We start from the raw sequence: 56245 nt of genomic DNA on the forward strand, positions 1-56245 counted from the left end.
CCAAGATTTACCTTCCAGTAGTGTACACCAAATCCTAGAAGCTTATCCCCGTCTTGGCTTTAAAGAAGCTTTTAAAGAAATATGGCTCTCGGAGGCCAAAAGAAAACCGGATATGTTGGCTTCGCAAGTCATTCATGAAATCGGTTTCATCGATATGCTTAAAAACGCTCCATTTGAAGAATAACAATGTAAAAGGAGAAATCACAATGGAAGACATCCGTAAGATTATTAATTCGAATAATGAACGCTTTGCAGAAGCTGTATTGCAAAAGAATGCAGCGGGAATTACAGCATTGTACACTAAGCAAGCTCTATTAATTCCAAGTGATTCTGCAAACATTCAAGGATTTGACCAGATTCAATTATTTTGGGATAAAATGTTGAAAGATGGCTTATCGAATTTAGTATTGGAGAGCGTTGAGATTGAACTCGGGGGGGAGCACCAAGCCCGCGAAAACGGTCTAGCTCACTTGACACTTATAAATCATGAAGAAAAAGTTCAGTATGTATCATCCAAGTATATGGTGTTGTGGAGATTTGAAGACGGGTCGTGGAAAATAGATATCGATATCATGTTCTAAAGTGTAACAAGGCGAAAGTCGTCTCCTCATGTGGAGGCGGCTTTCGCCTTGTTATGCCCAATATACGATAATTCTTCTTGCACCTCGACACCCGGCTGTCCTACTTCCCGATCACGGGTTCAGGTACTACTTAACTACCTCAAACTTTCCATCCTTCACTTCAACGATAATCATACTGTCTTCATGTAAGCCATTGTGATCTTGCGGAGAAAAGTTGTACTCCCCTGTTACTCCTACGTATTGTAAATTCTCTAGAACCTCAGATAATTTTGCAGGATCTCCTTTGGCTTGCTTTAATCCTTCGACTAATATATTTAAACCGTCATAAGCGGATGCCGAGAAACCATCAATCAGGCCATTGTATGTCGCTTTATACTCCTCTGCAAATTTCTTAATAATATTGGCTTGAGGATCATTCGCTTCAATTTGGTCTGGAATCAACATTTTCCCTGTTACCATTAACACTCCATTTGCAGCATCCCCCGCAAGTTTTATAAAATTGTTATTTGCACTACCATGCGAATTAATTATGGGAATTTTGATTCCCATCTGCTTCGCTTCTTTAGCAATAATAGCTGGACCAGGGTTTGTGCCCGCTACAATAATAGCATCAGCGTTCGTGCTTTTGATCTTTGTCAACTGGGAACTCATGGATGGATCTTTTGTTCCATACTTTTCTTCTGCAACAAGCGCAATGCCATATTCAGGGGCAAAATTCTTCAGCTGTACATCCCATCCACTTCCATATGGATTACTATCATAAAGAACCGCCACTTTTTTGATGTTTTTCTCTTGTAAAAATTTATAAATGCGCTTCGTACCATGAATATCAGTATGTGGCGTCTTAAAGATTCCTTTACGAACCGGATCAGTAATTTGGTTTGCTGCGGCCATCGAGATCAAAGGTACACTTTGGGAAGCTGCGTATTCAGCCATACCCAATGACGGTCCGCTTCCGGATGAACCAAGAACAGCCACGACCTTATCTGAAGTGACCAACTTTTTAATGGCCTTCACCGCTTCAGTATTATCGGATTTATCATCTTCAAAAATGATATCCAATGGACGACCATTCACTCCACCATGCTCATTGATTTCCTTGAGTAAAAGTTCCACAGCTTGTTTTTCGGGTACCCCTAAGGGGCTGTTTGCTCCAGTCAAAGAGTATACAGCCCCCACTTTGATTGGTTCGACCTTGGCTATAGTTTGTTCGGATTTACCGTTAGCTTTAGCTTCAGTCCGAGTTCCTTCACCACCACAGCCCGTTAACGTTAATAGTAAAGCCGTCATAACTAGTAGTAGCAATTTACTAAATTTCTTCTTCATAGAGTATATCCCCCTTTTCTGAAATAAATGTATGTTATAACAACTAGGTATGAATCTTTCCTAAATAAGCCGATTGCACACGAGAGTCATTCATGATCTCCTTTGCACTTCCTTCCATGATGACGGAACCCGTATTCAGTACGTACGCGCGATCGGATATGGCTAAAGCGGCTCTGGCATTTTGCTCTACCAGCAAGACCGTAGTCTCCCATTGGTTTCGGATCTCCTCCACGATTTCGAGGATCTTTTTTCCGATGAGCGGAGCCAAACCTAGTGAAGGCTCGTCTAGCAAGAGAAGCCTCGGCCGGGATAATAATGCTCGTCCAATGGCCAGCATTTGCTGCTGACCGCCAGACAATGTCCCTCCCATCTGCCATTTGCGTTGGGCGAGAATAGGAAACATTTCATAGATATCATCTATTTCCCTTAGAATCTCTTTCTTGTTTACCTTGCGCATGCGATGTGAAGCTCCAAGCCATAAATTATCTTCAACAGTAAGTGTGGAAAAAATTTGCCTCCGCTCCGGAACATGGGACACACCCAAAGTTACCACCTTTTCAGCAGATACTAACGTTATCTCCTGCCCCTCAAACTCAACGCTTCCGCCTTTAGTGCCATGAATACCGCAAATACAGTTCAGTAATGTCGTTTTCCCTGCTCCATTGGATCCTAGCAAGGATACGATTTCCCCCTCCGCTACATTCATATCAATTCCATGCAATACCTCAATTGGGCCATAACGCGCCTTTACATTTTTTACATTTAGAATGGTTTTTCTAGCCACCTACACCCCTCCTGAAATAGTCTGAATCCCTTCTTCTTGACCAAGGTAAGCGGCTATAACCTTCGGATTCGCCTGAATTTCTGTGGGCAATCCTTCAGCAATTTTTTCTCCTTGATCCAGCACGACAATGCGATTAGCCACGTTCATTACCATATCCATATCATGCTCTACCAGCAAAATAGCTGTCCCCTTTGCCCTGATCTGGCTAAGTATTTCTGCCATCTCAGCGGTTTCAGAATGATTCAGACCTGCTGCCGGCTCATCGAGAAGCAGCAACTTCGGATTCGCTGCCAAAGCTCGGGCAATCTCCATTAAACGCAGTTTTCCGTAGGACAAGCTTCCCGCTTGATGGTAACTCAAGGATGCGATTCCGACGAACTTCAATAAATCATAAGCACGATTATGCATGTCCATTTCCTCCTTTCGTGAGGAACCGAACTTCAAGCCACAAGAAATAAGTCCTGATTTCGTATTGGAATGAAAGCCCACCATAACATTTTCTAAGACGGTCATATCATCGAAGACTTGCAGGTTCTGAAACGTACGCGTGATGCCCAGCCTTGCATAGTCATGTCCCTTGATTCTTGAAAGGCGTTGATTTTTGTAGTAAATCTCTCCCTGTGTTGGTGTAATGATACCGGAAACCATATTCAGCACCGTACTTTTCCCTGCTCCATTGGGGCCGATCATGGCGATAACTTCTCCGGGATGGATCTCGAAGGATACTAGGCTAACCGCACGAACCCCTCCGAAATCCATCGTGATTTCCTTAACTTCCAGAAAATTAGCAGTCATGCCACTTTCTCACCTTTCGTTTTCTGCTGGGTCAATCTAATCTTATGAACCTTGTACTTCAAATAAGCAGTTCGGATTTTCGGAACCAAACCTTCAGGCATAAACATGACAATCAAGATCAGAATAGCGCCGAAAACAATCGTATCGATATCGCCCTTCAAGCCTGGAATGACATGACCCAGAACAACAAGCCCTTCGCTGATGAATTTGACAATGATACTTCCGATCAGCGCTCCCCAGATGCTGGTCATTCCCCCAACGACAACCATCGTAATGAATATGATAGAGCCATGAATACCGAAGGGCTCCGGATCTAAGATCCCCATATAGTGAGAATACAATCCGCCGGAAATGCCGGCGAACATACCGCTTACAATAAAAGCACTTAGTTTAAACTGGCGAACAGCCACTCCCATCGATGTCGCCGCAACCTCACTTTTGTGAATCGCCCGGTAAGCTCGTCCGACTCGCGAATTCACGATATTCAAGGAGAAAATGAGAATAAGTGTAACCATACCCCAAACAAGATAGTACATACCTAACTCGGAATCCCCAAAGAATGGGATCGAAGGAATCCCAATAATTCCATTGGCTCCGCCTGTAACCGGTTCCCATTCACTGATTCCTATTTGCACGATATAACCGAAGGCCAACGTAGCCATAGCCAAGTAATAACCATTTAATCCGGCAATTGCCCGAGCCAAAATAAACGCGAATATTCCAGGAATAATCGCTGCAGAAACTAATCCTAATGCAATAGGCAGGCCGAATTTGGTTGTCAGCACAGCCGATGTGTAGGCCCCGATCCCCCAGAATGCCGCTTGTCCAATAGAGATTTGCCCGGAAAAACCCATCACCATGCATAATCCGATTACGACGATTGCGTGTAGCCCGGTGATAACCATAATCGACTGATAATAGTCATCCGCTAAGATGAAGGGAAAAAAGATAACTAACAACAGATAGACCAGAAACCCTTTATTGAATACTGCGCTTGGTCTATTCATTACAGGCCTCCTTTTCCAACACTGCGTTCGCTAAACAATCCTGTTGGCTTAACTAGTAAAACCGCTATAAGTATGAGAAAAGCAAACACATCCTTCAAACCGGAACTCACGTATCCTGCACCCATGGATTCCAGCAATCCGAGCAGAAATCCTGCCGTTGTAGCCCCAAGGGGATTACCTAAACCGCCAAGAATGGCAGCAGCAAATCCTTTAACTCCAAGCAAAACGCCTATATCGTAAGAGGTCACACTTAACGGAGCAATCACGATTCCAGCTAAGGCTCCCGTGGCTGCACTGATAGCAAAAGATAGCATTGTCATTTTAGACGGGCTAATCCCCATCAAGCGTGCCGCAAACGGATTGACCGAACAAGCCTTGATCTTTTTACCAATCAGCGTTTTCTCCATGAGATACCAGAGGGCAAACAAAATGATCAGAACGGATAATATAACCCAGATACTTTGTTGTGCTACATTTACTCCACCGATAGAAATAGGCTCATTGCTCGTAATAGGTTGGAGGGGAAACGGGTCCTTTCCCCAGAACAGACTTGCCATACCACGGATAAGAATCGATATACCAATCGTCAAAATTATTAGGCTCACCGGGTTAGCGTTTTTGGCGTTGCCAATAATATATTTTTGAATCAATACCCCAATAGTAGTAACCAATAATACGGAAAGAATAAATGCACCTGCATACGGAATTTTCATGCTGATCAAGGTCACCGTCAACATGCCACCCAACATCAAAAACTCCCCTTGGGCCATGTTTATAACCTTACTTACGTTATAAATAGTAATAAAACCAACAGCAACGATGGCATAGATACCACCAGAGACAATCCCGTTTGTTATATATTGTAGTAACTCAATCACTTTTTGCTCCCCCTCTTTTCATCATAGCGGATACACGAGTGCATCTACTATGGTATAATTTTAGTAATTATTCCGCTTCTAGAGCATCCGTTCGCCTGATTGCTGTCTCTTTTTCCCCCGCGCTGTGTTGATGAACACGGCCGATGGTAGCATTGATCATGATGGGAATTTTCATCGTTACGGGCAAGAAGGAGGGAACAGCCACGATGTGGACAAGACTCGTTACAACTCCCTACCCGACCGTCTGTCGCTCGAAACCCTACAAAATTCTCACCAATTAAACGGACACGTTTTCAGAACAAGCCGGAACCCTATATCTACGTAGGAATTTACCCATGGGCGTATCCCCTTCAATATGGTTTATCAATTTGTTTTCCTCTTTGCTTAACATATTTAATCCTCCTTTGAAATTTTTTTGCCTTGAAGGCATAAATAAAAACAGGACTCGATCGGTTCAAAATTAGCAAACGCTTACAAAATGATGTGCTTAAGTATCCTAACTTGCATGTTCATTAATATATAAAGCAATTAGCATGCCAATGAATGAATAATCAGGGATCTCGCAATAGGAATTCCAAGACATTTACTTATTTGCGTGCTCATTCTTGATCAAATAATCATTTTTGAATGCTTCCAACGTATCATGAATATTAACTCTTAGTTAAGAATCCGCCCCATCTTCTACCTGGAATGGAGAGTCTTTCATTTGATTGATCAGTTTCGATCAAATAATTTCTTTTGAGCATTATCATTATTGAAACCGCTTTAATTTCATGTATAATAAATTACACGATTTAAGAAAGGATGTGAGCGCATGTATAGAACTCCTTTTTTTCAAACGAAAAATAACGATGAACTACTTGTACTTATATCCAGTATCTTCAATACTTCTAATGATGGATTATTTATATGTGATAAGAATGGATATCCTCTATTATTTAACCAAGCTCTACTGGATATTTCCGGTTGTTCCCCAGATGTATTTCATCATTACGGTATCTTTGAAATTGTAGAAGAAGGACTAGTTCCTACATCGTGCAGTATAGTAGCCATTGAGACCAGACAACCTTACAGCAAGGTCATAACTTATTACAACGGTAAAACAGCCAATGCTACAGCCATTCCTTTCCTCGATTCAAATAACGAAATTATATTTGTTGTGAGTAATGTTAAGGATGTGACCGACATTAATCGGCTTCATGAGGAATTGGAAGAAACTCGTCAAATCAATCTTGCTTACCAAAAAATTCTAGAGCAAATTCAAGAAGAAGTCGGGAGAAGTTATCAATTAATCTATAGAAGTAAAAACATGCATGAGGTTGTCTCCCTCGCCTCCCGTTTTGCTAAAAATGATTCCCCCCTACTCATTTTAGGTGAATCGGGTGTCGGGAAGGATGTCTTAGCGGAATACATTCATCAGAAAAGCGAAAGAAAGGGGAAGTTAATTAAAATCAACTGTGGAGCTATTCCAGAGCATCTCCTGGAATCTGAATTATTTGGTTATGAAAAAGGGGCATTTACGGGAGCTACTCAATCAAAAGCAGGATTATTAGAATTGGCTCATGAAGGCACCATTTTTCTCGATGAAATTGGAGATTTACCATTTTCTTTACAGGTAAAATTATTAACTGTATTGCAGGATTCTAAGATCAGAAGAGTAGGAGGAACAGAGACTCGTGAAGTAAACATGCGAGTTATTGCAGCTACAAATTGCGATTTACATTCTTTGGTTGAACAAAAAAAATTTCGTCAAGATCTCTACTATAGACTTAACGTACTAACTGTTAACATCCCTCCTTTAAGAGAAAGACAAGATGATATTTCTGCCCTTTTGTTTTATTATCTGAAAAAATTAGAGCAGAAATATAAGGTTGAAAAAAAATTGGATAATTATATACTCGAAAAACTTTTAGATTATAGCTGGCCCGGTAATATTCGTGAGTTAAAGAACATTGTTGAACGAATGTATCATATGAGTGAAGATGAAAAAATTACGTTGGAACATTTACCGTTTCTTAATTTAAATTCAAAGCAGAACAGGGCCATACAAGATATGCGAAAAAAATCATTCGTTAAACAAGTTCCTCTTAAAAAGGCTATTGCAGAATTTGAAAAAGAATATATCACTCAAATTCTTAGACAGTCCTCTAATTTAAATGAATGTTGCGAAAAACTTGAGGTGAGTATTGCTACCCTAATTCGAAGAAAAAAAAGTTTGGGAATCCAGTGAACTCACACCCTACGAGGGCTTCCTTCCTTGGATCACGTCATTCGCGGCGCTCTTGTAGAGAAAAAGCCGGTCGATCCGCCGGCTCATTTTTGTTTGTTACATTATCTAAGGGATCCTCTTTCCTGCAATTCCCGTTACTGTCATAGAAGCTATTTAAGTGGTGCAATCAGGTGATCGGGTTCACGATGGATATACGATCAAGCGATTAATTGACGACCACCACCACTGAGGTTCGTTTACCGGCATAAGTAACGGTAATAGTTGCTTTTCCTTTTTCAGTTGTTTTGATGACCCCGTCCTTCGCATCCGCAATCATTATGTTTGACGAACTCCAAAGTCCTGATATCGTAACATCCTCTTCAGTGCCGTCTAGGAATGTGGCCAAAGCTTTCACCTTAGTAGTTTCACTAGACTTCAATTTGATGGAGACCACGTCAGTTTTTAAATATTTGATTTTATCGATGTCAATTGGGATCGTGACACTTTTTCCTCCGAAGGTTACCGTGATTGAGGTGCTACCGGAATCAATTGCCTTAATCAGGCCATCTTCCACTTCAACCAATTTATAGTTTCCTGATTTCCATTGTGCCTTGTTAGAAACATCTTTTGTTGTTCCGTCAGCCATCTTAGCCATCAATTGAATTTGGAACTTCCCCCCTTTTTTCATAGGGAGATAACGCTTGTTCGGCACCAAGTCCAAAACAGAACCGATCTCCACCGGAATCGAAACGTTTTTCCCGCCATATTTTGCCGTGATGGTCACCTTCCCTTGGGCTAAAGACGTGATGCTGCCCTTTTCGACTTGGGCGATTGCCAGGTTGCTCGAGGTCCACTCTGCGATATTCGTCACATCTTCGGATTTCCCGTTCGCATCGATTGATGTCAATGTAATTGTCCGAGTTTCGCCTAAATCCAAGGTAAGGAATGAAGAACTTGCTTTCAATATACTAGCTAAATCAACCTGAACGGTTATCGTAATCGTCTTATTGTCGACTGTCGCACTGACCTTTGTTTCGCCGGAAGTCAAAGCTTTTATCGTTCCCTCACTTACGTTTGCGACTTGAGGATTGGAACTGATCCAAACGGCATCTTGCGTTACATCTTTGCTCTTTCCATCCGTATACGTAGATGTGACGGTAACCTTACGAGTGTCCCCTTTTTTTAAAATTAAGTTTGTTTCGCTAGCGGTCAAGTCTTTCAATATACCTACCGATACTTGAATTGTTGTTGAACGGTTCCCGAATTTCGCAGTTACTGTAGCAGTGCCCGTCGCAATCCCTGTAATTATGCCGCTGCGGACCTGAACAATCTGGTCTGAAGAAGATATCCACTCCGTTTTTCCCGTAATATCCTCTTCTTTTCCATACGGATAAACGGCTTTCACAGTAATTTGATCTGAGTCGCCCACCTGTAAGCCAATCTTTTTTTTATTCGGTACTATTATATTAGGGATATCCACCAATACTTTCGCGGATATGCTTTTTCCCCCGTAATGGGCCGTCACGATCGCTTCACCAGCTTTCACAGCGGTTACTTTTCCGTTAAGGACGCTAGCGATCAGTTCTTTATCTATGGTCCATTTGGCCTGGCTTGTTACATCTTCGGTACTGCCGTCACCATAGACGGCTTCTAATGTAAGTTGTTCGGATTTTTTTGAATTTAGGGTTACAGTGTCCTTGTTCAGTTCCAAGCGGCGGGGGACGTCTACGTCAACGATAACTGAAACGGATTTCTCGCCGTACTTTGCCTTGATTGTAGCTTCTCCCGATTTAATTGCGCTAATTTTCCCCTTGATCACATATACAATACCTTCATTGTCAGATGACCATTCCGCACGTTCGGTAATATCCTCTGTATTTCCGTTCGGGTAAGTAGCCGTCAGTTTTAACTGCTCGGTGGTGTTTTTCTTCAATAAAAGATTTTGTTTGTTAATATCAAGCTTGATAGCATTATCCACGTCCACTTTAATTTTACTAGTTTTGTTGCCATAGCTCGCGATAATGGTCGCTTGACCGGGGCCATAGCCTGTTATTTTACCTTTCAACGCATCCGCGATATCTGGCTTATCAGATGCCCAGTCGGCAATCTCGGTTACGTCTTTTGTCGATCCGTCAGGATATGTAGCGATTAAATGGATCGTTTCAGATTGATTCAGCAATAAAGAGACCCGAGACTTATGGGGATCAACTCGTTTGACAATTTCCACGGTAAGCGGGATAGTTGTTGTCTGATTGTTGTATTTAGCTGTAATAACAGCCGAACCCGAGCCTTGAGCAGTTACTTTTCCATTAAAAACAGTGGCGACCGGACCGTTGTCGATGGTCCACTCTGCTTTCGTGGTCACATCTTCAGAAGTACCGTCATCATAATAAGCTTTTAGGTTAATTTGCTCTGATTCGCCTTTGCGCAAATCAACTTTTTGCTTATCTTTAATTAATGATTTCACACGCTTGGCAACCGTCACATTAACAATGACGGTTTTTGACATATAGGTGGCTGTAATGATCGCTTTTCCTTCTTTTTTGGCCGTAATAACCCCGGCATAAATCGTCGCGACGTCTGGCGTTCCTGAGTTCCAATCTGTTTTAATGGTTACGTCCTCAGTCTTCCCGCTATCATAAACCGCAGTCGTTGTTAGTGTTGCCGTACTGCCGGTTTCTAGAGATATTTCGTTTTTATTCAGTACTAGACTTTTGACACTCTCCCCGGCTGATGCTTTTATACCGTTTAAATCTGATATCAATAACAAAGTAAAAAATAATATGAGGATTCTAAATACTCTAAAGTTCATATCTCTTCACTCCTGACCATTTATTGTGGGTTCATCATGATATGAGCAATGTGCTTGGAAAAATAAAATCAGCTCTTCATTTTAAGTGCAATAACGAATGATGTGACTTTAGTAGAAGTTGATTGTAATTCTATCGTCCCGCGATGTTTTTCAATAATCTTCTTAGCAATAGCTAAGCCAAGGCCTGCTCCTCCATCGCTCGTGCGTGAGTTATCTCCACGTACAAACGGTTCAAAAATTATTTTCCGCAAATCGCTCTGAATCCCTACTCCATCATCACTAACCTCAATTAAGATTGACTCATTATTTACTTTAAGATCCACATATAAAGTCGTCCCAAAAGGATTATATTTAATAGCATTGTTTAGTAAGTTGCTAATAGCTCTAGCCATTTGTTTTCTATCAATTCTTAAATATACTGGATATTCCGGAATATTTAAAACTAGAAGGAAACCCTTCTCCTCAATCTCGTCAATATATTCAACAATTAACTCCCTCAAAAATTCTCCTATATCTAGTTGTTCACGAAATAACCGAAAAGAAGGGGTATCAAGGAGCGATATTTCAAATAAAAGATCAATTAATTCGTTAATTCTAATTGCTTTTCGGTTTATTGCAGCTAAATATCCATGGAATTTTTCCTGTTCCTTGATCATGTCATCCATCAGCGCTTTAGAGTACCCCTGAATGATAGATATCGGAGTTTTTAAATCATGTGTAATTCCTGATATCATTCTTTGTTTCTCTTCTTCCAAACGTAGTTTGTCACGTTCAACTTTTTGTAACTTTTCCGTCATAAAATTAAAGGCATCAATAATTTTTTTGAATTCAATTTCCCATTTTATATTTAAACGAACAGAGTAATCGCCGTGGATCACATTTTGGATTCTCACTGTAACTTTCCTAAATAGTCTTATCATTTGTTCTGATATCCAATGGATATGGGCAAGAAGAACAAGCATAATGATAAAAACAATACCTAATAAGGCATTATTCGTATGTAAATGGATTAGTTTGGGTTGCTCATGTTCATCAATGATATCATATGTGATTCTAACCCTTTTTGACGGGATTTTTACCAGGTAATAATAAACTTTATCATCCCGCCAAAATGATGCGATTGAATACAGAAATGGCTGTTTTTCTAATGAATTATCTAACGCGCGATAGAGTTCGATTTCTGTATATCCTGATGACTCTTCAAGTGGTGTCCCAAACACTTGAACTATTTTTCTATTACTGTCTAATACCTCAAGCCATCCACCTACTTTTTTTAGATCCTGAAGAGCCCATTCCCAGTCTTCAGCTTCTAAAAAATTTATAGCTTTAACCATCTTGGGAGTTTTTGTTTCAAGACTCTGGTCAAATTCTGTAAAAAAATATAATGCACTTGCCAAACCAATCAAGGTAATGATAAAGACAAGCACGATGTATTGCTTAAGGACCGTAACATTTAAAAACTTTGTCATTCTATGCTGAAGATCCCTTCTTAACAGATTTGTCCATAATGCACTACCGGCAATGGGTGCAGGAAAATTAATCCGGTCATCACCATCGATAAGGGATGACCGCGTTAATAGCGTAGTTTTGCGTTCTTTTGCGATCCTGAAGAATTCCCTCTAGAATTTTAATAATTTCTTTCAATTTTGAACATAATCTTAAGTTGCATGACTTGATTTGACAAATTTATAGCCGAGCCCCCGAATAGTAGTGATGTATTTAGGTTTCTTTGGATCATCTTCGATCTTGTCTCGCAATTTGCTAATACAGACCATAATAGTATTGTCATCGTTTGAATAGAAATCGCCCCACACGTTCTCGTACAACTGTTTCTTGGTATACACTTTACCCGGATGTTCCATTAGTGCTAACAATAGTTTATATTCAATCGCGGTCAGATGAACTTGGCCCCCCCGTTTTTCCAGCTGGCACATCTTTGTATTTAACATCAACTCCCCCACCCGAATAATATCTGCTGTGGCTTTCGGCTGAATTCTATCATTAAACTGGTTGTTGCGGCGTAACTGAGCTTGAACACGTGCGACGACTTCCATAGGATTAAATGGCTTAGTCATATAATCGTCAGCTCCAAGTTGAAGCCCCAATATTTTATCATGATCCTGCACACTTGCGGACAAAAAAATAACTGGAATGTGATTGGCTGACTCCCGGATTGTCTTTACCAACTGAAAGCCATTTAACAGAGGCATCACGATATCCAAGATGACTAGATCGACAGCGTACTCCTGCAGCTTATCTAATGCTTCCTGACCGTTAGATGCCTCCATTACACGGTACCCTTCCACCTCAAGGTACAGCTTTATTAAGTCAACAAGCTCTTTTTCGTCGTCTGCCACTAAAATAGTCCGAATCCGACTCATCTCACTTCACCTCCAGTAACTTCACAAGTTTACCGGTTATTCAGATTAGCTTAAATCAAGAAAACTACATTCTTTTAGATAACCAAGAGAGATTTGCATTGCTTTTTTGAATCGCCTTCTCCATATGAGCGAATTTTGCATAATAAAAATCTTCTTTTTTCTTCATTTTTGATTCTAGCGTAATAATTTTTCGCTCTATAGCCTTGTTAGTCGCACCTAATGTGGAGTTAATATCGTCTTCTGCGGCTCCTGCATGTCCAGCTTTCCTGATGAGTTCACTGGATGAAGAACCGATCTCATCGTACATACGATGTGCAATTCCTTTTTGCTTATTTTTTTCAGATGGAGGAAGTGCAGGATCGATAGCGTTATTAGTAAATAAAGCAATTACTGATTCAGGTTTATCTGCCAAAGCTGTCTTCAGTTTTTTTTCGTCAATTTTTAATTTTGCATTATCTTCAAGTTTATTAGGGTTGAATGGCATTGTAGAAATACCGATTTTATCAAGCGAGTTATAATCCTTTGGCATGCCTTCTACGGATTCACCGGTTATTTTTCTCAAGGTTTTCAAGGCTCTATAGACAGTATCATCTCTTCGAATGAGACCACTTTTAGCCTTATCTTCCCACTGCTTAATCTCCGCCTCTTTCATATCTTTCTTCTCGTCATCACTCAGCGGATGAAATCCCCGATACTTGTTCTCGTTTAACCGCTTACCCATAGTATCAACCATGTCATTATACTTTGAGACAAAATCTACGATTTTGCTGTACAAGGCGTCGGTATCTTTTTTTACCGATACGTTTACAACGGTTGATGGAGTTGTGGTCTGATTCAGTGTATAGGTTATACCATCTTTCGTAAATGTATTGGAACGCTCTAAGTATTGAATACCATCTATATTGACATTTGCGTCTTGCCCATGAACGGTTTTGCTGTCAGCTAATTTCAATCCCGACAAAATAAAATTATCGGTCCCTGTTAAATCCACTTTAGCCATGCTTCCAATATCCTTGGACGCGAAAGTCACTTTATCATTCGTCACATCGTAGCTCATACTAACGCCTGCGGCAGATGTATTAACTTTCGTGATCATGCTAGATAAAGAATCCCCAGGCAATACGGATACGGAAGTGCCGTTAATGACCAGTTTTCCGGACAAGCCCATTGCGGATCCCGGATTTAGTCTATTGGAGCGCTGACTTCCGGAAGGAAACCCTAGAGAAGTCAGCGCCGAACTGCCTACAGAATCTGTCAATACAATTTGTCCTGCACCTGAAATTTTTAACTGGTCGTTCCCAGATCCCGTCAAGCTAACGGATATCCAGGATCCGAACGCAGCCGAAATCTGCGCATTGATCTCATCTTTTAATGCGGCAGGCGTATAAGATGCATTTGGGATCAGCGTAATCGTCTTTTTATTTCCATTGAAAGTAACTTCAAATTTATTGTTGTTATTGTTTATTGAAGTAGCCGCAGCCAAGCTTTTTCCTATCAGCTCTCCGCTTAGGGGCGAACTGCTAGATTTCATTGCACCGCTTGCCAATCGATCAACAACGATGGTGTGATTTTTAGCAGCTGCGCTACCGTCGGAAGACACCGTTACTGCAGGATGCGTGGAGATTGCTTTAGTCGCTTTCCAATCACCACTTAGCCGCATATCGCCGAGAACAGATCTAAACCCGATTAATTTGGCATTGATCTCACGATATAAGCCCATTTTCCATGTAGTAAGAGTTTTCTGTTGATTAATTTTCGTTAACGGCGTACGTTCCGCTTTCATCAGATCTTTAACTATCTTATCGATGTCCATACCTGAACTCATTCCACTAATTCTCATAGGCATAGTAATAACACCCCCTATTCAGCTCATTTTGGAAATTTCTTCTGCTGCTTCAATACACGCTCGAAAACAGCTGCCGCTTGAACACGTGTAAGGTTCTGGCGAGGATCGAAACGATATGTCTTTTTCTTTTGACCCGGAAGCAGAACATTTTCTATACCTGAAATAAATCCGGCTTTGGAAACCGCTTCAACTGCCGAAACAGCATAAATATCGATATCTTTCGCATCTGTAAATTGCTTTTGAAGGTTAGTTGAGGACTTGGCGCCATCAGAATTGATCTTCATCTCAGCAGCTCTTGCAATCATGACTGCCGCGTCCTGCCTTGTAATGGATTCGTCAGGTTTGAATCTGCCGCCTGCGCCACCTCGGGCGATACCAACCCGCGCCGCAGTTTCGATATATTTGTAATCATAGAGCGGATTACTACTGCTAAATTTTTGTACATCGCTAAATGTCATATTACCTGTATACTGAAGCGGAATATCGAATCCTTTAACAAGTAATGTAGCAAATTCACCACGTGTAATTGATTCATTGGGTACGAAGAGTGATTGAAGCTTATTTAGCATGAATCCTTTAGAATACATGATGTCTAACGTATCCCGCCCCCATTCATGACTAGTGATATCGTTAAAACTGTCGTACATGTACATCACTTGAAAATAACCAAAATGGTTGATCGGAGCTGTGATCGTGTTTTTCTTCGGATCAACAACCCCACCAATGTTTTTCCAGGCTAGGGATGTCATGCCCCGATAATCCTCGTAAATGTCCAGTTGATATATAGTGACATACTTCCAAGAATCGTCCCGAATTGAATTATCATATTTTAATGTCAATTCGCCACGCTTGGATGGAACCACCATGTTTTTAAGTTCATTCTCGTTATTTTTTTGATAAAATCTGACGTTGCTGCTGTTCGGATCAATATTGTAGGGATCTCGTCCAGACCCTGTAAGAGCTTCTTTCAGTTTGTCTTTATCCAAATAATCATCCTGGTTGATGGTGCCTCCGTTGATCCAGAAAAGCTTGCTGGCCGGACGGAATTTGCCTGTAGGCTCTTGCAGGAAGAACGAAGCATTGTAATCGGTATTATAAGATTTATTAACACGTCCGTCCTTAGCATTGGCAAGACCGAACAGCAGCTTTCTATCGCTGGTCAAGTAGGGATTCGTCGATCCAGGATCATTACGCATTAATTTCGTATCTTTTGGAAACTCAAGCTCAAGCTCTCCTTCGAACATTTTGATCTTCGTTTGCATCGGCATCAACATCTGCGCTCCTTCCAATGCAGTATTGACGTTATTAACGATAAAGCTTCCTTTGGAACTTTCTTTGCCCCGGTTTACTGTAAAGTTAATGACATTGTGACCTGCTTTTAAGTTCTCGTATCGATAATAAAAATAAGGCTTATTGTCGGAAGGATCGATTTTACTAAACAGACGAATGTTTTTATCAAATGCAACGCTGTCCGCATTCTCCGCTTCTAACTTAATATCTACAAAATTGCCATTGATGTTAGCCACTTCTTCCTTGTTCGTCTTTATGAGTACCGGCTCAATGATACGATACGGTACAGGTTCGCGCGAAATGGTAATAGTCCGGATTTCTGTGATTCCCGTTTTGTTGGAAATCATAAACTCAATAATAACGTCTCCTTGAAAAGGAAGGCTAATAACCGCTGTATTAATCGTACCTGAAGAGACACTGTTTAAATAATTCTGCTGACCGATGGCCGGATTAGTAGGATAAGCCCATCCGTTACTGCCCTCCCTGTTATCGAAAGTGACGAGTGGCTTGCCTTGAGCATCTTTTTTACGGACGGTCATTTTGATGCTGTCCGCATTAACGAACGAGCCTACAAAAGAAACACTGTTAGAGTGTGTGACATATTTATCGTTCGTCTGCGCTTTCGTAAACTTATCCAATGGACTTGGTAGAATGTCTCCTACAAATTGCGGGGTAGGCAAAGTAAACTTAAAGATTTCATATTGAACCGTTGTTACATTACTCCCATTTAATTTAACATTAATTTTTATAGTGTTACGGCCCTCTTTGAGCAATTCTTTACCGTCACTTGGCATCCAACGGCTATCCGCTTTATTTACATCTAACATGAAGGTCGATTTTGCAGCAGGATCTCGAAAATCACTCGGTACTAATTTAGTTGCATATCCGTTTACAGACACTTCGACGTTGCCAAACTCCGAGGGTGGTAAGTTCATAATCCGCGCTTGCAAACAAGGAATTCCTCCCGTTCCAGGGTTACAAAACGGTGTATCTAATGCAGCGTTTTTAATGACCATGTTATTGTGGAAGTTAATCGGAATAATGTATGGCGTGCTTGTAATGACTAACGGGAAATCCAGTTTACCGTTGTTGCTTCCGTTAGGTATAAGTGAGAGAGAGGTTTTTCCGTCACGAACGCCTTCTATTTGAAATTTCCATTTTTGCTGTGTACCATCCTGTCCGACATACGTTGCATTAACATCGGCAGCACCCGTGATTCGGGCAACGACACTGCCTGCTGGTGAAACAGAAGGTGGATTAATACCGGTTGTATATACGTAGAACGTAGAAGGCAGCTCGCTGATTTCGTTATCCCCATTCTCATTAAGAACGACTTCGACGGGTTGATTCGTGACCTTATCTATGCCGAGATCTTTTGTAACTTTCGTTACATACGGTGCGTTTGGATCAAAGTAATTAAACGTAAACGTTTGCTGCGGTGCCTGACCGACTAAACCACTCCCAGTATAAAAGGTGACAATCATTGTTTGTTTCCGATTTGTAGGCAAGGTTAGAGGAATAGAACCAATATCATACACTTTATACAACGGAGTCGATTCACTAGTGATTTCTTGAAGCACAGGCGCTTTTCCTGAAAAATAAACTCTCGTTGTATTTCCGTTAACTACTTGAATATCTGCATAAACGTATTCTGTAATCGTCGTAGAACCTGGGATCAGGTTCACCTTCATTTTACCCTTCAGGTTCACCGTGGTTTGCTTCAATTGAGGAAATGGATCATCAATGAGTTTTTGTGTCGTGCCGCCGGCTTCCAAAGCCCCTTCAAATAAAAAAGGTTTGCCATTGTTAAAAATAAATTTTCTTGTCGTAGTGTACATGTTCGTGTTGTTGCTGGCGACAATTTTAAAGATATTGTCCCCGCCTTGCATATTGAAATCTGGACTCCGGTTTGGGATAAATGTAAAATCCCCATTATTGCTGCGAAACGCGCTAATGGAATTGGATTGGCCCAGTAAATAACCTTTTACTGCTGTCGCATTCGGTGATTTACCGGTAATTGTATAGGCCGATTGCGTGGGGTCTTTCGGATACATTTTGTTATTTTCTATGGGTACGTCGTTAAATTTCAGGTCCGTGATGTTCGTTGTAGGCGTAAATGTGATATAAGCGGGTTGGGAGGAAATTTTGCTAGCATCGCCCATCATAAAAGTAACTTTATTGGTTCCTTCCGACAATTTAACGTTGTTGAACGTCACCTCATAAGGAGTCGTTTTTACTCCTTTGTTGGACTTGTTCTCTACCGGTTTACCGGGATTTGTCGTAACGTTCTCAATTTCATAATAAATCGAAGCAATTTGATTATCGTTAATATTGCTAATTTCAACAGAAATATTAACAGTTTCGCTAGTAATGGGGGTAGGTTTAGTTGCATCAATACTGAACCCTTTAACCTTCATCAACGCCCCACCGGCCGCCATTAAAGAAACAGGTATAAACATCGAACATAACATGGTCACGATGACCGCGTAGATAATAATAGTATGGTTATTGGAACGTTTCAAGTTAAGTTCCTCCTTGTGAATTTTATAAAAGATGAGTTTATATGTAATAGTTGAAACTCAGTAAACGAAATAAATTTATTGTTGCTTTGCTTCATTTATTGCATAATTGCAATTTAAGATTCAATCTCTACCCGATTTAAATCGCCACTAACACCTCATCTATGGGCAACTAGTTTTCTGTCATGTCATGCTCCTATGGCAAGGAAAATAAAAACATTATAAAAAACAATTATTCATCTATCTTATGTTCTAATAAAAATGGGCCGGTCTCACTCCTCATATGTAGTATCCTCTAACAACCTTAAATCCTCAGTTATTGTATGGTTTTCCTTCCTTTCGTCTATGCCTAGAAACTCATAAAACTCTATTTCTTTTTCACTTCTAAAATGATACTTAATTCTTAAAGAATTGAAGTTTGATATTTCAGGATAGTTTACGGAAGTTGTCAATTTTATTCATCTCCTCAGGTGACTTCTAGAAACGGCTACAAGCATTGTACGATATAATATTTTCCATAATCTTAACGTATCTTTCTACAACCTTAATATCGATGCCTTAAACAAATAATAAAAGAACACGGCATCTAAGACGAAGTTTGCTTAGCTTAATGGGGGTAAACAACTTTTAATCAAAAATGAATACATTTATTGGTTTTCACTTCATTCCTAATTTAATGAGTTTAAATATTTTCATTACAGGATTTCCTCCATGTTTTGTTTAAAAGTTATTATTTTCCTCATGTCATTTGATACAAACGTCAGGTCCTGAAAAAAGGTTGCAAAAAAACTTATAGTCGTAAAAATTATTATTAAAAACATTTAATTATTTGATTCCCAATTGATGCATGAGTTGCTTATACGGGAAACCTGCCAATTCATTTTTGATAGCCTTAATCTTGAACTTCCACTGGGTAACTGATTCTAGCTGCTATGAAAAACACCTCCAAGAATGTATGAACATCTGACGACATTCGCACTCACTCTTGAAGGTGCTTTGATTTGTCTCACGCTTTGGGTTAATCTAACTTTTCCTTAGAATAGAAAAATCCGGCTCTTTTTTGCCTAACTTTACGTCGCGTTAGAATTTTCAGCAGCGTTTCATCCAAAGGGAAGATGCGATTACCTTGGCATTTTTTTCATAACCAACTTTACTAACTGGCGATGGTAGCGGTGCAAATGAGCTTATTGAACTTCAATCTCCCTGAAAATGCTTCACCTCACTCGTATCCTAGAGTTAAATTAAAAGCACTAAAGACCTGCTTTTGCTAAAGTTAAATTAACTTTTACATAATATAATTTAAAGGAAATCTAACGGGCTTTTGATGAACAACTTTTGATAGACTAAAGCTTGATCATTCTCCACTTCTGGGCGTCCGTTCCATTATCGGACCAAATTTGCACATTCGTCCCATCGTCAGTTCCGGCGGAACTCACATCTAATGCTTTTCCACTACCGGTGTTTATCAGCTTGAAGCTGCCATCGCCGTTATCTACAATGTTCCATTTTTGCGCTGCAGATTCATTACTCGACCATATCTGCACATTGGTTCCATCGGTGGTTCCCGCGCTGGCGACATCCAAGGATTTACCGCTGTGCGGGTTAGTTAGCCGATAGCTCCCGTCTGCATTGCTGAACACTTGCCATTTCTGGGCGGGCGTATTGTTATCTGTATAAATTTGCACGTTCGTTCCGTCTTCTGTACCCCCGGCATAAATATCAAGAGCTTTGCCGCTATTCGCATTGATCAATTTATATACTGCTCCCGGCTGTATGGGTGTAGACCCTTTCTTATACACGCGTACATAATCAACCGTCATCGTTTGCGGAAATGTTGTACTATCATCCGGATACCCAGGCCAGTACCCGCCTACAGCCACATTCATGATCATAAAGAATGGGTGGTCAAAAACCCATTCTTGACCTGGACCAAGTTGGCTTTTATTGAAAGTAAAATAATGGTTCCCGTCCACATACCAGCGGATTTGCGCAGGTTCCCACTCTATAGAAAACACATGGAATCCGTCCTTAAACAGCTGTCCATTTGGCAAAGTGTAGGATCTGCCGACCCCGCCGGCACCGGAATAGCCGGGGCCGTGCACAGTGCCGTAAGAGGTAGTGGAATCTTGACCCAGATGCTCCATAATATCAATTTCACCGCTGTTAGGCCACCCTGCCGAATCCATGTTGTCTCCGAGCATCCAGAAGGCGGGCCAGATCCCTTTGCCAAATGGCAATTTGATGCGTGCTTCAAACTTTCCATAGGCTTGCGTGAATAATCCTTTTGTCAGTAATCGAGCGGAAGTATAGGAATTCCCCCCGAAATTTTCTTTAATCGCTTTAATGACTAAATTGCCGTTACCATCCAAATAGGAATTATTCCTGTTGTCCGTATAGTACTGTAGCTCGTTATTTCCCCAACCGCCGCCTCCGATATCATACTTCCATTTTCCTGGATCCGGCGCGGAGCCGACACTTCCATTAAATTCATCGCTCCATACCAAGTTCCAAGTTGACGCAGCCTTGACCAAAGGAAGCGGAGAATAAATAAGACTGAATAGCAAAAGGCATACCAGAGTGCGAAGAAAAATCATTTTTAATTTCATCTTATCAAGTCCTCACTTTCACCAATGTAAATTAAGCAATTAAAGGAATATCCCTTAAGTGTTGCATTGGATACTAAGGCTCAATTCCCCAGACAAGATGACCGTTCCGGAAAAGCGTCACTTTGTCCCAATCCGCAAATGACTTCTTCGTCCCATCAAACGAGTAGTCGTTCGATTCGTTAAAGTTTGACCAGTCTGCTTTGGCCATCCGGAGCTGAATTTCGCCAGACTGACCGCCTGCTGGAATGGAACCGGCATCCGGGGAAAAACTGAGTTCGACGTAAGTATCCGTCTTGGCGCCGCTTGCGCTGACGAATGTTTGCTGAATATTCGCACCTCCCACTTGTGCCCAATCGATCCAAGCCCTCATCTCCGAAATGCTGTCTTTCGTAAAATAGTACCGGAGTTTGATGTCGCTTAATTGAACGGAGTTTGTACCGTTATTCTTGATGTTGAAATGCGGTTTGATCTGGTCATTATTGGCGTCGGTGTCTGCTGGCCGATATTGCACGATCAATTCCCCTGAAGTTGGCTTTCCTTGCGGTGTTACGTCCACTTGCACGGAGTTCGCACTTTCTCCCGAACTGTTCAGTGCGCTCACAACAAAGTAGTATTTCGCCCCATTGTTCAAGCCTGTGTCTGTGTAACTTGTTGCTGTCACTCCGGTAGCCACCGTTGTATACGGACCGCCGCTTAGTGTCGCGCGCTTAACGTTGTAGCTTGTTGCACTGCTTGAAGCTGCCCAGTTTAGCGTGACTTGCGCGTTTCCAGCAGTAGCCTTCAGGCCGGACGGAGCAGTTGGTACCGTTGAAAGATCGATGGGGATTTCCGGATAAGCGTTCTGTACAAGCTGCACGAATTGGTTGTGGAACCAGTGCCCAGATAACGGAGCATCCGGCAATGCTCCGGTTGGCGTACCGCTGCCGCTTATATAATCAGGATCACACATTCTGTCGAAACCTTTGCCCTCGTTATTTGGAATCTCTTTGCTTGCGCCATCCGACTCGCCCGGAGGCTTCACCCACACGAACGCGTCGAGATGTGACGAAGGGTATCCGGAGGGTGTTGCCGTTGGAGATTGCCCCATACCCGCACCAGAGGGATTGCACCAATTTCCGCGGTGAAAACGCTTATCGACACGGCCGGAATTGGCGTATTCGTTAACGTTATTGCCGCTTGCGCCAGTCGGCCGACCTGGACCACCCCACCCGTTGCGCGAAGTATCGATCAGGAAGCCGATACTTTCAGGCCAGCCGTTCTTCACAAATCCCGCATACAAGGCCGCAGTGAAATCGGATTCATCAAAATACGGATTCCATTGATAGAAATTTGCAGACCTCAACTGCTGTCCAGCGATTGTCAAGTTCGGATCGGTCAGATAGGGCTCCTCTAACGGAGTAGTATTCGCTGTGTTGGTGATAAAGCCGTCGACGCTTGCAAGCCCATCTCTGGTCCTCTCCACTACAGAGGTAAAAAGATTAATGGCAGGCTCACGGTTTGTATCCCAACCAAGCCAACCGGAGTGACCGATATCCAGGTAAGTGTAAACATTAGGGATCGCATGCAGTTTATCCAGTGCGTATTGATTGGCATCCCGGTAAATATTAGTGGAGTTGGCCTGCGCACACTTCGGGTCGCTCAAATTCGTGACGAGGTTAGGTAACGAATCTGGTTCGATCACCGTTACAATCCGGATGTTTTGGTATTTCGGGTTGGAGAATACATCTGCGATCACGTCAATGTATTGCGTCTTGTACGTCTGCAAGCCTTCGGGAGTCAACGGTAGTTCTCCGTTCGATGCTAATGCGTGACAATCTCGTCCCGGCATGTTATAGATAACGAACATGACAGTGATCGGGGTATTGCCTTTTTTTTGCGCTAATACGGCATCCATAGTTTCCACAAGACTCTTGCGACCGCCGTTCGCAGTGCCGCCTTTAATGGCCGCGATACGATCAAGCCATATAGCGGTAGGATACGATTTAACCTTCTGCATCTTTGCAATCAGAATACTATCGCTCACCCTCGCGATCGACGTGTCGATAAGAGCCGCATAATCCGGGTTCACATACATTGCCGTACCCAGGAACGGATTATCGACGTGTGCTTCGGCCGCAAAAGCGTTGGTTTCATAAGACATGTTAATCATCAAGGCTAAGATCATAAAAAGCATCACGGTACGCTTAGTTATAGACAAAGCAAATGTCATTATTTTCAACTCCTTTTTAATAACATGAGTTCGACAAATCAATTTGGGCTGTAAGCGAAAAAATAGTATTGTGAGGTCGCTTGATTGAACGGAAGTCGTACCATACACCAGCCGTTTCCGTCAAGCTGGTCGGTGCCATAGGAGGAGTCTACTCCATCAAACGGTTAAGCATCTCCTGCTTCGGTTGATTCCAGGTGACCCAATCATCCTGTAGAAGTCCTCCTGTATCACCGCTATTTGGATTGACGCACCAATACGTCCAATACAGCTTATGCAAACGAATATAATCGACCAGCTTGTTTTGCCACTTGCCTTCCGTTGACGCGATATCGACACTTCTGCCTCCGAATTCCCCGACGAGAATCGGCGCGATGTTGTTTTTGTGAATATATCCCCAATACGCATCCCAAATACCGGGCAAGTTGTTGGGGAACGCGGGGTCAGAGAACCAAGGCTGATAGGCTACTCCCGGACCGTAATCGTGAGGAGAATATACGATACGATTGGCGACCGTCAAACGCACCGGATCATTCTGCACGCCTTTCAGGTTGCCTCCCCACCAGTAATTGCCGGTCTGGCCCTGAATATTAGAACTAACACCTTCAACAATGATCAACCAATTCGAATTCACGCTTAGTATGGCATTGCCGGCACGTTCGGCAGCCAAACGCCAATCCCGAGCCAAATCTCCGCAGCCCCAACAAGCGTTCCCATGAGGCTCGTTATGCAGATCTGCCCCGATGACCGTATCGTTGTCCAAATAACGCTGCGCAAGCATCTTCCAGTCTCCCACCCAAGTCGCTTCAGAAACAGTCGAAGTGTACCACAGTTCGGATTGCTCCGCGGATACAGGGCGGTGGCGGTCCAGAATTACTTTCATCCCTCTTGCGCCCGCCTTTTCAATCAATTTATCCAGAATTTCAATAGGCGTCATACCTTGTAAATCAGGGTTTTTCCAATAATCAATGCTGTTAGGCATCTTGCCTGGCAGAAACATCTCATTCGTGTAAGGAATACGTAGTAAATTGTAGCCTTTACCCTTCATTTGATCGAGTAAACTATCCATCGAACGAGTCCACAATCCGTGTGGCGTGAAATTCGACGTCTCAAAACCAAACCAGTTGATACCGTTAAAAATTGCGGTATTGCCCTTAGAATCGACGATTCGATTACCGCTAGTGTGATAATAATTGGAACCTTCTGCAAAAATCTGATATCCCAGCATATTCCCCATAAGGAAAAGAACTAACGTGAATACCCACATTTTTCTTTTCATTTGTCCCAACCTTTCTTATTAAGAATAGGATCTAGGGTATTTCGCAGAATCTACATTTTGTATCGCCTCCTTCCCTTTTAACTTTTATCACCTTCTTTCAATAAGGAATGGTAAGCTCTCTTTGAGTAATCATGAAATAAGCCGGATGGAGTTCAATGATTTTTCTATTCAAAAAGGGGATAAAGTAGGAGATGATTGGAGTGCCGTTCATTTATCTTGAGCTCATTATAGGAAGGAAACACCTAATAAGGCTATAATTTTAATTACCTGCTTAACACTCTGATGACAGAATTCTCATTTTTAAGGTTGTTTTCATGTAAAGAAATAACGGAAAATATGAATCCATCAAGATCATGCCTGATGAAAATAAAGTTTTTGACGCCCATGCCGATGACGCGGCAACCAACCAATAATGAAAATGGTCAATAACGTTGTCAGGATTGAAAAATCCTTATGATGTTTTTATCAGCAACAAAAGTAATTATTTGACCGACCGGTCGTAATATTATAGAATTAAGCTATCTACAACTACCACTATTTATTGTTAATGGCGAATTATCCCGAGCAATGAATCAGGTAAATACATAAACAGGAGTTTTTCAATGAATATTACGCCAGAGGAAAAAAATTGCGCAGCCAAGGAGGACCAGCATGAAGTGGAGAGTGAATCGATCAGCCGCCGCGAGATGCTGAAACTGAGTGCCATTGCCGGAACCGGTATCATTCTGGGTATGAGCGGTATGGCGACCCTTATGTCTTTTAAGCATACCTATCAGGGTACGGGCTCCAGCAGCATAGAGGCTACAAAACCTCAAGCTGAGCTTGGTAGCACCATCCCATTCTACGGGACACGGCAGGCCGGGATCGTCACTCCTCAACAGCAATACGTATGCTTTGCGGCATTTGATATATTGCATCAGGATGCCGGTCAATTGTTGGAATTATTAAAAGTATGGTCCGCAGCTAGTCATCTCATGACGGCCGGAAAGTCGCTCAAAGACGACAGGGGCTTTACTTTAGCAACGCAGGATACAGGGGAAACGAAAGATCTTCCCCCCTCGAATCTGACCCTCACGTTTGGCTTCGGCCCCACGTTGTTCCAGAAAGGCGGAAAAGACCGCTTCGGATTCGCCTCCGAACAGCCGACTGAACTCAATGATATTCCACCTATGTTCGGTGATCGGCTCAACCCGCAGTGGTCTGGCGGAGATATCGGGGTGCAGGCTTGCGCGGACACTCTGAGCGTTGCTCTCCATGCAATCCGTAACTTGGCCAAAATCTCTAAAGGAACCGCGATAATCCGGTGGGTTCAGAACGGGTATGTAGAAGCCCCCGACGGTCAAACGCCGAGAAATCTTTTTGGTTTCAAGGACGGGACCGCCAACCGCGAGCTTGAATCAAATGAGGCGAAAATGCGACATCTTTGGGTATCGTCTTCAGACGAACCTGCATGGATGACGAACGGGACTTATATGGTTATGCGAAAAATTCGCATGTTCTTAGAGCTATGGGACCAGTCTTCGCTGGCCAAACAGGAAAGCACATTCGGCCGGCTAAAGGACAGTGGAGCTCCTTTTGGCAAAAAGAACGAATTTGACCCTACAGTGCTGCGTCAATTGCCTTCAAACTCGCATGTTTGGTTGGCGCGCAACGCGGGAACAAAATTGCTTCGCCGGGCTTATTCATATGTCCACGGGTTTGACTCGGGCATAGAAGATTGGGATGCAGGTCTTTTATTTATCAGCTTTCAGCGGAGCATCAAGAGACAGTTTATTCCCATGCTTTCCATTCTTGCGAAAAAAGATGCGTTAAATAAATTTACTTCACATGTGTCCAGCGCTGTATTCGCGTGTCCGCCCGGTGCTAGTGAAGGCGGATTTGTTGGCGAGACGTTGTTTGGTTCCAAGCGGTGATATTTCCTGTCGTTTCCCTCTTGTTATAGGAGGTTTAGTGAAAAAAGCGACTTTACCATGCTAGATTCGAGTTCCCTTTGCGCGTTTTCCCGGAAATTCTTTTCCGAGAGCGTTATGCTTACCTTCAGAAAATTACGCAAAATGCTGGTGCAGCAAAACAAACTTGAAGTCAAGCCATTACAGTGACGATTCGTACCGGCTTTTCTATAAATGATGCTACTACGATACCAAATTGATTTTCTGGGTTCACGTTGCTCTCGGCTTGGATTTTTCATCCAAAATTTTTTAGAGGAAGAAAAGGAACTTATCTAAGATGAACAATTATTGGAATTGGGATTTTTGTTATCCCGTGTATCAGCCTCTTATTCAACTAAGTACGGAACAAATTATCGGCTTCGAGGCGTTACTTCGTTCGACTACCTGCCAGTCACCTGAGCTTCTTTTTAGGGCTGCCCGCTCAGCAGGTCGTTTATATGAACTGGATACTACATCTTTTATGAGGGCCATTAACACCTTCAATAAAGCGGACTTCGATAATCCGTCTCTGCTGATATTCCTCAATGTATTTCCTTCCACTTTATTGAATCCGACATTTTTTGACATCATTTGCGAAAATCTAAGTCTTAAATCCCCGTTTCGAAGAATCGTACTAGAAATTAACGAAGCCAATGAAGAAGATAAAATGTGGGAAGTTCCCTTATTGGGGCAAGTAATTCGTGAATTACGTCAATATGGTTTCCTAATTGCACTCGACGATGTCGGATCGGGGGCAGCCTCTTTGCAAAAGATCATCGAATACGAACCGGATATTGTGAAGATGGATCGCTATTTCGGCAAAGGTTTATCAAGATGCTCAAATAAACAGAAGCTCATCTCTCTGTTTGTCGATTACTGCTTAGGCCAAATTCAGCTTGTTCTCGAAGGGATTGAAACCCCGGAAGATCTTGCTGCAGCCAAATCATTAGGTGTTCCTATCGGCCAAGGATTTTTACTTGGAAGCCCAGCGCCTCTCGATCACACGATTTTGGGAACCGTCCCAATTGGCGAACCCTAAAAAATACGTTGTTATCTAACCCCTATTCATTGAAGTAATGGTGTATCATTTCTTTTATGAACCGGGGTTTCCTAATGCGTCCGAAGAACGAAAAATGTGAAGCGGCTAAATATTGCGGCAGTCCGTTCCTTTATTATTAGAAAACGGTAACCCGCCACAAAGGATTTTAGAATAACTGGCCTTAATGAATCCTTCCTAGAAGGTATAGCTAATTAAAAACCAAACGTTTCTAAAAAAAATCTGACTAACACGTCATAATAATGTTCATGTAGTCACTTTATGGATAGAATACTCTTTTTGAAATCAGGTAGTATATAGATATTGAGAAGAGGACAAGACGCATTACAACGGAAATCGCCTTAACACAAACATTCATTTTTTATATCATGATTTTGCCCCCAAAGCCCCTCGAATTGATTATAGAAAATCCAAGTTCATCCTTTTAAAGGAATCTGTCTAATCATCATTCGAATCAATCCATTATATTATTCCCTTGAATTTTCCTGTTCTTATTTATCCGTGATAGTTATTCCTTCCATTCGGTTTACCTTCATCAGGCTCTCATTTTCCGTAGGTCTGAATGGATACTGGCAGATTAAATTATACAAGCTGGAGGTGATATTTGCTGCAAACCATTTTCAGCAATAATTCGAGGTCGCGGCAAAAAAAGTCAGGTAAATTGTAAAGACTTAAATTTATATAAGGAAGGTGTCCTATTATGTTCTATGAGAAGAAATTTAAACGCATTTATTCAGTTATTTGGGCAATGATGATGTTGCTTCAAATGCTATTCCCATTTGTTAGTGTAAATGCTTCCGCTGAGGCTGTTATACCCGGGAGAATCGAAGCCGAAAACTACAGCAATAAGCACGATGTTCAAACTGAGACGACGACCGATACAGGCGGGGGCTTGAATGTGGGCTGGATTAATGCGGGAAGTTGGATGGACTTTCATGTAAATGTCCGGAACGCAGACACATTTACCGCAGCATTCAGAGTTGCAAGCCCCAATTCGACAGGTCTGTTTCAACTAAAAAATGCTTCCGGCCAAGTATTATCGACTATCAACGTTCCGAATACAGGCGGATGGCAATCGTGGCAAACCGTGAGCGTAAATGTTGATTTGCTGGCAGGCAACCAAGCGCTGAGATTATACGCATCAAGTGGAGGGTTTAATATCAACTGGATGAACTTTACGTCAAGTTCGTCATCTTCCATATACTCCATACCTGCCTCTTCCATACCCGAGCCGACCGGAAATGGAGTACTATCATTCAAGGTCATGAATGGAACCAATGGCGCTTATACGGATAATCAGATCTTCTGGGGTGTCCTTGGGATTAATCCGGCTAACGGAAAGTGGAGTTACTTGGATTTAAACGGCAATTTGCTGCCTATTTCATTGGCGCTTAATGATGCTCCCGGACATTTAACGAAAAATGGCATTAATTATGCAAACATTTATCACAAACTTAGCGATGCACCGTGGGTAAGTATGCCACGAATTACATCCGGAAGAATGTTCCTTTGCGTAGCCACTGAATGCTACATTAAAACTTATGATAGCGGATTTGCCGGGCCAGATATTAATAATCCGAAAGACCCGAATTTAAATGTATATTTTGATTTTATCGAATTTACAGTTGACGCAACAGGATATCATGGGAACACAACCAGGGTCGATATGTTCGGTTTCCCCATTCAACACCGATTAGTAAATGTAGAAGGGACTTATGATCGAACCGTTGGCGAATTAGAAGTTGAAACTCGTTCTGGATTATTTACAAAATTTCATCAAGAAGTACCTGCGCAATTTACATCGCTAGGCAACATTCAAGCTCCTTACCGAATTGTTGCCCCTATTCACGGTTCTTTTGCCGCTGGCGGCGTTAACGCGAATTACTTTGCAGGTTATTCCAACTTTTCTACACAAGACATTCTCAGGTGTGATGGGGCTGTAAGCAATGCTCAAACGTGTGCTGCAATCAACAGACATGTATATACAGATGACAATTGGAACGTCGTTAGAAATTATTATCAGGCTGCTCCAGCCAATTACTATTCGAAATTTTGGCATACTCACGCTATCAACGGTTTAGCCTACGGTTTTGCTTATGACGATGTTAACAATCAAGCGGCTTACTTGGAAACCAGCAAACCCAAAGCTTTAATTATTCGAGTTGGATGGTAATCTCACTCAAAATGACATAAGGTCTGTCACAATCCATTGATCCGTGATCTTGGCCCAGAACCATCCAAGGTTTTGGTAAATAAATCCATGTCTGCAGCCCGATAGACCCGCGGCTTGAAGTGACGTTCGCATTTCAGGCGCCATGCTTTTTCGGTTCCCATGCGGGTCAGTTCTTCTTTATGCATCGACGTACACTCCTCTGGAGGACAATATCACCGTAATCTGGTATCAAGCGAAACCTGTGTAAAAATTTCCGGCAAATATCCCCGACATGTAATTCGAGTGACTTTGGATACTTTCTAAAACTTATTTGCCACAACAGTTTTTGTACTTTTTACCTGAGCGACAAGGACATGGTTCATTTCTACCTATTTTTGTTCATTTGTTTTTTTCTCCTCAATGACTCTCAGGTCGGAAAAATGATTCCAGTTTGTAATGTCATCGAAATACTCTGAGCCAGGTCCATATAACATCATCCAGATATTATTCAGCATTCCAGCCTTAAGGTATTCTTCTGCTAGAAAAACACCTGTAATGTTAATACATCCGTCTTTAAACAAGTAATCGTATTTATATTGCATCCATGTCGTTGCAATTGTTGATCTAATTCTTGGTGGGTATTCCTCCCAAGGTGTTTCGTATCTTATTTTCAAAAAATCTTTATTGTAATCTCCGTACATCTCTTGCGGAATTTTTATTATGTCAATATTTTCCGCTTGCGAAATTTGCGATATCAGAGATAAATCTCTTTGATGTATTACACTCCCTACGGTTTTGGAACACCTTCTCCTGTTTACTAGAAAAATCAACTTTAATAATCTCCCCTTTGTCTATACTCGATTTGTTGAGTTGATTTTTCACAGTTGTCGGATCTACACCGAGTTGCCGCGCGCTCAAGAGGGTCCAACAAATGTGAAGACCGTAGCAACGCGAGTGGTTTTCTCGAGTTTGGAGCGCTTGAACATGTTTCGCGCGAAAGCGCGTAAACCGTTTCAATAGGCAGTTGTTCCTAATTACCACTCGGAAAGATCGAGTTCCCGCTTACATACATCACACTTTACTTTAATGACTAAACCAAGTCCCATCGGAATAAAGGTATAGGCAAATTGGGCCCCGGATACATCTTCTGCAACGCACGTATCCCACTCTTTAATTTTCTGCTCCATCTCTTTGGAAATCCGAAAAATTTTATCGGACACTCCCTTCTCTGAATGCTTTCTCAATCGCTCTCGAATCTGACCAATGTAAATTAGATCTTGATCCTGAGGATCGTTTTTGCGATTTACGGCACGATTAATTTCATCAATCGCCTTGGCAAAATCATTCACATTCATATTAAGACCATAACTACGCTTCATTCCCCGGTAATATCGCAGAAAAACGATCTTCGCATCTTCTTCAGAATAACCCAGGCGCTGCAACTCACCTATTACACCTAAAGCATAATGTTTTCTCATAATTCGCCGATCATTCATCGTCGCCCTCAACCATCGCCAAAATGAACGATTTCAACCCCTGCTCACTACAATGATCCCATAGCTTCACCAGGGGATATGTCCCATCTGGCAACAAAAACAATGGCACTACTAATGGGCGAATAGGGCTTTTATCTGCAGAGCAATACCGAAATGTTGCTGGATGGATCCATACTACTCGTCCCGTATCATTAATAAAATTTAACTTCACTGACCGTTCTCCTTTCATCCAAAATACTGTCATCATCTCGTCATTAATATCATTATAACAAACTAGCGATTCTTCAAAACAAAGGGAAGCGTCGACTTTTTCGAAGATTAGCGTGCATTTTTTTTATTTCCTATCATTCCGCACACCCGATGCTTACAACGGCCTTAGTCGTTCACCGTTTTCCTGAGATGTGCTGACGAGCGAACTGTATGAATTCGTCATCCTCTAAGAAACGCTAGGTCGTCTGGAATACGCCGCACAGCGGCAGTGGTTCGCCGTCATGACCGGCGATTGCGGCACGGGCAAGACGACGACCATACGACGATTCGTCGAAGTGCTCGACTCCGCGAAGTCAAGAGAGGACCCGAAATTCAAGCTGCCTCATAACCTGCGGATCGACAGCAAGAATATTTCGAAAGCATTGCAGAAAGAACTTAAGAAACGTTGATCCAATACGGCATTTTGTAATTTATAATCGAAAAAAGGCGAAGGAGGAATAACCGTGGGCACAAGGCGGTAGGAAAAGTTCTTCATAATATCAATGGCCGGTTGAGGTAAAACCATGCGTTTCGAGCCAGTAAATGAATTTCCGGGATGTAGGGTACTTGCGCTCGATCCAGCCGCGAAACCGCGCGCCGAATTTACGGAAAATCAAAAATACACAGAGTGCCCCGGCGACGACGCCGATCCATGACAGCAGGAAGCCTTCGCCAAGTCCATATACATTCACGTTCGCAATCAGAATCGCCACTAAAGGCAGAGCAGGAATGAAGGCTTCGATCATCGGAGCGATAATACCGGACAGCGGTCCTAACGCCTCATACTGCTTCAGCCAATGCTTAATGTCCTGCCAGCTTAAACGGGAGATGGTTTCCTTCCAGCTCATTCGTGTCGTTTCACCACTATACTTCCCTGTGAAACCGATCACAACTTGTCGGCTGACCACGCGGCAGCCTCCGAGATCACCCCTGCATCGTTACCGTGCGGTGGCAAATCGCCTCTACGTCCTGAATGTCATGACTAACTAACAGGCATGTCATCTCCGCCCTGCGCAAAATATCCCGGAGCTCGCTGCGGATTGTCGCTTTGAGGCTGGCATCGAGATTGCTGAACGGTTCGTCCATTAGCAGAAATGACGGTCTCGGGGCCAGCGCCCGAGCCAAGGCGACGCGCTGCTGCTGTCCTCCGCTCAGTTCATGCGGATAACGCTTCACAAGCTCCGTGAGCTGCACCAGCTCCAGCATCTCCCGCAGCCGCGCCGAACGTTCCGTTTTGCCAAGCCGATGCAGGCCAAACGCGATATTGTCGGCCGCATTCAGATGAGGAAACAAGGCGTAGTCTTGAAATACCATACCTACGCCCCTGGTTTCGGGTGGGACGAACGTCGTCTCATCGACGACCGTACGTCCCGAGATCACGATAGAGCCTCCGACAGGAGCCTCCAAACCGGCAATAAGGCGCAGCAGCGTGCTTTTCCCGCTTCCGCTAGGTCCCAATATACCTACAATTTCCCCTTTTTCTATTGAAAAGGAAAGCCGCTCAATGACCGGTTTCTGCTTGGACGAATAGGAAAATGACAGTTCGCGGATTTCGACAATGTTCATGATTCCAACTTCTTCCCTAGATGATGAAAGATCAGGACAGAGATCATACTGACGCCGATAATGAAAAGCGATGGCACGGCCGCCTCGTAGATCCGTTCGTCGCTGGCGTATTGATATGTCTTGGTGGCCAAGGTTTCATAATTAAAAGGACGAAGGAGCAGCGCAAGAGGCAGCTCTTTCACTATTTCCACGAAGGTAAGGATAAGTCCGCTGAGCAAAGCTCCTTTGATCAGCGGCAGCTCCACTCTAAGAAATGTACGGGTCATTCCCAACCCGAGCAGCCGGGACGCATCCGTATATTTCGTCCCGATCTTCTCATATCCCGATTCCGCCGCATTATATCCGGTGGCCATAAAACGGACGACATAGGCGGCCACCAGCATGACGACCGACATGCTGAGGACGAGCGGCGCTTCTCCGAGGCTCATGCGCGCATACAGTGGCGCCAGCAGGTGATCTAATCCGATGAACAAGGCAAGCACGCCGATTGCGATGATGGCTCCGGGAACGGAATAGCCGGCTGTGACCAGCCGGGGAAGCACATAGGTAAACGTATTGACCTGCAGACGGCAGACGTTTGCTGTGATCACGGACATCACCATAATAATGGCGGTGGCCAAGAGAGCGATTTGAACCGTATTGCCCGTCAGCTCATAAAAAGCAGGAGTCAAGACGTCGCGGTAGCTCCAAGTCGCCCATACGACGAGCTGCAGAAACGGGATCAGGAAGGAACAGCAAAAGATAAAACCGCAGAACATGCAAGCGATTGCGGCGCGCATCCCGAGAAGCTTTATGACAGACAGCGGCCTGGACTTGCTTGTGGTAGCGGCGTAACGCCGCCGCCCGCGAAGCAGCCGCTCGAAGACGAACAGCCCGATGACTCCGGCCATAAGCCAGGCCGCCAGCCGGATTGCGGAATCGACATCGTACATGCCGAACCAGGTTTGAAAAATCGCCACTGATATCGTTTGGATGCCGAAGTAGCTTGCCACCCCGTAATCGCTAAGTACTTCAAAGACGACCAGTATGCCGCCGCCAACGATCGCCGGGCGGGCAATCGGGAGCACGATGCGAAAGAAGATGGCGGCCGGGCTTCGGCCCAGCAGCCTCGCATTCTCGATATACGAACTGCTCTGTCTTTCCAAAAACGATCGCGCAATCATATAAACGTACGGGAACAGAAAGAGCGCGAAGACAAACACCGCGCCTCGCATGGACATAACTCCGAACCACTTCGGATCCGGCGTCCATCCGAACGCACCGCGCAGCGTTGTCTGAATAAATCCGGTGTAGCTTGTCATCGTACTGTAAGTGTAGGCGGCAATATAGGGCGGGACCGCCAGCGGCAGAACGAGCGCCCAGCGGTAAAACCGCTTGAGCGGAAAATCGTAAACGGCGATAAGCCAGGCAAGCAATACCCCGATAAACAGCGTAAAGAAGCTTGAACACAGCACAAGCCAAACGGACTGGAACACATAGTCCCGCAACATAAACTGCTTGATGTGCACCCAGTTTTCATTTGGCGAATGAAACAAGGAAATTAAGATCGTAAGCACCGGCAGCAAAATTGCAGCCGCCCCGAGCAGGCTGGCGTAAAGCCAGCCGTTCGCATACTGTCGGATGCCCCTGAGCGCTGTAGTCAAACGCATTCTTATTTCCAGCCTACTTTATTTGAAATCTCGATCGCTTTTTTGTTATGCTCTCCGAGCTTTGCGAAGTCCAGCTGCTGTGTTTTGAACTCGCCCCAAGATTTCAGCAATTCGGGTTTCTCGGCTTTGGGATTGACCGGAAACTCGAAATTCTCCTTGGACATAAGCGCCTGCGCTTCCTCGCCCGTCAAATACTCGATAAGCTTCACGGCGTTGTCTTTATTCTTGCTGTGCTTGGCTAGCCCGGCGCCGCTGATATTGATATGCGTTCCGGTCGTTTGTTGATTCGGGAAGAACACTCCGAGCTTCTGTGCGACTTTCACTTCCTCCTGGTCCTTGGAGTTCAGCAATTGCCCAAAATAGTAAGTATTCATGATGGCCACATCACCTGCGCCAGCTACGATCGCTTTCGCTTGGTCTCGATCGCCGCCTTCCGGTGCGCGTCCGAGGTTGGCGACGATGCCCTTGGCCCACTCTTCCGCTTTAGCCTCGCCATTCAGCTCGATCAAGGAAGCGAGGAGCGATTGGTTGTACAAGCTGGTGGAGGAACGGACCAGAACCTTGCCTTTCCATTTATTCGTGGCTATGTCTTCATAGGTCGATAGCTGATCCGGCTTGACACGGTCTTTGGCATATACTAGCACGCGTGCGCGGGTGGATAAACCAATCCACTGGTTATCTTTATCCCGAAGCTGCTTCGGCACGTTCTTGTCGATCGCCTCGGACTGAGCGGGCTGCAGAACCCCCTCTACCTTGGCATTGTTGAGCACGCCGCCGTCCACCGTGATGAACAGGTCCGCCGAAGTACTTTGTCCTTCACGCTTCAGCCGTTCGATCAATTCCTCAGCTTTGCCCTTGACAACGTTTACTTTAATGCCCGTCTTCTCCGTAAATTTGGCGTACAAAACATCGTCTACTTCATAGTGCCTCGCCGTATAAATGTTAACGGCCTGTTCATTCTTCGTTTCCGGAGCTCCCGTCTTCGCATCCTGCGGCTTGCCCTGCTCCGCGCTTTGCGGTGTCGTGCCACAGCCCGCCATAAGTCCCAAGCTCAGAACGGCTGCCATAACGGAAGTTAAAACTTTGCGCTGTTTCATCATCATGTCCCCTTTTTTGTCTAATTGGTAATGAGAATCATTATCATACTGATTTGATCTGTATTTTAGCATTTGGCTAATCATCCGTCAATGGATATTATATGGTAATCCAAGGGGAAAAGTATGTATTTAAAACACTTTTAAACCCGCGGCTAATTTCATAAACAAAAAAGGACTATCCTAAAAATGTTCGCATAACATGGAACTGCCCCAAAATAAGAACGAAAGGACCTCAATCTCCACTGCATAGTGTGGAATGAGGTCCTTTATTTTGGCAAAATTGAACTCAAAGTAGGACACCAAAAAATCACGAACTGACTCTTGGGATAGTCCCTTATATTTGGTGTTAGCCCCCGACTCCATGATCGTCAAGGGCAGATATCTATGATACGGGTGGCTTTTTGGGTATCACGGGTGGTGGCTGATCATCTTTCATCTAACCTTCACCTGAAGGAAACTCGATCATAATCCCCCACTTAAGAAACGCATGCAATTAACCCCACCCATTTTTTTTGCCGCTGTCGAACTGTTCTTTCAATGCCTTCTTCATACTTTCGGACAGCTCATTAACGGCCATCACTCGTTCCATTTTTTCTGGATTAAAACGATCATGAAATTTTAGATCATTGACCATTGCGACCGTAACTTTTTGCGGATGCTCCTCTATCAAGGTAATCGGATCGTTTGCCGACACCATCCCTTCCTTTAATACTCTAAATAAAAAACCTGTATAACCTGTATTGCGAACCCTTACGATCAGATTAGGAACTTCGTATTTGGCTGCTAATTTGTAACACGGATTCCGAGGCTCAGAAACTTGTATAATGGCCTCCCCGAATGAAAAAATGTCTCCAATATGGGATTTATCCTCCGTCAAACCGCTTACCGTCAGATTTTCACCAAATAACGCAAACTCTACCATATTGGAAAAGCTATCGCGCCAGTAGTCATAGTAATCATACGGATATAAGCATAGAGCTTTATTTTCTCCTCCATGATATTCGTAAGCTTGCTCATCACCTCTCAGTCCGACCTTGCTAAGAAAAACAGAACCTTCAACAGGTTGTTTTTCTATGGCCGATTGGTAGACTTTTTTGCCATAAGTGTATGTTTGAATCTTGCCCATACACAAATAATTAACGAAGTATTGCTGGTTACTCATCAGTTGAAATACTCCTCTCAAGTAAGGCAGTGTTGTACCTTTTTCTCTATCAGCTTGAGCTAATAATGACTACCTGCTGTCCTATGTGCTGATCCATTTCTACGCAATTTTCTTGTTGTAACCAAGCTGCTTGTCATAATCCTTTACACCACATCTAGAGGTCCTAGTTGCAAGTCCATCAAATAATTGTTCGCATCGTTTTTACTATTATTCCCAACTCTTCACTTTGATCCTATCTTAATATCATCTGATGTTTTAAGAGGCATAAATGCTGCTTCTTTCTTAAGCTTTTAATGGTTTCTTCCCCCTTTTTGATGAAGTAAATTAGTTTGTGTAACAAATTTTGGAGCCTTCTTAGGCAACAAAAAAGTAGGGTATTCTCGGGATTGCTACAGTCACCAAGAAAGGAACCCTACTCATGGCAACTATACACGAATCGATGCTTTCCGATCACTTGAAAATCTTGTTACGAAACTGGTTAAAGACAAGTTAGAGCTCATTATGCTGGAAGAAATCAAGAATTTCATCCACGTAGAGCAAGCGGATCAACGTAACAGTCGCAACGGATACTACGAGCGTACGTTAGATACGCGTTACGGTAGTTCCACGAGACCGTAATGACGAGTTTCAAACGCAACTGTTTCAGCCCTACCAGCGCCGAGACGGTTGGCTAGAGGAGGCCGTTATTCACATGTATAAAGGTGGCATGAGTACCCGAGATGTCGCCCGTTTCATTGAAAGCATGTTCGGTTCTCAATATTCACCCACGACCATAAGCAACATTACCGGAACCGTGCTTGAGGACGTAGAGCAATGGCAACAACGTCCGCTTGAAAAGCGTTATTCGGTCATCTATCTGGACGGCATGTTCATCAAGCTCAAGCGGAGCACCGTCAGCAGTAAAGCCGTCTATCTCGCCATGGGGATCGACGAGGAAGGTTACCGTCAAATCCTCGGCTTCTACATCGGCGGTCAGGAAAGCTCTAACGGCTGGCGTGATGTCCTGAAGGACCTGCGTCGCCGCGGTGTCGAAGAAGTGCTGATCGGCGTATTTGACGGGCTGCCAGGGCTGGAGGACACCCTTCCGAGAGGTTTATCCTCAAGCGGATGTCCAGCATTGCATGGTTCACAAAGTCCGCAGTACGTTTCCTAAGATTCGCGTGGAAGACAAGACGGCTTTTCTCGATGACCTAAAAACAATCTACAATGCGCTTGATTACGACTTAGCCATGGCGGCATTCGATACGGTGAAGGATAAGTGGGAGAAGAAGTATCCCAAAGAAATTCGCTCCTGGGAGAATGAGCTTCCCACGCTGCTTTACCTTCTACCATATCCGTCTCTGATTAAAGAGGCGATCTACACCTCGAATCCAATTGAACGAACCAATAAAGAGCTCCGTAAACGTCTGCGCCCCATGAACAGTTTGACCAATCTCGAGGCTGCGGAGAAGATCGGCTACTTGGAGGTTACCGCCTACAACGAAAAGTGGAGCAACCGTGCCATTCGAGGTTTTGCAGATCCTGCTACAAAAGCTGTATGCGTGAGATGTACAACAAAAAATATCCATATACTCAACCGGATCAGGAGCACATGGTTCAAATTACCAAACAAAGGTGAGTTGGGGGAGGACTCCCCCAACGGTAAAGTCGTCAGAACATTGAAGTAATTTTGATATCCATCCCCCGATGGATATCCCTACCACCTTACACAAACTTCTTGACGCTCCCCCCTTTTTAGTTAGATGTTAGACTTTTTATATGTAAAGCAAATGACCACAATAAAGGATCATCTACATCGATATAACATTATCTCTAAGTTTAATAAGCATGAAAAGTGTACGAAATTATACCCCCGACCCATGTAACCTTCAGTTAAATAATTGCTCAGTAGGTTACCGAAGCTTCAAATTCCCCGTTAAATTTTCAAGTGTCAACATTTGGGCCGTTGCCACATCTTGATTTGCTATGGCTTCATACAATTTTTCGTGGATGATGGTATTGTCTTCATAGTGTTGGACATCCAAAATCAGTGTACTCAAAAGTTCACGAAGTGCATCACAAAAACTGCGATACAAATCGACCATCAATTCATTTTGTGTAGCTTCCGCGATCGATATATGAAACGAAATATCCTCGTCTACGTAGTCAGCATAATTTCCGGTCTCAAGGACACGATTTCTCTTGTCCAAGTGAGCTCGTATTTTTCTCAAATTCGCTTCCGTTCTTCGCTCCGCAGCCAAAGCACAGATCTGTAGCTCCAGCATTTTTCTTACTTCGTAAATATGATGCCTATTATTTTCATTGATTGTTATCCCGAAATGATTAGTTCTCGGACTCTGTGACCGTACATAGGTTCCATAGCCTTGTTTGACTTCCAATAGACCTGCGTGGACCAAAGTTTTCACCGCTTCCCTGACGGTTGAACGACCGACACCGAATTGTTTCATTAACTCAGGTTCCGTCGGTAGCATATCGCCGGGCTTATATTGCGCTGAGGATATTTTCTTCTGAAGCTGCTCCAATACTTCATCAACCAGTTTACGCCGCGGTACAGTGGTGAACTGCCGATCCTCTGTCATCTAATCATCTCCTTAGCCGCAAAATTAAAACACGGACTTTACGAAAAGCCTCTCCAAACGAAAAAACGTCCCCAATATGAGCTTTATCCTCGGTCAGCCCCATTACCGATATTCCCAATTTATAAAATACTGTTTAAGAACGATTTGATCCGCTCTTCTTTAGGATAGAGCAAGATGTCATATGGAGTATTTGCATCTATTATTTTCCCTTGGTCCATAAACACAACTCGATCAGCCACTTCCCTGGCGAACCCCATTTCATGCATAACGACAATCATGGACATTACGTCAGTTACTACTTGTTTCATGACAACCAACACCTCGCCGACAAGCTCTGGATCCAATGCCGAAGTCGGTTCATTGAACAATATGATTTTAGGGGCCATCGCCAATGAACGTGCTATAGCCACTCTTTGCTGCTGACCTCCTGACAATTGATGAGGTATAAATCAATCTTGTCCTGAAATGTATATCCCCGCTGTCTATTTGCTCCAAACCATTTATACATTTTAATACCGTGCTTTTCCCTGATCCGCTGGGTCCGATGATGGCCACTTTTTAGCCTTGTTCTACTTTTAAGTTTACATCAAACAGAACTTAATTTTCACCATAAAGTTTTTGTTGATACCCTTCATTTCAATCATGATATTTCAATCCTTTCTCCAAGCGTGCTACTGCAACCATCAATATTGTATTGAGCATTAAAATACATTACACCAATCATTATGGATACTTAAGCCATGGAGGAAATTTTTGGAGAGAAAACATTTCACCTATAGACGATACCGATTAGGATCCGAGCCAGTTTTCCAAATGTCTAGAGTTTTTCATATTATGAATTAATTTTCTTTCAATGGAAATAATAGAGACTGATCTGAACTAGGCATACATAATTCTATGCTAAGGATGGATATTTCTTGAATGAAGGTAACTCCAATAAAAACACAAATTGTTCTTCCCTTGTGAATACTATTGCTTTTCACCTTCAAACTCCTCCTGACCTGGTAATTCGCACCTATAACTTATCTCCAAAAACAGAAATTAGTTGCTTATTTTTGGAAACGCTAGTAGACAATAAAAAATCGAAGAAAATCTATTACGAATTGTTTCCAAATGGGTTTTTGAAGAAACTTCGGTTAATTTTGAGAATTTTATCCTTACGAAAAGCAATTCCCTTCCGTTGACCAAAGTAAAAATTGCAACAGATTTAGAGGATTTATTCAAAATTTGTTAAATGGTGAACGCATGGTTGTATTTCTACAACAAGACCATGTCTTATTAGCTGATGTTTCCAAAATGACACATCGTCAGATCACTGAGCCTCAAACGGAAACAACAATTCGCGGGCCGCGGGAAGGCTTAATGAAGATCTATTTACTTCCTTGTCTTTACTACGCAAAAGAATTCGAAGTAAGGAACTTGTAATCGATCAGTATTTACTTGGCACGGCCACGCAGACAAAAGTAGCTCTTGTATATATGCATGATCTTCTTTCCGAACCAATTAGAGATGTAGTTCGTTCAAGAATACGTGCTTTTATGGGAGATAGCATTATTGACAGTTCCCCTATATCGAGGAATCAATCTAGGACAATAAAATCTCACCTTTTCCAATGATGATTGGCACCGAACGGCCAGACGTTGTGGTTTCCCACTTGCTTGAAGGCAGGTTTGCGGTGATAGTCGACGGAAGCCCAAATGTTTTGATTGGACCCATTACTTTTTTTCAATTTTTCACAGCATCCGAAGATTACTACCAATGGTTCGGAATAGCGACAATCTTAAGATTACTAAGAGTATTTTCTTTTTTTATGGCGGTTATTATCCCATCATTGTATGTGGCCATCGTAACATTTCATCATGAGATGCTTCCGAATCCACTATTGATAAATATAGCATCTCAACGTGAAGGAGTTCCTTTCCCAGCCTTTGTTGAAGCAATAATTATGATGGTAACGTTCGAGGTGCTACGTGAAGCAGGACTCAGAATGCCACATGTTGCAGGTCAAGCTATCTCCATTGTAGGAGCCCTTGTATTGGGGCAAGCCGCTGTTGAAGCGGGACTTGTTTCTCCAGTCATAGTTATTGTTGTTGCGTTTACTGCCATTTCCCACTTTGTGGCTCCATTCTATAATTTCAGTATCACTCAAAGGATTCTTCAATTCACTTTTATGATATTAGCAGGGTTCCTTGGATTGTATGGTATTTACTGTGGAATCTTACTTACTATTGTTCACTTGGCTTCCCTTAAGTCGTTCGGGGTTCCTTACCTGGCCCCGTTTGCCCCTACTTTTCTTTTTGATTGGAAAGATGTCCCAATAAGAGTCCCGCGTTATGACCACTTATCCTAAAATGAACCATATCAAAAAAACGAAAAGGTGATTTTGTTTGTGCGTTCGCGCGTAAAGTTTGAGTCTCATGATCCTATGCCTTTGCTTAATGAGCGGTGCTGGGATGCGGTCGAAGTTAGCCAGTTAGCGATCGGCAACATGATAGGTGAAGATATAGATCCGGAAACCGGTAATGAAATTGTGTATTGGCAAATCATTAATCCTGCAGCTTTATAACAAAAAGGAGCGACCTATAAGGCCCCTGTCTATACCTACCGGGTTGAAACTAAAAGTATCCCCGAATTGCAGCGGAAGTCAACTGAAATCTTACCGATAAAGTTATTTCCTCATCATTACCAAGTACATATTTTGACCGAACGCTATGCACGTAAGGGAATTTTACCGGCTATAAATTTCATTGAACGACAAGTAAGCCTAAGAAGCGATTTATTCTCAAGATAGCTCATACAGCCTCCCCTTCTTAGCGGCGCTCGGTACATTCGAGCCGCCAGCTTCCACCTGCGGCTGAAATAGTGATATTGTGGCTAGCAGCTGGTACTTGATTTCCAAGACGCTCGTCAGCGGTATCTTCATTTCCCCAAAAAGTTCGAAAAGCCCAATTCTGTCAACGTCTCAAGTGAAGTGCACCCCTTAGAATAGACATTGGAAAAACCCCCTGGGTATTCCGAAGAATTCTAAGGGGTGCATTTTTTATGGAAATTAAAGGACAAAAGTTCAATACATATTCAGAGGAACTGAAGGTGGAGGCCATTCGTCTACATGTAGAGGTGGACGTATCGGCAAATCAATGAACATTTAGGGATCCAAGATAAAGATCGAATTAAGAAATGGATGAGGAAATATCGGGATAAGGGTGAATTTGGACTGTTGGACCAGCGCGGGAGACGGGAGCGATACATCGATCAGAATCGATATGTCCAACAGTTGAAACGGGAGAATGAGATGCTAAAAAAGTGTTTAGAAATCTGGATGCGGGAGGTATGGCTAGGAAGTTTGCCACCATCAAGGAAGCACCGGAACAATATAGCATCCGTGAGCTCTGCAAGCTGTTCGGGGTCTCCAGAATCGGATACTACGCCTATTTGAAGCGACAAGATGTGGATAAGGACAAGTCGATCAAAGAATTGATCCAGACCGTGTATAAGAAGTATGACGGCAAGTATGGATACCGACAGATCCAGTTATTTCTGCTGCAGGATCACGGAGTGTGGATGAACCATAAGAAAGTGCTTCGACTGATGAAAGAAATGGGATTGCGTTCCCGTATTCGCCGCAAGCATCGCTGAAACTATGCTTTCTCCACAGGAGGCCGAGTTGCAGCGAATATCCTACAGCGTTATTTTAAAGCGGATGCACCGAATCAAAAATGGGTGACCGATGTCACGCAGTATCGTGTTGCGGATTCTTGGCGTCTAGGGTCTTTTTCAATGTCTACAAAATGGGTTTGACCAAAACTCGTAGGAGGGCTTCTTTATTTTCATCGTTTATCATAGCTAAAAAACGAATATTATCCTCCATCCCCAGCTCATTAAATAACTCAAACGGCAGCTGAGGATGGAGTAAAATGTTGTCTTTCATACTAATCCGTCCGATCTTATGCTCCAGCATGGTACGCCTTTCCGCAGGATTGGTATCGATACTTCCGGTCAGGACCCTGGCAATTGATAACCGCTAAGTGGTTTGAGCCATGTACGATCATGTCGGCGTTCAACCTCCAGCGGAGCATCGAAAAATTGTGATAACAATTCGCTTTCCAGCAAATGCTGCGTGTCACCCGCCCTGAATACTTCCCCGTCCTTGATTAGTAAGGTCTTGCGAAAGACAGGCATGATCTCCTCGATGTGATGCGTCACAAACAGAAGCGTAGGTGCATGAGGCTGCTCGGCTATTTTCTCAATCATACTAAGTAATAGTTCTCTGGCGAATACATCCAACCCGGTGCACGGCTCATCTAAAATAAGCAATTCAGGCGACGCCATTAAAGCTCTGGCAATGAGGACACGTTGACGCTCCCCCTGTGAAAAAGTATCATATCTGCGATTCGTTAGCTTTTCGCATCCTAAAAACTTTAACAATTCATGTGCTTTTTCTAAATCCGCTTGCTCTATCTCGTCATACAGTCCGATTGTGGCGAATTTTCCACTTAGCACAGTATTTAATGCAGTTTCACTTCCGTATAAACGCTGCTGAAGCGACGAACTGACCCATCCAATGGATTTGCGTAGCTCCCTTAAGTCAAACTCTCCGAATTTCTTTCCAAGCACTTCCATACCGCCCGTCGTCGGCCAAATATACCCATTGATCATATTAAGTAATGTAGTCTTCCCAGAGCCATTTAATCCCACGATGCACCAATGCTCTCCTTCTTCAACTCTCCAGCTTACATCTTTCAATATGGTTGATTGTTCACGGACCCAACTGACATGCTCAACTTTAATCAACTCCCCTACACTCCTTTCACCTTGATAAATATCAATTCACCCTCCCAAATATATCATATCATCTGATGAATTGTGTGTAAATGAAGAAGAAGCTTTCACAATTCGTGGCTTCTCAATTCATTCCCTTTTCTTGGCTCCGAAAACATCTCGATATGTGCTGAGTCAGTTCTTGCTACCGGTTTTGCTTTACAGTACCTTTCAGATTCACAAGTGTAAACATTCTAGCTTCTTCGACATTCTGATTAACAATGGCCTCATATAATTTCTCATGAATGGAGGTACTGTCGTCATAATGATCGACATCCAAAATTAATTGGCTTAAAACCCCGCGAAGAGCATTACAAAATGTAAGATACATATTAATCAATAGATCATTATGGGTTGCTTGTGCAATCGAAATATGAAATGCAATATCCGATTCTACAAAATCTGAATAGTTCCCCGACTGGAGTGCCTCATTTCGCTTGTCCAGAAGCGCTCGCATCGTTCGTAAATTGTCATCCGTTCTTCGCATTGCAGCAAGTGTACATATTTCGAGGTCTAGCATTTTCCTTACTTCGTAAATTTGCATCATACCCGTTTCTTGTATCGTTTTCTCTAACGGATTACTGATTAGATTTTGTGATTTGACGTAAGTACCGTCACCTTGTTTAACTTCCAGAATACCTGCATATACCAGAATTTTTACCGCTTCCCTTACTGTAGAGCGGCCAACCCCGAACTGCGCCATTAATTCTGGTTCTGTTGGCAATCGGTCTCCGGGTTCATACTGCCCGGAATTAATTTTAACTTTTAACTGCTCCAACACCTCATCGACTAATTTTCGTCGTGCCACCGTGCTGAACTTACGATCCTCAATCATCGAATCATCTCCTAAAAAAAATCATATCACAGTCTAAATGATATCTCAAAACCATCTGTTCGATTCTGAGCCGCCAAAAATGCCCTTGATTCTGATACCAGAAATCAAGGGCTGGTGTTGGGTCTATCGATCTAACCGCGGTTCACTTTCAACGTTGGGATGCTTCGCCCCCATCATGATCGTAACGAGTAACATTACTACGCTCAGTAAAATGATCCCAAAAAAGGAGTAATGGTAATGACCAAAGATATCACGTAGCCATCCAGAGAAAATAGGCAATAAGCCGCCAAGCAGGTATCCTCCGGATTGCACCATTGCCGTCCAGGCTGTTGCTTCTTGCGGATTTTTCGTTTCATCGAGCGGCAGGATAAGCGCAAATGAGAATAATCCGGCAGAGCCAATCCCCATAATGGCAGCGGAGAACCATATCATGGCTTCGATCTGTGAAAATATAATGATACACAAACCGATAAGCAAGATTACAGAACAACCAATCAGCCAAGGCTTACGATTCGTGGTTCTGTTTGCCATGGCAGGAATGACGAGACTAAAGCACATTTGAAGAAGCGTAAAAGTTGTAACCACAGCCCCAGCTGTTGTATCTTGTAAACCCAGTTCCTGTGCTTTCGGTGCAAGCCAAGTCGCGATTGAATAATAAACGCCTGCCTGCAATGCAAAGAAAATCAGCAACATCCATGCCCGCTTATTCTTCAAGGGAATATTCCCCTCACTTACAGCATTCTGTTTCGCATTACCCTTCTGACTCTGACTTAAAACCAATACCCAAAATAGTAAAGCCACTACTGCAAGTATGGACCAAATAGCAAGTGCCGATGGCCACGAATCTTTAAGCAGATGCTGGAACGGGATGGTCAAACCGGCACCAAGGGACGCCCCAAGCCCCATGCCGATGGAGTAAATGCCAATCATTGTCGCTACCATATGATGAAAATGAAGCTTTATAAATCCAGAAATTAAAGGCCCGGCAATGGCAACCCCTACTCCGATGAGTCCTGCTGTCATTAATAACAGAAAAGAAGAATTTGTAAATATGCGTGCAACGGTTGCAATACCCACCAGTAATAGACAAACAGGAATGACTCGCTCAATACCCCAACGCCTACCAAGCTTTGCCGCGAAGGGAGCAAAAATCCCCATACAAAGTACTGGAATTGCGGTTAGAAAACTAACAGCAGAACTATTCATGCCAAGTTCACCACGAATCGTCTCCAAAAGAGGAGCGACCGAGGTAATGGCAGGTCGCATATTTATTGCAGCAAGAAAAATGGTAATAGTATACAAATACATTTGTTTATTCGACAATCTGGGTGTAGATTTCACTTTAGATCCTCCATTAAAATCATATCATCTGATGAATATGGTTGTTTAATTTACAATTTTCTTGCCAGCGTTTCGATAAACATATGAATAAATGCATCTGTATTCACATCAATCGCTACTTCTGCATTAGGGTTCACCTTTGATAATTGAGGCTCTTCAATAGTAGCACCTAGTAAATGAGTCTCTTCAGTTTTAATTCGGACATGAGTCTTCTCCATCACAACTAATGAAGGGTTTATAGCCACAGCAACTGCTAAAGGATCATGAAGGGCGGTGCCTTTAATTCCTTTTTTTCGCATATAGGCTTCAAAGCGATATTGAATGATATGCTTTGTAAAAGAGAGCAACTCTTCCTGTCCTGCCTCTGCCTGCTCGAGTAATCGCTCTAGATGAGCTTCTTTGAATAATGCCTTCATGGTAACATCCAATCCCACTACTGCTAGTGGTATTCCGGAACGAAACACTAGATCCGCAGCCTCTGGATCTCCGTAAATATTGGCCTCTGCTTCAGGCGTTACGTTTCCCGGTACGCGAACAGCTCCGCCCATTATTACAAGCTTCTTGATCTTTGAGACCATCGTTGGATCTGCCTGTAATGCAAGAGCTAAGTTAGTTAATCTTCCCACGAAGACAAGCACGATTTGATTTGGAAACTCATTTACTTTACGGATGATATATTCCAAAGCGCTTTCGGCAGAATCCTTCACCTTTGGTGCTGGCAATACATATTCACCAATACCGTTCACGCCATGTATATCGCTTGCCGTTCCTACCCAATCACGCGAAATCGGCTTGGCTGCGCCCTGGAATACTTCAATGTGTGCACCAGCAAGCTCCAGCACCTGCCTGGTATTCAACGTCGCCTGTTCCGCAGTCACATTCCCTGCAGCTGTTGTCACCCCTAGCAGCTCAACGTCGCCCGATTTCAATGCGAATAAAATAGCTAAAGCATCATCAATGCCCGTATCGACATCCATAATCATTTTAACCGTTTGCTTCAATTTGATCTCTCCTCTTGTCTCTCTAGAACTACTGTTTTTTTGTCTATGCAAGTGAAACCATGCGCTTCTTCCGTACAGCAAAAACAATTAACACAACAAGTGTGGCCAAATACGGAACCATCTGAATAAATTGACTCGGAAATTGTACGCCCTGCGAAGTCTGAACGATAGTCGTAACGGCTGTTGCCAATCCGAAAATAACGGACCCCAGCAAGACTCCTAATGGTTTGCGGTTTCCAAAGAGCACGACCGCCAAGGCAATGAATCCTGTACCACCTGTCATATCGGTCACAAACATGCTGGTCAAGCCGATGGACATATAGGAGCCCGCAAGCCCGGTAAACAATCCGCTCCACAGCAGTGACGAATATTGAATCCTTTTCACCGAGATCCCAAGGCTCTTAGCTGCTGTTGGCGCTTCACCAACGCAGCGCAGATGTACGCCATAGGGAGTACGGTAGATCAATACCATACAAAGCGCGACAGCTGCAAGCGCAATCCAGATCATCAAGCTATGACCGCTTAATAGTCTCCCTATTATCGGTACATCTTGAAGAAAAGGAAATGTTACTTCGGGAATTGACACCGGCGTGCTTGGCGTATAGTTTCCTGTAACACCAAAGAGGCTGTTCAACAAGAAGATTGTCAAGCCGGATCCAAGAATATTCACTGCAAAACCAACGATAAGTATATCCACGTTCATCTTGATCGAGAACAAACCTATAGCTAATGCAATGATTAAAGAAGCCATTATTCCAGCCAACGTGCCGATCAGCCAACTGCCAGTTGACGAACCAACGGTGACAGCCGCAAAAGCCGAAGTCAGCATCATGCCCTCCAAACCAATATTGACGACCCCTGCGATATCGGTGATGAGTCCCCCCAGTGCAGCAAGCAGGATCGGCGTCATAAATCGCACAACCATAATGAACAGGCTGAGATCCATGATCTGAGTTCCGATACTAGAGAGCATGTTTTAGCTCCCCTTTCTTCTTATATTCCTTGATCCATGCAAAAATTGATTTCGAAGAAATAAGGATGACTAAAAGAACTTGAACAATGATGGCAAGCTCACGCGGCACATCGCTTCCAGCTTGCATTGTTTGCGCACCAACTTGCAGGTAGGCATAAAACAAGCTGGCAAATAGAACGCCTACTGGATGATTGCGGGCCAGCAAGGCAATAATAATGCCGTCAAACCCTAAACCAGCCGAAAAGTTATCACGAAACGTACCGTGGACACCCAATACTTCAATAATACCGCCAAGACCTGCCAAGGCACCGCTTAACATAACGGAAATCACGACGACTCGTTTTGTAGATACGCCCCCGTAGTGCGCAAAATCTTTATTTTTTCCAACTATGCGTAGCTCATACCCAAAACCGGTTTTGTAAATTAACAGATAAATGACAACAACCGCCAGCAGTGCTACCACGATTCCACCATGGATCGGTAGGCTGTGAAATAATCTCACCATCCTCAGCTCCGTATTAATGTTGAGCATCTTTGCAAAGCCTCCACTGCCCGGATCCTTAAAGACGTTGTTGACAAAATAAGATGTCGTGAGAATCGCCACAAAATTCAGCATTAGCGTGGTAACAATTTCGTCTGCGTTCAAATAAGCCTTCAGCAATCCTGGAATGAATGCAAACGCAGCCCCTGCAAGAATAGCCGATAATAAAATGAGAGGAATATGGAGCACTGGGGGAATGCCTGGCACGTATAATGCAACAAGAGTACCAACAAATGCTCCGATATATAACTGTCCCTCAGCCCCCATGCTGAATACCTTCGCTTGAAATACGACCGAAAGGGCTAGGCCGGTAAAAATAAGAGGTATAGCCTTGTTTATAATAGTCCCAAAGTTAAAACCATTTGACAGCGGCCCCAACAAGAATGATTCAATGGCCGCCGCGGGCTCATTACTTACTATTAAAATAATGATAAACCCGATTATAATCGCTATAAGAGCTGCGACGATAATACCCGCGATTTCAGTATAAATGACTTTTCCTGACTTCATTCAGCAATCCTCCGCTCCTCTTGCTGTTTAACCCCGAGCATATAATAACCGATTTCTTCCTCTGTGAGTGACGGCCCATTCTCAAGGACCGCTACGATTTTTCCGTTATAAATGACTCCAATCCTGTCGCTCAAGCTCATAACCTCGGATAATTCCGCAGAAATCAGCAGCACGGCCGCGCCCTCGTCTCGTTTCTTTACAATTTCTTTATGAATAAATTCGATCGCGCCGATGTCAACGCCTCGAGTAGGTTGTGATACAATAAGCAATTTCGGATTCTTGGAAAGCTCCCTTGCAATAACGACCTTCTGCATATTCCCGCCAGATAACGAGCCTGCCATAATACCCCCATGCTTAGCCCTTACGTCGAACACCTGCATCATGACTTTTGCAAATTCATCAATCTTTTTTTGCCGAAGGAACGGTCCCCATTTGAATTCCGGATGACGGTAGACATCTAGCACCAAATTCTCTGCAATCGTTGATGTTAAGCAAGCGCCGGTCGTTTGCCGGTCTTCCGGCACATGGCCTATCTTGCTCGAACGAATCTGAGCAACGCTTTTACTAAGCAGGTCTTGATCGAAATACTTAATCCTTCCGTCCATAGCCTTTCGAAGTCCTGTAATGGCCTCAACCAACTCGGTTTGTCCATTGCCTTCGACGCCGGCAATTCCGAATATTTCACCTGAACGAACGGATAGTGACAAATCCTGAACCGCTATTGTCCCCTTATCGTTTTTTACTCTTAATTCGTGAACGGACAATACTACATCCTTAGGTTCAGCTTTACGCTTGTCTACTCGAAGAATAACGTCTCTGCCGACCATTAAACGGGAAATTTCGTCCTGATTGGTATCCTTCGTCAGCAGAGTTGAAACTGTCTTGCCCGCTTTTAGTACCGTTACGCGATTGGATATTTCCATAATCTCGCGAAGCTTATGGGTGATAAAGATCACTGTATAGCCTTGCTTCACCAATGCTTTAATTGATACGAATAATTCGTCCGTTTCTTGAGGTGTAAGTACTGCCGTCGGTTCATCCAGAATAATAAGGCGTGCTCCCCGGTACAGCACTTTTAAAATCTCCACGCGCTGCTTTTGCCCTACCGAAATCGTTTCAACAAGTTCATCCGGATCAAGATTCAGCCCATAGGACTGCATCAGATTGGTCACATCAGCACGTTCCTTATCGCGGTTCCGAAACAGATTGAAAGGACCTGTTCTAGGCTCATCGCCTAGAACAATGTTTTCCGATACGGTGAGAGAAGGGGCCAGCATAAAATGCTGGTGCACCATACCCATACCCAGTTTGATCGCATCCTTGGGACTCTGAAAAACAACTGGAGCGCCGCGAAAAAAAATCGTCCCTTGCGTAGGCGTTTCAAGTCCGAATAAAATCTTCATTAACGTGGATTTACCTGCCCCGTTTTCACCAACCAGAGCATGAATTTCCCCTTCATGCACGCTTATATTCACGCCTTGATTAGCCTTGGTTCCGTTGGGAAACGTCTTATAAATATCTTTCATTTCAAGTAAAATCGTCATCGTTGATTACTCCTTGAAAATAAAATTGTATGGGGGGGTGCGCCCCCATACCTTCAATCTATTTTAGATCAGAGGCTACTGTTATTTTTCCACTTGAGATCATCCCTTGAATGTCCTTCATTTTATCTTGAATCGGTTTTGGTACATACTGCTCATAGTATTGATCCATCGCCAGTCCGACCCCGTTTTCTTTTAGACCGAGAATCTGCGTACTGCCGAACTTTAATCCTCCTTTGGTAAATTGATCAAGCGCTAAAACGATAGATTTATCGACGTTTTTGAGCATGCTTGTCAACACACTACCCGGATACAGTCCATTTTGGTTCAAATCCACCCCAATCGAATATTTCCCCACACTTTGTCCAGCTTCCAGTACTCCTAGTCCAGCCCCTCCAGCTACACCATAAATAATATCTACCTGCTGGTTATTGTACTGAGCAAGAGCGAGCTCTTTTCCTTTTGGAGAGTTTTTAAAATCGCCAATGTAAGATGAAATTATGGTCACATCCGGATCAATATAATGTGCGCCTTGCTCATAGCCTGATTTAAAATCATTAATAATCGGAATATCCATACCACCGATAAAACCAATTACTTTATCAGGATTTGTCCCTTTAAGTTCTGTGTTAGTTGTCACTAATGCCGCGAATGCTCCGGCCAAGAAAGAACCCTCTCTCTGAGAGTAGGTCATCGAATATATATTTGGCACGCCTTCAATGCCTTCATCGAAGACAATAAACTTCTGTTCAGGGTATCTTCCTGCAAGGTCCTTTGCGATATCCGACATTTGACTTGAGCCAATCACGATTACGTCATATTTTCCGCTGGAAACCAATGATTCTAGACCCGGTCCCCAATCAGCCGGATTACTTCCTCCTTGAACCGTTTTGGTTTGAATTCCTAAGACGGCAGCCGCCTGATCGATACCAAGTTGAGCCGAATCGTGAAAGCCTTTGTCTCCGAGTGTTCCATTTACATAGAATGCAACCTGCAGCGCTTCGGCTGTTTTTTGATCTGATTGCTTAGTATCTGCTGGTGTTTCAGTTTTCCCGCAAGCTGTCATAATCACAATAAGAAGGACAACAATCGATAGTTTCATTACTAATGTTCTACGCATCCGCCATACCTCCAAATCGTTTTGAATACTTAGACTGATATTCCTCCATAAATATCTGAAGCGCTTCCAAATTCGGAATTGAAGCTTGCGCTCCCCTACGTGTAACCGTCAATGCTCCAACCGCATTAGCAATTTTTGCTGCTTCCCAGTCATCTATCCCTGCAACCAAAGAGGCAGCTAAAGCTCCGGCAAACGCATCGCCCGCAGCCGTTGTATCTTGAGTAACAACCTTGTAACCGGGGATAACCCTTTCCTCATCGGATCGAATAACGTAAACCCCATCTGCGCCAAGCTTAGCAAACACCGTACGTATCCCATATGAAAGAAGTTGCCGTGCAGAGAGTTTAATTGAATCCAAACCCTCCACCTGATGCCCGGTAAGCTGACTGAGTTCTCCCTCGTTTGGCGTAATATAATCAACCATTTGTAACAACTCTTCTGTAACGCTATTAGCCGGAGCTGGATCCAACAATACGGGAACGTTCGCATTGCGGGCGATTTTAACCGCTTCCAAAACAGCACCGTATGGAATTTCCATTTGAACCATCAATAATTTTGCTGACCGGATAAGATCTTCATGTTCACGTATGTCGATAGCAGATAGCATTTGGTTTGCTCCTGGAGCGACAATGATGCTGTTATCACCGTCTTGGTCCAATGAAATAAGCGCAACTCCACTTGCAGTTCCTTGAACACGATCAATAAATTGCGTATCCACACCCGTTTCCGCTAAGTTATTGACCATATGCTCTCCAAATAAATCTGCACCGATCTTCCCAACCATTGCCACCTGGGCTCCAATTCTCTGGGCCGCATAAGCTTGATTAGCACCTTTCCCGCCGGGACTATTAAGGAACTCACCTCCCAATACCGTTTCCCCGCGGTCGGGTTTCTGCTTAACCGTTACAGATAAATCCATGTTTAAGCTGCCAACAACCACTACCTCAATAGCCGAACTCATGATTTTCTTTATGACCTCCCTTAATTAGAACAAATTAAAACTTTGCAGATAGAAGAGGTATGCGATATCACTATTTTGATCATATCATATGATGTTTAAATATCGATCACGTCGTATGTTGTGTGTCTAATAATGACTGCATCCTCTTTTTTTAATCATATCATCTGATGTTTAAAGTGTAAATGACTTTATAGTGTCCAATACATTTCCACATTATAACAGATGTGTACTATAAGCGAGTTGTCATAATATATGAGATTAGAAAGTTGATAATTTTTCTCCGTGATGTCCTTTCGATAAATGGGCTTTGCATTCATTAGGTTGGAAGGTTTTATCAGATGTTCATTGAAAATAAAGTTCTTATACGAAAATGAAATCAGCGCTTTAAAGTGACATAGTAAAAAAACAAAAAAAGAGTTCCTTAAAACAATGTGTACCAAATTATGGACTAAGCTGGGGCTTCTATGAGTTCAACCTGATATCCCATTTCATGGATCTTTCGAACCCAGAAATCAACAGTTTTTTCTTTCGATCCTAGATAACGTTCCCCAAGCTCTTTATAGGGCACTTATCCCGGAGAATCACATAGATGATTCGAATCATGAGATGAGCTATTGCCATGTTGGTTTTTTGAGGGCCACATCGCTTCAATAACCGATTGTATACTGCGGAAATCCGGGTATTTTTGGATTTGATGGTGGCCCAGCTAGCTTGGCAGGATCAAACTAAAACGCCTTTATCCACAATTAAAGAATTGATGTTGTACTAGGGCCTGTCTTCAAACCTAAGTCATCCAAACCATAATCGAAACCAAAGTCAAAAAAGCCTTAAAAGTACAGGCTAATTTTTCAAACCGTGTGGCAATTCGGCGATAATGTTTTATTTTATTAAAGAAGCATTCCACTCCGTGGCGTTCTTTATAAAGCCACCAGTCACAATGACGCTTAATGCGGCGAGATTTTTTACTGGGGATTACTGGTTTAGCATATTGATCTTGAAGAAGATTCAAGATTGCGTTGGTGTCATACGCCCGATCTGCCAAAACATTTGTTCCTGTAAGTTCCATCGATTACAGCATCTCATAGCCTGTAACACAATCATGGCTTTGTCCGCCCGTGAGTTCAAAACGCAGAGGGTTACCCAGTGCATCAACAATGGCGTGAATCTTGGTCGTTAGTCCGCCTCGTGAACGTCCAATCGCCTGGAATTGCTGCCCCCTTTTGCCCCGGCTCCATGCTGATGAACGCGAACTACGGTCGCATCGATCATCACATTTTCGAAGTCAGGTTCAATTGAAACATGTTCAAGAATCTTGTCCCACACGCCCGACGTTTGCCAGCGGCGAAACCGAGTGTACACGCTTTTCCAGACTCCGGCAGATCGCGCCAAGGCGCGCCGGTTCTAGCGATCCAAAGCATCGCGTTCAGCATCGTCCGGTTGTCTTTTGCTGGTCGGCCGCCTTGCTTTTTTCGCTCAGCAGGCAGCACGTCCTTAATGATTTCCCATTGTTCATCGTATATTTCGTATCGTCTTCTCATATCCTGATTCTACCACTATTTTTGATTGTTTTATAGTTTGAAGACAGGCTCTAGAATCTTATTAAGTCCAACTAGGTTGGAGCAATTTGGTGCCGCGCTATATTTTCGGAGGAAACCGCTCGAACCGTGAATACAGCTTTAAAGATCGGACCTAGATTATCTACGCGAAGGTTGCTTTTAAAATGCCGCCGTTGTCTTACTGAACACGGTTGAGTAAATTGCGAACCACGCGCAAGGTGTCTGATAGATCCTCTCCTGCTTTGCGATCTTCTTCGCCAAAACTGTATAAAGCAGTACCCTTTCATCCAACTGGGTCGTGTCGGATAAGCACTTGTCCATCAATTCAATTTCGTTACTGAATAAAGGGAGTTCCCGAAAGATCACTTCGAATTTCTGTTGAATGTCACTTCGGTTCTTCCATATTGACAAAACGTTAAACAAAAATGAAATGTTCTCCTTCGTACTATACACCAATGCCAAATTTTGCAGCATACAAAAATCCTAGGAAAGAAGACTTGAATTTCTCACATATGGACTGGCCTTTAAGTATAAGGCACTGCTGATTAACGTAAATAGCAGCATGAATGTAGTATTATCCGCGTGGCGATAATTCCAAGTCCCCCTCACCCCATTACTAATAATTATACCATCAAAGCTATTTGGTAAATATGGATAACCATTTTTATACAATCAACATGTAAATACTTGAAATATACCGTTATAATGGAATAAAACTCAATAAGGATTGTGGTCATATGGAAAGCAATAAAGCTGTTTCATTTGAGTTATTAATTAAAAGTATTTTTAAAGAAGAATTGTCCCGCTGGATAACACTCATCAAAGAGAAGAACAAAAAAGAAAGCACAACATCTCGAAAAACATATTTGACTATAAAAGAAGTATCGGAAATAACAGGAATAGGCACTTATACCTTAAGACAGCTAACATATGCTAGAGCGATGCCTCATCTATTGGTTAAGTCCAGAATCATTTTTGACCAATCCGAGATCACAGAAACGATTGCGAAATTTAAAGAAGAAGGTTGGAGTGATCCTGATAAAAAGTGGGATGTAAAGAAAGTCCAAGAGGATATCAAAAACTTTTCAGCTAAAAAGGAGAATCCACCCATGATCGATGAAATTATCCGTAATATCATAAAAGAAGAGTTAGCAGCTTTATCTGATGATATCCTTAAACAAACAAAGAAAAGTAAAGAAAGTTATTATGGGAGAACGATCCTAATCATAAAAGAAGCAGCAGATTACTTTCGTACAAGCCCTTCAACAATCTACAGCTTGGTCAAAGAAGATGGAATGCCTCATCTAAAAATACAAAGTAGATTTTATGTTGTATTGGAGGAGGCTGAGACCTTTTTGTGGAGAGAAACAGCAAAATCATATGCTACATCGGGGAATGTATATTGGCAACGGATTCTTCAGCGCTTAGATTGGGAAGAAAAAGAACGTGATATTGCGTATCAAAATGCTTTAAAGAGATATGAGAAAAAACATAATAACCCGTGAAATAAAATTTCGTCTGCTACAAATAGCATCGAGATTTTATTCGCAGGTTTTTCCCAGTATAGAAAAAAACTTTTTGTTCTGACCAATAC

The 56245-nt window shown here is 43.0% G+C and carries 46 protein-coding genes and 6 pseudogenes; 15 read left to right on the plus strand and 37 right to left on the minus strand.

Annotated elements, in window-relative coordinates; all coding sequences use genetic code 11:
- Nucleotides 1-184: pseudogene (locus NI000_RS34825) on the plus strand (HD domain-containing protein); the annotation flags it as partial.
- 22 nt (nt 185-206) lie between these two features.
- Nucleotides 207-581, plus strand: a complete 375-nt coding sequence (locus NI000_RS34830) for a YybH family protein (RefSeq protein ID WP_253415875.1) — start codon at nt 207-209, stop codon at nt 579-581.
- Between the two features lie 126 nt (nt 582-707).
- On the opposite strand, the gene NI000_RS34835 is transcribed toward NI000_RS34830, so the two are convergent.
- The 6 genes from NI000_RS34835 to NI000_RS37265 are packed head-to-tail and all read right to left on the minus strand — an operon-like array spanning nt 708 to nt 5649.
- A complete protein-coding gene (locus tag NI000_RS34835; protein WP_253415876.1) occupies nt 708-1907 on the minus strand; it encodes an ABC transporter substrate-binding protein in 1200 nt (399 codons plus the stop codon).
- Between the two features lie 43 nt (nt 1908-1950).
- Nucleotides 1951-2691 carry an ABC transporter ATP-binding protein gene (locus NI000_RS34840; protein ID WP_253415877.1) on the minus strand — a complete coding sequence of 247 codons (741 nt, stop codon included), beginning with the start codon at nt 2689-2691 and terminating at the stop codon, nt 1951-1953.
- Complete coding sequence (locus tag NI000_RS34845; protein ID WP_253415878.1) at nt 2692-3486, minus strand: ABC transporter ATP-binding protein; 795 nt, start codon at nt 3484-3486, stop codon at nt 2692-2694.
- A complete protein-coding gene (locus NI000_RS34850; protein ID WP_253415879.1) occupies nt 3483-4493 on the minus strand; it encodes a branched-chain amino acid ABC transporter permease in 1011 nt (336 codons plus the stop codon). The genes NI000_RS34845 and NI000_RS34850 overlap by 4 nt, the downstream gene beginning before the upstream one ends.
- Nucleotides 4493-5371 carry a branched-chain amino acid ABC transporter permease gene (locus NI000_RS34855; RefSeq protein WP_253415880.1) on the minus strand — a complete coding sequence of 293 codons (879 nt, stop codon included), beginning with the start codon at nt 5369-5371 and terminating at the stop codon, nt 4493-4495. Before NI000_RS34855 ends, NI000_RS34850 begins: the two co-directional genes overlap by 1 nt.
- Nucleotides 5372-5418: 47 nt before the next feature.
- The gene (locus NI000_RS37265) at nt 5419-5649 is read right to left on the minus strand and encodes a hypothetical protein (protein WP_375541032.1); all 231 of its coding nucleotides are present in this window, start codon (nt 5647-5649) and stop codon (nt 5419-5421) included.
- 536 nt (nt 5650-6185) lie between these two features.
- Here NI000_RS37265 and NI000_RS34860 point away from each other — a divergent pair.
- Nucleotides 6186-7601, plus strand: coding sequence for a sigma-54 interaction domain-containing protein (locus NI000_RS34860; RefSeq protein WP_253415881.1), 1416 nt, complete (start codon nt 6186-6188; stop codon nt 7599-7601).
- Between the two features lie 205 nt (nt 7602-7806).
- Here the strand turns inward: NI000_RS34860 and NI000_RS34865 are convergent, their stop codons facing one another.
- The 9 genes from NI000_RS34865 to NI000_RS34905 all read right to left on the minus strand — a co-directional run bounded on the left by NI000_RS34865 (nt 7807) and on the right by NI000_RS34905 (nt 24477).
- Nucleotides 7807-10392, minus strand: coding sequence for an Ig-like domain-containing protein (locus NI000_RS34865; protein WP_253415882.1), 2586 nt, complete (start codon nt 10390-10392; stop codon nt 7807-7809).
- A gap of 68 nt (nt 10393-10460) precedes the next feature.
- Nucleotides 10461-11861 carry a HAMP domain-containing sensor histidine kinase gene (locus NI000_RS34870; RefSeq protein ID WP_253415883.1) on the minus strand — a complete coding sequence of 467 codons (1401 nt, stop codon included), beginning with the start codon at nt 11859-11861 and terminating at the stop codon, nt 10461-10463.
- A gap of 189 nt (nt 11862-12050) precedes the next feature.
- The gene (locus tag NI000_RS34875; protein ID WP_253415884.1) at nt 12051-12773 is read right to left on the minus strand and encodes a response regulator transcription factor; all 723 of its coding nucleotides are present in this window, start codon (nt 12771-12773) and stop codon (nt 12051-12053) included.
- Between the two features lie 64 nt (nt 12774-12837).
- Nucleotides 12838-14619 carry a flagellar filament capping protein FliD gene (gene fliD / locus NI000_RS34880; protein ID WP_253415885.1) on the minus strand — a complete coding sequence of 594 codons (1782 nt, stop codon included), beginning with the start codon at nt 14617-14619 and terminating at the stop codon, nt 12838-12840.
- Nucleotides 14620-14642: 23 nt separating this feature from the next.
- Nucleotides 14643-18431 (minus strand): S-layer homology domain-containing protein, encoded by a 3789-nt coding sequence (locus NI000_RS34885; RefSeq protein ID WP_253415886.1) that lies wholly within the window; start codon nt 18429-18431, stop codon nt 14643-14645.
- Between the two features lie 269 nt (nt 18432-18700).
- Nucleotides 18701-18880, minus strand: coding sequence for a hypothetical protein (locus tag NI000_RS34890; RefSeq protein ID WP_253415887.1), 180 nt, complete (start codon nt 18878-18880; stop codon nt 18701-18703).
- Nucleotides 18881-19771: 891 nt separating this feature from the next.
- The gene (locus NI000_RS34895; RefSeq protein ID WP_253415888.1) at nt 19772-21034 is read right to left on the minus strand and encodes an RICIN domain-containing protein; all 1263 of its coding nucleotides are present in this window, start codon (nt 21032-21034) and stop codon (nt 19772-19774) included.
- Nucleotides 21035-21107: 73 nt separating this feature from the next.
- Nucleotides 21108-23207, minus strand: coding sequence for a glycoside hydrolase family 6 protein (locus tag NI000_RS34900; protein WP_253415917.1), 2100 nt, complete (start codon nt 23205-23207; stop codon nt 21108-21110).
- 184 nt (nt 23208-23391) lie between these two features.
- Nucleotides 23392-24477, minus strand: coding sequence for a glycoside hydrolase family 5 protein (locus NI000_RS34905; protein ID WP_309247961.1), 1086 nt, complete (start codon nt 24475-24477; stop codon nt 23392-23394).
- Nucleotides 24478-25121: 644 nt separating this feature from the next.
- Here NI000_RS34905 and efeB point away from each other — a divergent pair.
- The 3 genes from efeB (at nt 25122) to NI000_RS34920 (ending at nt 29677) form a co-directional block, all read left to right on the plus strand.
- The gene (gene efeB, locus NI000_RS34910) at nt 25122-26432 is read left to right on the plus strand and encodes an iron uptake transporter deferrochelatase/peroxidase subunit (protein WP_253415890.1); all 1311 of its coding nucleotides are present in this window, start codon (nt 25122-25124) and stop codon (nt 26430-26432) included.
- Between the two features lie 313 nt (nt 26433-26745).
- Nucleotides 26746-27486: an EAL domain-containing protein gene (locus NI000_RS34915; RefSeq protein WP_253415891.1), complete on the plus strand. Its 741-nt coding sequence runs from the start codon at nt 26746-26748 to the stop codon at nt 27484-27486.
- A 718-nt stretch (nt 27487-28204) separates the two neighbouring features.
- A complete protein-coding gene (locus NI000_RS34920) occupies nt 28205-29677 on the plus strand; it encodes a beta-1,3-glucanase family protein (RefSeq protein WP_253415892.1) in 1473 nt (490 codons plus the stop codon).
- A 26-nt stretch (nt 29678-29703) separates the two neighbouring features.
- Here NI000_RS34920 and NI000_RS34925 read toward each other — a convergent pair whose 3' ends face one another.
- The 4 genes from NI000_RS34925 to NI000_RS34935 all read right to left on the minus strand — a co-directional run bounded on the left by NI000_RS34925 (nt 29704) and on the right by NI000_RS34935 (nt 31134).
- Nucleotides 29704-29862: a hypothetical protein gene (locus NI000_RS34925; protein ID WP_253415893.1), complete on the minus strand. Its 159-nt coding sequence runs from the start codon at nt 29860-29862 to the stop codon at nt 29704-29706.
- A 121-nt stretch (nt 29863-29983) separates the two neighbouring features.
- Nucleotides 29984-30049 (minus strand): SEC-C metal-binding domain-containing protein, encoded by a 66-nt coding sequence (locus NI000_RS37270; RefSeq protein ID WP_375541033.1) that lies wholly within the window; start codon nt 30047-30049, stop codon nt 29984-29986.
- A complete protein-coding gene (locus NI000_RS34930; protein ID WP_253415894.1) occupies nt 30046-30357 on the minus strand; it encodes a hypothetical protein in 312 nt (103 codons plus the stop codon). Before NI000_RS34930 ends, NI000_RS37270 begins: the two co-directional genes overlap by 4 nt.
- A gap of 333 nt (nt 30358-30690) precedes the next feature.
- On the minus strand, nt 30691-31134 hold the full coding sequence (locus NI000_RS34935) for a hypothetical protein (protein WP_253415895.1): 444 nt from the start codon (nt 31132-31134) through the stop codon (nt 30691-30693).
- A 509-nt stretch (nt 31135-31643) separates the two neighbouring features.
- Here NI000_RS34935 and NI000_RS34940 point away from each other — a divergent pair.
- Complete coding sequence (locus NI000_RS34940) at nt 31644-31811, plus strand: hypothetical protein (protein ID WP_253415896.1); 168 nt, start codon at nt 31644-31646, stop codon at nt 31809-31811.
- Nucleotides 31812-31901: 90 nt separating this feature from the next.
- On the opposite strand, the gene NI000_RS34945 is transcribed toward NI000_RS34940, so the two are convergent.
- From NI000_RS34945 to NI000_RS34965, 5 genes are all read right to left on the minus strand, one after another.
- Complete coding sequence (locus tag NI000_RS34945) at nt 31902-32309, minus strand: TVP38/TMEM64 family protein (RefSeq protein WP_253415897.1); 408 nt, start codon at nt 32307-32309, stop codon at nt 31902-31904.
- Nucleotides 32310-32325: 16 nt separating this feature from the next.
- Nucleotides 32326-32967: an ABC transporter ATP-binding protein gene (locus NI000_RS34950; protein ID WP_253415898.1), complete on the minus strand. Its 642-nt coding sequence runs from the start codon at nt 32965-32967 to the stop codon at nt 32326-32328.
- Nucleotides 32964-34616, minus strand: a complete 1653-nt coding sequence (locus NI000_RS34955) for an ABC transporter permease (protein WP_253415899.1) — start codon at nt 34614-34616, stop codon at nt 32964-32966. Before NI000_RS34955 ends, NI000_RS34950 begins: the two co-directional genes overlap by 4 nt.
- Nucleotides 34617-34618: 2 nt before the next feature.
- Nucleotides 34619-35713 carry a Fe(3+) ABC transporter substrate-binding protein gene (locus NI000_RS34960; RefSeq protein ID WP_253415900.1) on the minus strand — a complete coding sequence of 365 codons (1095 nt, stop codon included), beginning with the start codon at nt 35711-35713 and terminating at the stop codon, nt 34619-34621.
- A gap of 493 nt (nt 35714-36206) precedes the next feature.
- Nucleotides 36207-36875 (minus strand): MOSC domain-containing protein, encoded by a 669-nt coding sequence (locus NI000_RS34965; RefSeq protein WP_253415901.1) that lies wholly within the window; start codon nt 36873-36875, stop codon nt 36207-36209.
- Nucleotides 36876-37293: 418 nt separating this feature from the next.
- On the opposite strand from NI000_RS34965, the pseudogene NI000_RS34970 reads away from it, so the two are divergent.
- Nucleotides 37294-38493, plus strand: a pseudogene (locus tag NI000_RS34970) (IS256 family transposase).
- A gap of 274 nt (nt 38494-38767) precedes the next feature.
- On the opposite strand, the gene NI000_RS34975 reads toward NI000_RS34970, so the two are convergent.
- Nucleotides 38768-39454: a FadR/GntR family transcriptional regulator gene (locus NI000_RS34975; protein ID WP_253415902.1), complete on the minus strand. Its 687-nt coding sequence runs from the start codon at nt 39452-39454 to the stop codon at nt 38768-38770.
- 119 nt (nt 39455-39573) lie between these two features.
- Nucleotides 39574-40166, minus strand: a pseudogene (locus tag NI000_RS34980) (amino acid ABC transporter ATP-binding protein).
- A 515-nt stretch (nt 40167-40681) separates the two neighbouring features.
- Between NI000_RS34980 and NI000_RS37275 the strand changes: the two are divergent.
- From NI000_RS37275 to NI000_RS35000, 6 genes and pseudogenes are all read left to right on the plus strand, one after another.
- Nucleotides 40682-41070, plus strand: a pseudogene (locus NI000_RS37275) (spore germination protein).
- Nucleotides 41070-41804 carry a spore germination protein gene (locus NI000_RS34985; protein WP_253415903.1) on the plus strand — a complete coding sequence of 245 codons (735 nt, stop codon included), beginning with the start codon at nt 41070-41072 and terminating at the stop codon, nt 41802-41804. Before NI000_RS37275 ends, NI000_RS34985 begins: the two are co-directional and overlap by 1 nt.
- A gap of 39 nt (nt 41805-41843) precedes the next feature.
- Nucleotides 41844-42020, plus strand: coding sequence for a hypothetical protein (locus NI000_RS34990; protein ID WP_253415904.1), 177 nt, complete (start codon nt 41844-41846; stop codon nt 42018-42020).
- Between the two features lie 36 nt (nt 42021-42056).
- Nucleotides 42057-42245: pseudogene (locus tag NI000_RS37355) on the plus strand (Ger(x)C family spore germination protein); the annotation flags it as partial.
- 378 nt (nt 42246-42623) lie between these two features.
- Nucleotides 42624-42890, plus strand: a complete 267-nt coding sequence (locus NI000_RS34995; protein ID WP_253415918.1) for a hypothetical protein — start codon at nt 42624-42626, stop codon at nt 42888-42890.
- On the plus strand, nt 42785-43090 hold the full coding sequence (locus tag NI000_RS35000) for an IS3 family transposase (RefSeq protein ID WP_253415905.1): 306 nt from the start codon (nt 42785-42787) through the stop codon (nt 43088-43090). Before NI000_RS34995 ends, NI000_RS35000 begins: the two co-directional genes overlap by 106 nt.
- A 145-nt stretch (nt 43091-43235) precedes the next feature.
- On the opposite strand, the gene NI000_RS35005 is transcribed toward NI000_RS35000, so the two are convergent.
- The 11 genes and pseudogenes from NI000_RS35005 to NI000_RS35055 form a co-directional block, all read right to left on the minus strand.
- On the minus strand, nt 43236-43382 hold the full coding sequence (locus NI000_RS35005) for a hypothetical protein (protein WP_253415906.1): 147 nt from the start codon (nt 43380-43382) through the stop codon (nt 43236-43238).
- Between the two features lie 68 nt (nt 43383-43450).
- Entirely contained in the window at nt 43451-44245 is a 795-nt protein-coding gene (locus NI000_RS35010) for an ABC transporter ATP-binding protein (protein WP_253415907.1), read from the minus strand.
- A gap of 172 nt (nt 44246-44417) precedes the next feature.
- Nucleotides 44418-45107, minus strand: a complete 690-nt coding sequence (locus NI000_RS35015) for a FadR/GntR family transcriptional regulator (RefSeq protein WP_253415908.1) — start codon at nt 45105-45107, stop codon at nt 44418-44420.
- Nucleotides 45108-45230: 123 nt separating this feature from the next.
- Nucleotides 45231-46448 (minus strand): MFS transporter, encoded by a 1218-nt coding sequence (locus tag NI000_RS35020; protein ID WP_253415909.1) that lies wholly within the window; start codon nt 46446-46448, stop codon nt 45231-45233.
- A gap of 50 nt (nt 46449-46498) precedes the next feature.
- A complete protein-coding gene (locus NI000_RS35025; protein ID WP_253415910.1) occupies nt 46499-47449 on the minus strand; it encodes a nucleoside hydrolase in 951 nt (316 codons plus the stop codon).
- A gap of 43 nt (nt 47450-47492) precedes the next feature.
- Complete coding sequence (locus NI000_RS35030; protein WP_253415911.1) at nt 47493-48395, minus strand: ABC transporter permease; 903 nt, start codon at nt 48393-48395, stop codon at nt 47493-47495.
- 16 nt (nt 48396-48411) lie between these two features.
- Nucleotides 48412-49473 carry an ABC transporter permease gene (locus NI000_RS35035; RefSeq protein ID WP_253415912.1) on the minus strand — a complete coding sequence of 354 codons (1062 nt, stop codon included), beginning with the start codon at nt 49471-49473 and terminating at the stop codon, nt 48412-48414.
- Nucleotides 49470-51017 carry an ABC transporter ATP-binding protein gene (locus NI000_RS35040; protein WP_253415913.1) on the minus strand — a complete coding sequence of 516 codons (1548 nt, stop codon included), beginning with the start codon at nt 51015-51017 and terminating at the stop codon, nt 49470-49472. The genes NI000_RS35035 and NI000_RS35040 overlap by 4 nt, the downstream gene beginning before the upstream one ends.
- Before the next feature lie 58 nt (nt 51018-51075).
- Entirely contained in the window at nt 51076-52134 is a 1059-nt protein-coding gene (locus NI000_RS35045) for a BMP family lipoprotein (RefSeq protein ID WP_253415914.1), read from the minus strand.
- Complete coding sequence (gene rbsK / locus NI000_RS35050; protein ID WP_253415915.1) at nt 52127-53095, minus strand: ribokinase; 969 nt, start codon at nt 53093-53095, stop codon at nt 52127-52129. The genes NI000_RS35045 and rbsK overlap by 8 nt, the downstream gene beginning before the upstream one ends.
- Before the next feature lie 784 nt (nt 53096-53879).
- A pseudogene (locus NI000_RS35055) lies at nt 53880-54633 on the minus strand (IS5 family transposase).
- A gap of 755 nt (nt 54634-55388) precedes the next feature.
- Here NI000_RS35055 and NI000_RS35060 point away from each other — a divergent pair.
- Nucleotides 55389-56156, plus strand: coding sequence for a hypothetical protein (locus NI000_RS35060; protein ID WP_253415916.1), 768 nt, complete (start codon nt 55389-55391; stop codon nt 56154-56156).
- The last annotated feature ends 89 nt before the right edge of the window (nt 56157-56245 follow it).

Source organism: Paenibacillus tyrphae (assembly GCF_024158745.1).
Taxonomy (GTDB): Bacteria; Bacillota; Bacilli; order Paenibacillales; family NBRC-103111; genus Paenibacillus_G; species Paenibacillus_G tyrfis_A.

Excerpts from the sequence above, each read along its gene's own strand:
- NI000_RS35000 (WP_253415905.1), top strand. The coding sequence starts at position 42,785 with ATGGCTAGGAAGTTTGCCACCATCAAGGAAGCACCGGAACAATATAGC.
- NI000_RS34975 (WP_253415902.1), bottom strand. The coding sequence starts at position 39,454 with ATGACAGAGGATCGGCAGTTCACCACTGTACCGCGGCGTAAACTGGTT.
- NI000_RS34915 (WP_253415891.1), top strand. The coding sequence starts at position 26,746 with ATGAACAATTATTGGAATTGGGATTTTTGTTATCCCGTGTATCAGCCT.
- NI000_RS34900 (WP_253415917.1), bottom strand. The coding sequence starts at position 23,207 with ATGCTTTTTATGATCTTAGCCTTGATGATTAACATGTCTTATGAAACC.
- efeB (WP_253415890.1), top strand. The coding sequence starts at position 25,122 with ATGAATATTACGCCAGAGGAAAAAAATTGCGCAGCCAAGGAGGACCAG.
- NI000_RS35005 (WP_253415906.1), bottom strand. The coding sequence starts at position 43,382 with ATGAAAGACAACATTTTACTCCATCCTCAGCTGCCGTTTGAGTTATTT.
- NI000_RS34965 (WP_253415901.1), bottom strand. The coding sequence starts at position 36,875 with ATGAGTAACCAGCAATACTTCGTTAATTATTTGTGTATGGGCAAGATT.
- NI000_RS34865 (WP_253415882.1), bottom strand. The coding sequence starts at position 10,392 with ATGAACTTTAGAGTATTTAGAATCCTCATATTATTTTTTACTTTGTTA.
- NI000_RS34875 (WP_253415884.1), bottom strand. The coding sequence starts at position 12,773 with ATGAGTCGGATTCGGACTATTTTAGTGGCAGACGACGAAAAAGAGCTT.
- NI000_RS34845 (WP_253415878.1), bottom strand. The coding sequence starts at position 3,486 with ATGACTGCTAATTTTCTGGAAGTTAAGGAAATCACGATGGATTTCGGA.
- NI000_RS34830 (WP_253415875.1), top strand. The coding sequence starts at position 207 with ATGGAAGACATCCGTAAGATTATTAATTCGAATAATGAACGCTTTGCA.
- NI000_RS34895 (WP_253415888.1), bottom strand. The coding sequence starts at position 21,034 with ATGAAATTAAAAATGATTTTTCTTCGCACTCTGGTATGCCTTTTGCTA.
- NI000_RS34950 (WP_253415898.1), bottom strand. The coding sequence starts at position 32,967 with ATGAACATTGTCGAAATCCGCGAACTGTCATTTTCCTATTCGTCCAAG.
- fliD (WP_253415885.1), bottom strand. The coding sequence starts at position 14,619 with ATGCCTATGAGAATTAGTGGAATGAGTTCAGGTATGGACATCGATAAG.
- NI000_RS34960 (WP_253415900.1), bottom strand. The coding sequence starts at position 35,713 with ATGAAACAGCGCAAAGTTTTAACTTCCGTTATGGCAGCCGTTCTGAGC.
- NI000_RS35030 (WP_253415911.1), bottom strand. The coding sequence starts at position 48,395 with ATGGATCTCAGCCTGTTCATTATGGTTGTGCGATTTATGACGCCGATC.
- NI000_RS34935 (WP_253415895.1), bottom strand. The coding sequence starts at position 31,134 with ATGAGAAAACATTATGCTTTAGGTGTAATAGGTGAGTTGCAGCGCCTG.
- NI000_RS34905 (WP_309247961.1), bottom strand. The coding sequence starts at position 24,477 with ATGGGGAATATGCTGGGATATCAGATTTTTGCAGAAGGTTCCAATTAT.
- NI000_RS35040 (WP_253415913.1), bottom strand. The coding sequence starts at position 51,017 with ATGACGATTTTACTTGAAATGAAAGATATTTATAAGACGTTTCCCAAC.
- NI000_RS34955 (WP_253415899.1), bottom strand. The coding sequence starts at position 34,616 with ATGCGTTTGACTACAGCGCTCAGGGGCATCCGACAGTATGCGAACGGC.
- NI000_RS34920 (WP_253415892.1), top strand. The coding sequence starts at position 28,205 with ATGTTCTATGAGAAGAAATTTAAACGCATTTATTCAGTTATTTGGGCA.
- NI000_RS35035 (WP_253415912.1), bottom strand. The coding sequence starts at position 49,473 with ATGAAGTCAGGAAAAGTCATTTATACTGAAATCGCGGGTATTATCGTC.
- NI000_RS35015 (WP_253415908.1), bottom strand. The coding sequence starts at position 45,107 with ATGATTGAGGATCGTAAGTTCAGCACGGTGGCACGACGAAAATTAGTC.
- NI000_RS35045 (WP_253415914.1), bottom strand. The coding sequence starts at position 52,134 with ATGCGTAGAACATTAGTAATGAAACTATCGATTGTTGTCCTTCTTATT.
- NI000_RS34930 (WP_253415894.1), bottom strand. The coding sequence starts at position 30,357 with ATGTACGGAGATTACAATAAAGATTTTTTGAAAATAAGATACGAAACA.
- NI000_RS34925 (WP_253415893.1), bottom strand. The coding sequence starts at position 29,862 with ATGCATAAAGAAGAACTGACCCGCATGGGAACCGAAAAAGCATGGCGC.
- NI000_RS34860 (WP_253415881.1), top strand. The coding sequence starts at position 6,186 with ATGTATAGAACTCCTTTTTTTCAAACGAAAAATAACGATGAACTACTT.
- rbsK (WP_253415915.1), bottom strand. The coding sequence starts at position 53,095 with ATGAGTTCGGCTATTGAGGTAGTGGTTGTTGGCAGCTTAAACATGGAT.
- NI000_RS34835 (WP_253415876.1), bottom strand. The coding sequence starts at position 1,907 with ATGAAGAAGAAATTTAGTAAATTGCTACTACTAGTTATGACGGCTTTA.
- NI000_RS35060 (WP_253415916.1), top strand. The coding sequence starts at position 55,389 with ATGGAAAGCAATAAAGCTGTTTCATTTGAGTTATTAATTAAAAGTATT.
- NI000_RS34870 (WP_253415883.1), bottom strand. The coding sequence starts at position 11,861 with ATGACAAAGTTTTTAAATGTTACGGTCCTTAAGCAATACATCGTGCTT.
- NI000_RS34850 (WP_253415879.1), bottom strand. The coding sequence starts at position 4,493 with ATGAATAGACCAAGCGCAGTATTCAATAAAGGGTTTCTGGTCTATCTG.
- NI000_RS34940 (WP_253415896.1), top strand. The coding sequence starts at position 31,644 with ATGACCGGCGATTGCGGCACGGGCAAGACGACGACCATACGACGATTC.
- NI000_RS34985 (WP_253415903.1), top strand. The coding sequence starts at position 41,070 with ATGATTGGCACCGAACGGCCAGACGTTGTGGTTTCCCACTTGCTTGAA.